54 protein-coding genes and 1 tRNA gene (2 of these 55 running past the window's edge) are annotated in these 56717 nt (G+C 63.4%); 40 read left to right on the top strand and 15 right to left on the bottom strand.

Going from position 1 to position 56717, the window contains the following annotated elements:
- Together ACYQ4W_RS06125 and ACYQ4W_RS06120 are read right to left on the bottom strand one after the other, a co-directional pair.
- On the bottom strand, positions 1–306 hold the 5' portion of the coding sequence (locus ACYQ4W_RS06125) for a glutamine synthetase III family protein (protein WP_459854061.1). 1875 nt of this gene lie to the left of the window's left edge; 306 of the gene's 2181 nt are visible here — the first part of the coding sequence; it begins with the start codon at positions 304–306; its stop codon lies off the left edge, out of view.
- A 374-nt stretch (positions 307–680) separates the two neighbouring features.
- Positions 681–3296 carry a bacteriohemerythrin gene (locus tag ACYQ4W_RS06120; RefSeq protein WP_459854058.1) on the bottom strand — a complete coding sequence of 872 codons (2616 nt, stop codon included), beginning with the start codon at positions 3294–3296 and terminating at the stop codon, positions 681–683.
- A 278-nt stretch (positions 3297–3574) separates the two neighbouring features.
- Between ACYQ4W_RS06120 and ACYQ4W_RS06115 the strand changes: the two genes are divergently transcribed.
- The 9 genes from ACYQ4W_RS06115 to lon all read left to right on the top strand — a co-directional run bounded on the left by ACYQ4W_RS06115 (position 3575) and on the right by lon (position 13962).
- Positions 3575–4666, top strand: coding sequence for an HD domain-containing phosphohydrolase (locus tag ACYQ4W_RS06115; protein WP_459854055.1), 1092 nt, complete (start codon positions 3575–3577; stop codon positions 4664–4666).
- A 179-nt stretch (positions 4667–4845) separates the two neighbouring features.
- A complete protein-coding gene (locus ACYQ4W_RS06110; RefSeq protein ID WP_459854052.1) occupies positions 4846–5583 on the top strand; it encodes a hypothetical protein in 738 nt (245 codons plus the stop codon).
- A gap of 89 nt (positions 5584–5672) precedes the next feature.
- Positions 5673–6107 carry a hypothetical protein gene (locus ACYQ4W_RS06105; RefSeq protein WP_459854050.1) on the top strand — a complete coding sequence of 145 codons (435 nt, stop codon included), beginning with the start codon at positions 5673–5675 and terminating at the stop codon, positions 6105–6107.
- Between the two features lie 119 nt (positions 6108–6226).
- Entirely contained in the window at positions 6227–7585 is a 1359-nt protein-coding gene (thiD, locus tag ACYQ4W_RS06100) for a bifunctional hydroxymethylpyrimidine kinase/phosphomethylpyrimidine kinase (RefSeq protein ID WP_459854048.1), read from the top strand.
- Between the two features lie 155 nt (positions 7586–7740).
- Positions 7741–7825: transfer RNA gene (locus ACYQ4W_RS06095), tRNA-Leu, on the top strand.
- Between the two features lie 62 nt (positions 7826–7887).
- The gene (gene tig / locus ACYQ4W_RS06090) at positions 7888–9276 is read left to right on the top strand and encodes a trigger factor (RefSeq protein WP_459854046.1); all 1389 of its coding nucleotides are present in this window, start codon (positions 7888–7890) and stop codon (positions 9274–9276) included.
- 253 nt (positions 9277–9529) lie between these two features.
- Positions 9530–10132 carry an ATP-dependent Clp endopeptidase proteolytic subunit ClpP gene (gene clpP / locus ACYQ4W_RS06085; RefSeq protein ID WP_459854043.1) on the top strand — a complete coding sequence of 201 codons (603 nt, stop codon included), beginning with the start codon at positions 9530–9532 and terminating at the stop codon, positions 10130–10132.
- A 9-nt stretch (positions 10133–10141) separates the two neighbouring features.
- Entirely contained in the window at positions 10142–11392 is a 1251-nt protein-coding gene (clpX, locus tag ACYQ4W_RS06080; RefSeq protein WP_459854041.1) for an ATP-dependent Clp protease ATP-binding subunit ClpX, read from the top strand.
- Between the two features lie 119 nt (positions 11393–11511).
- Entirely contained in the window at positions 11512–13962 is a 2451-nt protein-coding gene (gene lon, locus ACYQ4W_RS06075) for an endopeptidase La (protein WP_459854039.1), read from the top strand.
- Between the two features lie 72 nt (positions 13963–14034).
- Here the strand turns inward: lon and ACYQ4W_RS06070 are convergent, their stop codons facing one another.
- Both ACYQ4W_RS06070 and ACYQ4W_RS06065 read right to left on the bottom strand, forming a co-directional pair.
- Positions 14035–15423 carry a M23 family metallopeptidase gene (locus tag ACYQ4W_RS06070; RefSeq protein WP_459854037.1) on the bottom strand — a complete coding sequence of 463 codons (1389 nt, stop codon included), beginning with the start codon at positions 15421–15423 and terminating at the stop codon, positions 14035–14037.
- Between the two features lie 96 nt (positions 15424–15519).
- On the bottom strand, positions 15520–15957 hold the full coding sequence (locus ACYQ4W_RS06065) for a CBS domain-containing protein (protein WP_459854035.1): 438 nt from the start codon (positions 15955–15957) through the stop codon (positions 15520–15522).
- A 175-nt stretch (positions 15958–16132) separates the two neighbouring features.
- Between ACYQ4W_RS06065 and ACYQ4W_RS06060 the strand changes: the two genes are divergently transcribed.
- The 17 genes from ACYQ4W_RS06060 to ACYQ4W_RS05980 all read left to right on the top strand — a co-directional run bounded on the left by ACYQ4W_RS06060 (position 16133) and on the right by ACYQ4W_RS05980 (position 32528).
- Positions 16133–16777: a protein-L-isoaspartate(D-aspartate) O-methyltransferase gene (locus ACYQ4W_RS06060; RefSeq protein WP_459854033.1), complete on the top strand. Its 645-nt coding sequence runs from the start codon at positions 16133–16135 to the stop codon at positions 16775–16777.
- Between the two features lie 116 nt (positions 16778–16893).
- Positions 16894–17772 (top strand): P-loop NTPase, encoded by an 879-nt coding sequence (locus tag ACYQ4W_RS06055; protein ID WP_459854031.1) that lies wholly within the window; start codon positions 16894–16896, stop codon positions 17770–17772.
- A 16-nt stretch (positions 17773–17788) separates the two neighbouring features.
- Positions 17789–18349, top strand: a complete 561-nt coding sequence (gene pgsA / locus ACYQ4W_RS06050) for a CDP-diacylglycerol--glycerol-3-phosphate 3-phosphatidyltransferase (protein ID WP_459854029.1) — start codon at positions 17789–17791, stop codon at positions 18347–18349.
- Between the two features lie 53 nt (positions 18350–18402).
- Positions 18403–18678 (top strand): hypothetical protein, encoded by a 276-nt coding sequence (locus tag ACYQ4W_RS06045; RefSeq protein ID WP_459854027.1) that lies wholly within the window; start codon positions 18403–18405, stop codon positions 18676–18678.
- A 9-nt stretch (positions 18679–18687) separates the two neighbouring features.
- Positions 18688–19008, top strand: coding sequence for an FtsB family cell division protein (locus tag ACYQ4W_RS06040; protein ID WP_459854025.1), 321 nt, complete (start codon positions 18688–18690; stop codon positions 19006–19008).
- On the top strand, positions 18992–19936 hold the full coding sequence (locus ACYQ4W_RS06035) for a tetratricopeptide repeat protein (protein ID WP_459854023.1): 945 nt from the start codon (positions 18992–18994) through the stop codon (positions 19934–19936). The genes ACYQ4W_RS06040 and ACYQ4W_RS06035 overlap by 17 nt, the downstream gene beginning before the upstream one ends.
- Positions 19937–19959: 23 nt before the next feature.
- A complete protein-coding gene (locus ACYQ4W_RS06030) occupies positions 19960–20835 on the top strand; it encodes a hypothetical protein (RefSeq protein WP_459854021.1) in 876 nt (291 codons plus the stop codon).
- A gap of 37 nt (positions 20836–20872) precedes the next feature.
- Positions 20873–21892 (top strand): class 1 fructose-bisphosphatase, encoded by a 1020-nt coding sequence (fbp, locus tag ACYQ4W_RS06025; protein ID WP_459854019.1) that lies wholly within the window; start codon positions 20873–20875, stop codon positions 21890–21892.
- 4 nt (positions 21893–21896) lie between these two features.
- On the top strand, positions 21897–22985 hold the full coding sequence (tsaD, locus tag ACYQ4W_RS06020; RefSeq protein ID WP_459854017.1) for a tRNA (adenosine(37)-N6)-threonylcarbamoyltransferase complex transferase subunit TsaD: 1089 nt from the start codon (positions 21897–21899) through the stop codon (positions 22983–22985).
- Between the two features lie 136 nt (positions 22986–23121).
- Complete coding sequence (trxA, locus tag ACYQ4W_RS06015; protein ID WP_459854015.1) at positions 23122–23439, top strand: thioredoxin; 318 nt, start codon at positions 23122–23124, stop codon at positions 23437–23439.
- Positions 23440–23446: 7 nt separating this feature from the next.
- Entirely contained in the window at positions 23447–24376 is a 930-nt protein-coding gene (gene trxB / locus ACYQ4W_RS06010; protein ID WP_459854012.1) for a thioredoxin-disulfide reductase, read from the top strand.
- A complete protein-coding gene (locus ACYQ4W_RS06005; RefSeq protein ID WP_459854010.1) occupies positions 24369–25097 on the top strand; it encodes an outer membrane protein assembly factor BamD in 729 nt (242 codons plus the stop codon). Before trxB ends, ACYQ4W_RS06005 begins: the two co-directional genes overlap by 8 nt.
- A 30-nt stretch (positions 25098–25127) precedes the next feature.
- On the top strand, positions 25128–26030 hold the full coding sequence (locus ACYQ4W_RS06000; protein WP_459854007.1) for a hypothetical protein: 903 nt from the start codon (positions 25128–25130) through the stop codon (positions 26028–26030).
- Positions 26031–26058: 28 nt separating this feature from the next.
- Positions 26059–28119, top strand: coding sequence for an elongation factor G (fusA, locus tag ACYQ4W_RS05995; protein WP_459854004.1), 2061 nt, complete (start codon positions 26059–26061; stop codon positions 28117–28119).
- Positions 28120–28324: 205 nt separating this feature from the next.
- A complete protein-coding gene (locus tag ACYQ4W_RS05990; RefSeq protein WP_459854001.1) occupies positions 28325–30520 on the top strand; it encodes a chemotaxis protein CheA in 2196 nt (731 codons plus the stop codon).
- Positions 30521–30539: 19 nt separating this feature from the next.
- Positions 30540–31424 (top strand): CheR family methyltransferase, encoded by an 885-nt coding sequence (locus ACYQ4W_RS05985; RefSeq protein WP_459853999.1) that lies wholly within the window; start codon positions 30540–30542, stop codon positions 31422–31424.
- Positions 31425–31451: 27 nt separating this feature from the next.
- Positions 31452–32528 carry a protein-glutamate methylesterase/protein-glutamine glutaminase gene (locus tag ACYQ4W_RS05980; protein ID WP_459853996.1) on the top strand — a complete coding sequence of 359 codons (1077 nt, stop codon included), beginning with the start codon at positions 31452–31454 and terminating at the stop codon, positions 32526–32528.
- Between the two features lie 71 nt (positions 32529–32599).
- Here the strand turns inward: ACYQ4W_RS05980 and aat are convergent, their stop codons facing one another.
- From aat to ACYQ4W_RS05960, 4 genes are all read right to left on the bottom strand, one after another.
- Positions 32600–33307, bottom strand: a complete 708-nt coding sequence (gene aat, locus ACYQ4W_RS05975; protein WP_459853993.1) for a leucyl/phenylalanyl-tRNA--protein transferase — start codon at positions 33305–33307, stop codon at positions 32600–32602.
- Positions 33304–35655 (bottom strand): ATP-dependent Clp protease ATP-binding subunit ClpA, encoded by a 2352-nt coding sequence (gene clpA / locus ACYQ4W_RS05970; protein WP_459853990.1) that lies wholly within the window; start codon positions 35653–35655, stop codon positions 33304–33306. Before clpA ends, aat begins: the two co-directional genes overlap by 4 nt.
- Before the next feature lie 4 nt (positions 35656–35659).
- Positions 35660–35971, bottom strand: coding sequence for an ATP-dependent Clp protease adaptor ClpS (locus ACYQ4W_RS05965; protein ID WP_459853988.1), 312 nt, complete (start codon positions 35969–35971; stop codon positions 35660–35662).
- A gap of 80 nt (positions 35972–36051) precedes the next feature.
- Positions 36052–36645 carry a class IV adenylate cyclase gene (locus ACYQ4W_RS05960; protein WP_459853985.1) on the bottom strand — a complete coding sequence of 198 codons (594 nt, stop codon included), beginning with the start codon at positions 36643–36645 and terminating at the stop codon, positions 36052–36054.
- Between the two features lie 73 nt (positions 36646–36718).
- Between ACYQ4W_RS05960 and crcB the strand changes: the two genes are divergently transcribed.
- Positions 36719–37096, top strand: coding sequence for a fluoride efflux transporter CrcB (gene crcB, locus ACYQ4W_RS05955; RefSeq protein WP_459853983.1), 378 nt, complete (start codon positions 36719–36721; stop codon positions 37094–37096).
- A gap of 57 nt (positions 37097–37153) precedes the next feature.
- On the opposite strand, the gene ACYQ4W_RS05950 is transcribed toward crcB, so the two are convergent.
- Complete coding sequence (locus ACYQ4W_RS05950; protein WP_459853980.1) at positions 37154–37645, bottom strand: hypothetical protein; 492 nt, start codon at positions 37643–37645, stop codon at positions 37154–37156.
- An 88-nt stretch (positions 37646–37733) separates the two neighbouring features.
- On the opposite strand from ACYQ4W_RS05950, the gene uvrB reads away from it, so the two are divergent.
- The 4 genes from uvrB to dapB are packed head-to-tail and all read left to right on the top strand — an operon-like array spanning position 37734 to position 43965.
- A complete protein-coding gene (gene uvrB, locus ACYQ4W_RS05945; RefSeq protein ID WP_459853978.1) occupies positions 37734–39737 on the top strand; it encodes an excinuclease ABC subunit UvrB in 2004 nt (667 codons plus the stop codon).
- Positions 39738–40775, top strand: a complete 1038-nt coding sequence (locus tag ACYQ4W_RS05940; protein ID WP_459853975.1) for a potassium channel family protein — start codon at positions 39738–39740, stop codon at positions 40773–40775.
- Between the two features lie 8 nt (positions 40776–40783).
- Positions 40784–43132: an NAD-dependent DNA ligase LigA gene (ligA, locus tag ACYQ4W_RS05935; protein ID WP_459853973.1), complete on the top strand. Its 2349-nt coding sequence runs from the start codon at positions 40784–40786 to the stop codon at positions 43130–43132.
- Between the two features lie 41 nt (positions 43133–43173).
- Complete coding sequence (gene dapB, locus ACYQ4W_RS05930) at positions 43174–43965, top strand: 4-hydroxy-tetrahydrodipicolinate reductase (RefSeq protein WP_459853971.1); 792 nt, start codon at positions 43174–43176, stop codon at positions 43963–43965.
- A gap of 87 nt (positions 43966–44052) precedes the next feature.
- Here the strand turns inward: dapB and ACYQ4W_RS05925 are convergent, their stop codons facing one another.
- The 4 genes from ACYQ4W_RS05925 to ACYQ4W_RS05910 form a co-directional block, all read right to left on the bottom strand.
- A complete protein-coding gene (locus ACYQ4W_RS05925; protein WP_459853969.1) occupies positions 44053–44772 on the bottom strand; it encodes a CmcI family methyltransferase in 720 nt (239 codons plus the stop codon).
- Between the two features lie 150 nt (positions 44773–44922).
- Entirely contained in the window at positions 44923–45318 is a 396-nt protein-coding gene (locus tag ACYQ4W_RS05920) for an Hpt domain-containing protein (RefSeq protein WP_459853966.1), read from the bottom strand.
- A gap of 35 nt (positions 45319–45353) precedes the next feature.
- A complete protein-coding gene (locus ACYQ4W_RS05915) occupies positions 45354–45785 on the bottom strand; it encodes an ACT domain-containing protein (RefSeq protein WP_459853964.1) in 432 nt (143 codons plus the stop codon).
- 56 nt (positions 45786–45841) lie between these two features.
- Entirely contained in the window at positions 45842–47149 is a 1308-nt protein-coding gene (locus tag ACYQ4W_RS05910; RefSeq protein ID WP_459853962.1) for a phenylacetate--CoA ligase family protein, read from the bottom strand.
- 317 nt (positions 47150–47466) lie between these two features.
- Between ACYQ4W_RS05910 and ACYQ4W_RS05905 the strand changes: the two genes are divergently transcribed.
- From ACYQ4W_RS05905 to ACYQ4W_RS05870, 8 genes are all read left to right on the top strand, one after another.
- Positions 47467–48705 (top strand): SLC13 family permease, encoded by a 1239-nt coding sequence (locus ACYQ4W_RS05905; RefSeq protein ID WP_459853960.1) that lies wholly within the window; start codon positions 47467–47469, stop codon positions 48703–48705.
- Between the two features lie 80 nt (positions 48706–48785).
- On the top strand, positions 48786–49184 hold the full coding sequence (rsfS, locus tag ACYQ4W_RS05900; protein WP_459853958.1) for a ribosome silencing factor: 399 nt from the start codon (positions 48786–48788) through the stop codon (positions 49182–49184).
- Positions 49184–50716, top strand: coding sequence for a 2,3-bisphosphoglycerate-independent phosphoglycerate mutase (gene gpmI, locus ACYQ4W_RS05895; RefSeq protein ID WP_459853956.1), 1533 nt, complete (start codon positions 49184–49186; stop codon positions 50714–50716). Before rsfS ends, gpmI begins: the two co-directional genes overlap by 1 nt.
- Positions 50717–50739: 23 nt before the next feature.
- A complete protein-coding gene (locus ACYQ4W_RS05890) occupies positions 50740–50979 on the top strand; it encodes a hypothetical protein (RefSeq protein WP_459853954.1) in 240 nt (79 codons plus the stop codon).
- Positions 50980–51561: 582 nt separating this feature from the next.
- The gene (locus tag ACYQ4W_RS05885) at positions 51562–52170 is read left to right on the top strand and encodes a CBS domain-containing protein (RefSeq protein WP_459853952.1); all 609 of its coding nucleotides are present in this window, start codon (positions 51562–51564) and stop codon (positions 52168–52170) included.
- Positions 52171–52174: 4 nt separating this feature from the next.
- Entirely contained in the window at positions 52175–52711 is a 537-nt protein-coding gene (locus ACYQ4W_RS05880) for an HPP family protein (RefSeq protein WP_459853950.1), read from the top strand.
- Between the two features lie 284 nt (positions 52712–52995).
- Complete coding sequence (locus ACYQ4W_RS05875) at positions 52996–53661, top strand: CerR family C-terminal domain-containing protein (RefSeq protein ID WP_459853948.1); 666 nt, start codon at positions 52996–52998, stop codon at positions 53659–53661.
- A 26-nt stretch (positions 53662–53687) separates the two neighbouring features.
- Positions 53688–54887, top strand: a complete 1200-nt coding sequence (locus tag ACYQ4W_RS05870; RefSeq protein WP_459853946.1) for an MFS transporter — start codon at positions 53688–53690, stop codon at positions 54885–54887.
- Positions 54888–54915: 28 nt separating this feature from the next.
- Here ACYQ4W_RS05870 and ACYQ4W_RS05865 read toward each other — a convergent pair whose 3' ends face one another.
- Positions 54916–55350: a nucleoside deaminase gene (locus ACYQ4W_RS05865; RefSeq protein WP_459853944.1), complete on the bottom strand. Its 435-nt coding sequence runs from the start codon at positions 55348–55350 to the stop codon at positions 54916–54918.
- 76 nt (positions 55351–55426) lie between these two features.
- On the bottom strand, positions 55427–56236 hold the full coding sequence (locus ACYQ4W_RS05860) for a phosphoribosylformylglycinamidine synthase subunit PurQ (RefSeq protein WP_459853942.1): 810 nt from the start codon (positions 56234–56236) through the stop codon (positions 55427–55429).
- Between the two features lie 133 nt (positions 56237–56369).
- Here ACYQ4W_RS05860 and pyrG point away from each other — a divergent pair, with 133 nt between their 5' ends.
- Positions 56370–56717: the 5' portion of a CTP synthase gene (gene pyrG / locus ACYQ4W_RS05855; RefSeq protein ID WP_459853940.1), read on the top strand. Its footprint extends 1293 nt past the window's final position; only the first 348 of its 1641 coding nucleotides appear in the window; the start codon lies at positions 56370–56372; the stop codon falls past the right edge of the window.

Below are 56717 nucleotides of genomic sequence, written 5' to 3'. Positions count from 1 at the left end.
GGTCATGCCGGTGAGCGGGTAGAACACGTGGGTGAAGTGGGTGGCGCCTTTCTCGATGGCCCAGTCCTTCATGGTGTTCGCAACCACATCGGCAATGGAGGCATCCAGCTTTTCACCAAGCTCGATGGTCTTCTTCAGGGACTTGTAGACGGCCTTGGGCAGGCGGTCCTTCATGACCTTCTCGTTGAAGACGTTGGAGCCGAAAATTTCAGTGGGCTTGGTGTCGTTGAAGTTCAGGGGAGCGTGCGCCGGTTTGTAGTTGATGACGGCCGATATGGCGTTGAGACGTGCCTGGATTCCGCTCATTTGGCTGACTCCTGTATCTATGGCGTTAGGTGTTGTTTTGCAATTATGTGAGATTGCCGACCCGATTCACTGTGTGGTGGTGCAAAGCATTGCCCACCTTATGCCAACTGCCCTGTCCAATCAAGTGGGAGCGCGCCTTCCGAGGGAGCGCGACATCCCCACTGGTGTGCAGCGTTCGCTGAACTGAACCCTTCTAATCAAAAATCGGGCCAACAAAAAATAATGTTGTTTTGCAGATGATTGGCGTGCCTTGGCAGCGCTGGTAGATGAGAAAAGTGACGATATTGTTATTTTGTGGAGCGCAGCATGGGCGGCTAATGACAAAAATGTTCGCCAGGCCTTGCGGCAGCTAGCAAGCCTGGAATCAAGGTCCGCTACTTTTCCCCGTGTTCCTTCAAAAATGTCCCCAACTTGCGGTCGTCCGTCAAAACGTGTGTCATCACACGATCCTTGATGAAGATGCAGACCTCTTTTTTCGGCAGCAGCTTGCAGGCCTCGTAGTTCTGGGCGAAGTCGTGCAGCACCTTGAGCACCTTCTCGTGCACCTGCTTGTGGACCTCACGGTCCGGGTAGCCGTGGCGCAGCATCAGCGCTTCCTCGGTCTGCAGGTGCTTTGCCGTGATGTCGATGAACGGACGGATCATGACGCCGGCTGCTTCCTGGCGACCCGGGTCGAACAGGGCCGAGTACAGTTCGCGCGCGGCGTTGAACAAGGCCCGGTGCTCGGCGTCGAGGCAGTGAATGCCGGTCCCGTATTCCTCCTGCCACTCCAGCGGGTCGAGCATGTCGTCCAGGGAAATGGCCTTGTCGAGGCGCGTCTCATAGACCTCCAGCAGCTTCCAACGGATGATCGGCACATCGACAAGCACCTTCGAGGGAATGTGGAAGATCTGCGAATCCTTGGAGGCAACAGCTCTGAACAGGCAGGGGATGTCGAAGAGCACAGTGCTTTCGCAGAAGAAATCGCCGGGGCCGAGATGTTCCACCGTGCGTTCGCCGATGACCAGATCGACGCCGCCGGATTTGATGAGCGACAGGCGCGGCGTGGGCGAGGCGCCGACAACGGCGTCCTTGGCGAATTTTTGGATGCTGACCGAGGCCGCGATGGCGTTTTGCCGGGTGCAGGACATGGCGTCGCCGAACAGGCTGTTGGTGTACAAGAACTGGCGCACGTTGAGCTGCCTGGTCATCTTGTCGAAAAGATCGTTGCTGCGGATGAACGCCAAGTACAGATCCATGGGAATGCGCAGGGCCTGCACAAAGTTCGCCGCGCGGTAGGTCTCGGCCACGGGCTTGCCCGTCAGCGCCGTCACCTCGCCCAGCATGGAGCCGGAGGAGAGGGTGCTGGTCACCTTTTTCCGGGTCTGGATCATGTCGGCCTGGCCGGTGAGCACCAGGTACACGCATTCCGCCCGGCGTCCGGCCTTGAGGATGATCGATTCCGGGTTGAACTTCTCGATGGGGTTGTTCAGCAGCACCCGCAGGCGCGAGCTGGGCACACTGGGAAAGTAGCTCGCCAGTGAGTGGTACGCGTAGGAGCGCACATAGTCCTGGTGCGAGGGGATGAGCACGTCGACCGTGCCGAAGGGCGCGCCGGAGCCGATCTCCTTCTGCCGGTTGGTCAGGGGCAGTGCCGTGTGCGCCAGCACGATCTTGCCGGAATGGTCGTCCTCGAAGTCCTCGGCGTCGCCGTGGATCATGCCGCCGCCGATGTCGAGCTTCTTCAGGTCGACGGGGGTGAGGTAGTCGCGCGCAACGCTGTCGTACAGCTTTTTCGAAATGCCGGGCGCGTTTTCGTCGGTGTTGATCATGCTCTGAAGAAGCTTGAGGCTCGCGATGTCCGCGAAGTGCGCGTAGGTGCGGTAGCCGGAGCGGTCCAGGGTGCGGAAGAACATCACCGTGGTCTCCACCGGGTGCGGCGAAAACACGGGCTTCACTTCCAGGGTGTCGATGTCGTTCCACTCATCCATGGCGAGGTCGTGGAATTCGAAGTAGTGGGCGAACTCCTCCTCGTTCATCATTGACAGGGCGGCCAGCTTCTTCATCACCGAGGCGCGCACAAGGGGCGTGGCGTAGTAGGGGATGCGGTGGTCGGCGCGCATGATGTCCGGCAGGCCGCAGAAGTGGTCGTCGTGCGCATGGGTGTGGAATATGCCTGCGATCTCGTTCACGCTGATGCCGAGGGCGTTCAGGCTGTGCATGATGTTCGGGCCGGCGTCGATGAGGTACACCTTGCCCTGGAACACCAGGATGCTCGCCATGGCGGGCCGGTTGGGGTCCCAGCCGTCGCCCTCGCCCGAGTGCAGCACGGCGAAATAGTCGCGCCGGATCTGGTGGAAGCCCAGCACATACGGCGGCCTGGCCTCGGCATGGGGCGGCAGGTTCAGGTCCACACGCACGGAATCGCCGGCGTAGCTGATCTCGAAGACGTTGGTTTTGAGGCGCTTGACGAAAACGCCGTCGCGGATTTCCTGTGGCTCGTTCTCAAGAACGACGAGGTCCAGGTATTCGTCCATGCGCCGGATTTTGCCGAAAGCGAACTTGAGCTTCAGGCGCATCATCGCCTTGGCCATGTCGGTGGCAATGCCGGTGGCCATGATCTCTTCTTCGCTCACCAGTCCGTAGTTGCCCCGATAGATGTACTCCATCTGGGCTTCCACCTGCCTGCGCGAGCCGATGAGGATGGGTTTGGCGCCGGTGTTGTTCAGGTGGCCGGGAATGATGCGTCCCTGGCGGTAGAACATTTGCAGGATGGGGAACTCGGAAAGATTGGTGAAGTGCCCGTTCTGAATATGTACATCTGACAGCAGAATGGCGTTTGGCCCGGTCTCGAACCGCACGCCGTCGACTTCCTTATCTTGGATAAGGCCGCGCTTCATGAGATATTTGACGCTGTCCGCGGGACAGCCGCACAACAAGCAAAGACCGGCCTTGGGGACCGTGACGTAGGAAACGCCGTCCGCCACTTCGATTTTCGAAATTCCTGTCATTCACGCCCCGAAAGTTGATCCTTGAGTGCCCGCCGCGATCCTGATGCGCATGGACCAAGGGCCGGGAAAGAGCGGCCTGATTGCGTAGCGGTGGTCCTTGGAATGGCAGCGGGTTGGGATGACATATGTCAGCAGGAGACTATTCGTCCAGCAAATTCAAGTAAACCAATCGTCGATAAGTACGTAGGGGGTTGATTCCCGGCAATTATTTTGTTTTAGTGTTGAGCTGTAATCGATTTATGAACCACAGGATGCAATTCCGTCCAAAGAAGGTGAGAATGAACGCTGCGACAAAACGTGACCGCATCCTCATAATCGATGACGAGCTCATAAATCGCAAGGTTCTGGAAGGGCTCTTGAAATCCTACGGCCATGAATGCGTCTCCGCCGATTCCGGCCCGGCGGCGCTGGCGCTGCTCGACAAGAGCATCGACCTGGTCCTGCTGGACATCATGATGCCCGGCATGGACGGCTTCACCGTGGCCAAGACCATTCGGCACATGCCGGAATTCGCAGACCTGCCCATCGTCATGGTCACGGCCCTTTCCGCCAAGGGCGACCGCCTCAAGGCCGTGGAGGCCGGGGCGAACGACTTTGTGGCCAAGCCCATCGACACCACCGAACTCGGCGTGCGCATGACCTCGCTTCTGCGCATGAAGAAATACCACGACGAGCTCAAGGACTACCAGGCGCATTTGCAGCAGATGGTGGCCGACAGGACCAGCGCCTTGCGCGCCGCCCTGGGCGACCTGGAGAGCGCGCGCCAGGCCACCGTGCAGGCGCACATGGAGACCATCCACAAGCTCTCGGCCGCGGCGGAATACAAGGACGAGGACACCGGAAGCCACATCATGCGCATGAGCCGCTACTGCGCGCTCATCGCCAAGGCTTACGGCATGTCCGAAAGCGACGTGGACCTCGTCTTGAACAGCAGTCCCATGCACGACATCGGCAAAATGGGCATACCCGACTCCATCCTGCTCAAGCCCGGCAAGCTGGACGATTCGGAATGGGAGATCATGCGCCGGCACACGCTCATCGGCGCCACCATTCTCAGCGGCGGGTCGTCGAAGTATCTCGAGTCCGGTTCGGAGATCGCGCTTTCGCACCATGAGAAGTGGGACGGCTCCGGCTACCCGCGCGGACTCGCCGGCGCGGACATTCCGCTTTTCGGACGCATCTGCGCCGTGGCCGACGTATTCGACGCGCTGACTTCGCGGCGGCCGTACAAAAACGCCTTCAGCAACGAACGCTCGCTTGAGATGATGGCCGGCGGGCGCGGCTCCCATTTCGACCCGGAGTTGTACGATTTGTTCGTCGCCAACCTGGACCAGGTCTTCGAGATCCAGAACAACTTCCGCGAAGAATAGCGTTGCCGCAACAAGCCCTACGCTGCGATTGCGCTCCTCTTTTCGACCTGTCTCCGCATATTTTATAAAAACTCTAGACATTCCCTTGCGCCTACCGTATGCAAAAGAAAATCGTTGCAGGCAGGCCTGAAGGCATGTGCGCGTTCCGGCACGGCATTTGGGCGGGGGAGGGTGCAGGCATGGGCAAAGCCGACTGGTCCCTTGACCTTCTTGAGCGCGATCTTGCCGAGGGCTTCGCCCTTTTGGGCCGGGCCGAACGCTCGGGCGGGCTCGGTCTGGGCGAGTCCCAGGCTTTGGCCGATGGTGTGCTGCGGTGCATGAACGGCGCGCTCATGAAGGTTTCCGAGAGCCTGGAGGCTCAGGCGCAGCTTCGCCGCGAGCTGGACGTCGTGCGCACCGAGATGCAGCAGGCCCAGACCGCCCAGGCCGCGCGCATTCAGAGCCTTGAGACCGAGGTGGACGCCTTGCGCAAGGCTCTGCGCCACGCGCGCGCGCAGCAGGAATTTTCTCCACGGGCAGAGCGTTTCGCCGCCGCCCGCTGCCCGTCCGATGAGCATTTGAGCCGTCCGCTCGTGCTCCGGTCACAGCAGGGCGCCTTTCTCGGAGTGACCGACCGCCAGGGGCAGGCCTTGAGTCTTGCCGGTTTTTTGCGACTGGTGGAAGGTGGCTCGCCCGCACCGCGCCGGGCCGGCCGTGTGGTGGCGACCTGCTGGGAGCCGTGTTCCGGCGGCTGGTGCCTCACCGTGTCCATAATGGGCCCGCAGCCGCGCGGCTATGTTTTGGAGACCCGCTCCCTGCGCACCCCAAGCGAAAATTGGGTGACGCTCCTGGCCGGGATGCAGGTTGACGGGCGCGACGTGCCCCAGGATTATGTTGTGCAGATGTTCCGGCAGCTGCGCGAGGCTTTTCAGGAATAATAGGATTTGCTCTAGATTTACTCTTGATAGATGCCGTCCATATGCGATAGGGGAAATTCATCTCCCGCGAGTTATTCGGAGGAGCAGACATGCCGCAAGTCGCCGCCAGGATCAGCACCGACCACGAAAAGTGGCTCAAGGACTTTTTCAAGACCAAGAGCGCTGGTGCCGAATTCATCCTCCCTTGGGCTGTGGATGTGTTTTTCAAGATGATACGGGGCGTCTCCGTGGAGTTCACCACGGCGGAGCTCAAAACCATCCTTGAATCGCACCGCGATGTGCGCCTGCTGCCCAACCAGTCCAAACAGGCGTATCTCATGCTCCGGGTGGAAAGCGCCTGCGACGAGCACGAGGCGCACATCATGCACGGCGCCAGCCGCAGCAACCTCGAGATCAAACTGCGCCGCCTGAATGATTTGCAGGCCACCGCGCTCATGATCTGGGCCACGGCCTACTGGACCAGCAAGGCCTGGAGCGGCGTCTCCCTGGAAGACTACGTGAAGCTGACCTGCACGGGCAGCTAGCCTGCCTTGGCTGCGGCCCACCCCTCATTCACACCAGAAATCCTGCCGGGCGGCGCGCGTTGTTCCTGACGGCGCCTGACACCGGCGCGTGGCCTCACAGGCCCTGAGGTACGACTGCCATGCAAGCGAATCCAACCATTCTGACCATTGCCGGGTCCGATTCCGGCGGCGGCGCCGGCATCCAGGCGGATCTCAAGACCATCGCCATGCTGGGCGGCTTCGGCGCTTCGGTCATCACCGCGCTGACGGCCCAAAACACCATCGGCGTCTCCGGCATCCATCCCGTTCCGCCCGCCTTCGTGGCCCAGCAGCTGGACGCCGTGACCAAGGACCTGCGCGTGCGCGCGGCCAAGACCGGCATGCTGTTCTCCGGCGAGATCATCAAGGCCATCGCCGGACCATTGGCCGGCCGCGCCTTTCCGCTGGTCATCGATCCGGTCTGCGTGGCCCAGTCCGGCGCGCGCTTGCTGGAGGAATCGGCCGTCACCGAAATGGTGCGCCACCTGTTCCCCCTGGCCGACCTGCTGACCCCGAACATTCCCGAGGCCGAGCTGTTCACCGGGCTCACCATCAAGAACACCCAGGACATTTGCGAGGCCGCGGCGCGGCTGCTGGCCATGGGCCCCAAGGCTGTGCTCATCAAGGGCGGGCACATGGACTCTCCCGCCTCCACGGACTGGTACGCGACGCCGGGGCAAAAACCGTTGCCGCTGATGCAGACCCGCGTGGACACGAAGAATCTGCACGGCACCGGCTGCGCGCTTTCCGCCGCCATCGCCGCGCACCTTGGACTCGGCTTCGACATGCTCACCAGCGTGCGCAAGGCCCAGGCCTTTTTGCACGCGGCCCTGCGCGCCAGCTATCCCGTCGGCGCGGGCGGCGGCTCTCCCAATCACGCCGTGCCGCTTTTGAAGGAGCAGGCGCGGCTTGGGCTGCTGGATGAACTGGCCGAGGCGGGCAGGGCGCTTGCGCAAATGCAGCACTTCGCCAAGCTGATTCCCGAAGTGCGCTCCAACCTTGTTCTGGCCCTGCCCTTTGCCGGGGCCGCCCAGGACATCGCCGCCTTCAGCGGCCGCATCACCTGCACCCGCCGCGGCGAGGTGATCCTGGCCGGCGGCCCGGAGTTCGGCGCCTCCTCGCACATGGCCCGCGTTCTTTTGGCGGCGCGCAAGTATAATCCGCGCCTGTCCTGTGCGCTCAATATCGTCTGCAACGACAAGACCTTGGCCGCTCTCAAGCGCACCGCGCTCACCACCGCCGGCTTCGACCGGGCCGACGAGCCGGCCGACGGGCTGGGGCATGAGGGCGGCACCATGGATTGGGGCACGCAAGCCGCGTTCGAGGCCTCGAACACCCCGCGCAACGTGGACGCCGTGGTCGACATGGGCGGCATGGGCAAGGAGCCCATGATCCGCATTTTGGCTGTGGACCCAGCCGAGCTTCTGGTCAAGGTGCGACGCATCCTCGATCTTATGTAGAGATCGTTTCTGGCTGGCGGCATTTGCCTGGCGAGGGCCGCAAGCCGGAATCGGCGCGGCCACCGGTTGACAGTTCGCCGCCCCCCGCTTATCTAACAGGACTTTTGACAGCGCCAGCGGCAGATTCATTCACGGCGCTCATGGCGAATCAAGACGCGAGAGTGGCGGAATTGGTAGACGCACTGGACTTAGGATCCAGCGGCCGCGTCCGTGGGAGTTCGAGTCTCCCCTCTCGCACCACGAAACGACAACGCGACCCGCGCTCGACCGCGGGCTGACATCTTCAGGAGGACGGCAAGTCAATGGATTACAAGGTCGAAGAACTCTCTCCGGTCAAACGTAAGATCAACATCACCGTGCCCGTCGACGAGGTCAACGCGGCCCTTTCCGCCGCTGTGGCCCTGTACCGCCACCGCTACGAGATCAAGGGCTTCCGCCGCGGCAAGGCTCCTTCCTCCGTGGTCGAGGGCAAGTACCGCACCCAGATCTACTCCGAGGCCACCACGGACCTGGTGAACTACCAGATCAACGAGGCCCTCTCCACCCTGGGCATCATGCCGCTGTCGCGCATCGACATGGACGGCAAGGAACTCGTCCGCGACGAGGAGTTCAACTACTCCATCAGCTTCGAGGTCGCCCCGGACTTCGCCCTGCCGAACTACGACGGCCTCGCCGTCGAGGTTGAGCGCGCCGAGGTGAAGGAAGAGGAAGTGCGCGAGGTTGAAAACCGCATTCTGAGCAACGCCGCCACGGTGAAGCCCATCACCGAAGTGCGCCCGGCCAAGGACGGCGACATCGTCGTCATCACCTTCGGCGCCTACAAGGGCGATGAAGTGTTCCAGGGCATCCAGGCGGAGAACTTCGAGCTGACCCTGGGCGACCGTCAGGCCCTGCCCGAGTTCGAGGCCATGCTCAAGACCCTCAAGACCGGCGAGAAGGGCGAGTGCGAAATCACCTTCCCCGAGGACTTCATCAATCCCGCCATGGCCGGCCAGACCCTGGTCATGCGCGCCACGCTGCACTCCATCAAGGAAAAGACCCTGCCCGAGCTCACTGACGAAGTGGCCAAGCGCGCCGGCGGGTTCGACTCCGTGGAGAAGATGCGCGAAGCCATCACCCAGTCCTACAAGCAGAGCCGCGAGCAGCTGAACCGCTCCGTGGCGCAGAAGAAGCTGCTGGACCAGATGATGGTCCATGTGGACTTCCCGCTGCCCCCCAGCATGGTCGAGAACCGCATCGACCGCCTGCTGGCCGACCTTGAGCAGCGCCTCGACCGCCAGGGCAAGAGCCTTGCCGCGCTGAACAAGACCACGGAAGAACTGCGCGAAAGCCACCGCACCCAGGCCGAAGACGCCGTGCGCAGCGAGATTCTGCTTCTGGCCGTGGCCAAGAAGGAGAACCTTGAGGTCAAGCCCGAGGAAATCGACGCCGCCCTCACCCAGGTTGCCCGCCAGCACGGCCAGGACCTGATGAGCGTGAAGCAGTACTACGAAGAGAACAACCTCATCTTCCCCCTGAAGGACCGCCTGATGGCCGACAAGGCCATTGAGCTGATCTACGCCCGCGCCGCCAAGACCGAGATCGACCCGGTCCCCGCTGGCGAGGACGCCGGGGAGAAGAAGGAGGCCGCGCCCGCGAAGCCCAAAAAGCCCCGCGCCAAGGCCGCCAAGACCGAGGCGCCCAAGGAGTAGCCTTGGCTGACTCCCGTCTCCTGCACAGCTGATTGACAGGGCGCGGCGGCCGGCACATGCTCCGGTCGCCGCGCCATGATTTTAATGGCGCGCAGTCTCTTTCTTTCGCCGGTGGCGAAGATATTGACGGACGCGAACTTGCTCTTATTTCTGGTAGACGGCATATGGTTTCAGCCAAAACCTGCCGATGAGTCTCGCGCAGTCAACACGCTAAGGACGCGCCCAGGCGCGCGTTCCCCCCAAGGAGTCGCCCATGCCCGCTGTGCCCATTGTCATTGAAACCACCGGCCGCACCGAGCGCGCCTATGATATTTACTCCCGTCTGCTCAAAGACCGCATCATCCTGCTCGGCACCGCCATCGACGACCATGTGGCGAGCCTGATCTGCGCCCAGCTGCTGTTTCTGGAGTCCGAGGACCCGGAAAAAGAGATCTACATGTACATCAATTCTCCCGGCGGCGTGGTGACGGCCGGCATGGCCATCTACGACACCATGCAGTACATCGCCCCGCCCGTGGCCACCCTGTGCATGGGCCAGGCCGCCAGCATGGCCTCGCTGCTGTTGTGCGCGGGCGAGAAAGGCATGCGCTACGCCCTGCCGCACAGCCGCATCCTGATCCACCAGCCCCTGGGCGGCGCGCAGGGCCAGGCCACGGACATCGGCATCCAGGCGCGCGAGATTCTGCGCATGCGCGAGGAGCTGAACGGCATTCTGGCCGGGCACACCGGGCAGAGCATTGAGCGCATCGAGAAAGACACCGACCGCGACTACTTCATGACCGCCAAAGAGGCCCTGGATTACGGCATCATCGACACCATCATGGTCAAGCGCGGCGACGCGGAAAAGAAGGCGTAGGAAACGATCATGAACAGGAAAAAGACCGGTTCGCCCACTGACCTCGCCTGCTCCTTTTGCGGCAAGAGCCAGGTTGACGTGCAGCGGCTCATCGCCGGGCCCGACGTCTATATTTGCGACGAGTGCGTGGGCCTGTGCAACGACATCATCGCCCAGGAGCACGTGAGCGAGTCCGCTGGCGACGTGCGCCTGCTGCCCCCGCAGGAGATCAAGGCGCTGCTCGACCAGTATGTCATCGGGCAGACCAACGCCAAGAAGATCCTCTCGGTCGCGGTGCACAACCACTATAAGCGCGTGTTCTACGCCCAGAACAACAAGGACGACGTGGAGATCGACAAGAGCAACATCCTCTTGATCGGCCCCACCGGTTCCGGCAAGACGCTCTTGGCGCAGACCCTTGCGCGCATCCTCAAGGTGCCCTTCGCCATCGCCGACGCCACCACCCTCACCGAGGCCGGCTACGTGGGCGAGGACGTGGAGAACATCCTCGTGGCGCTGTTGCAGAACGCCGACTACGACATCGACGCCGCCAGCCGCGGCATCATCTACATCGACGAGATCGACAAGATCGCGCGCAAGGGCGACAGCCCGTCCATCACCCGCGACGTTTCGGGCGAGGGCGTGCAGCAGGCCCTGCTCAAGATCATCGAGGGCACCGAGGCCAACATTCCTCCCAAGGGGGGCCGCAAGCACCCGCAGCAGGAATTCATCCGCATGAACACCTCGAACATCCTGTTCATTCTGGGCGGGGCGTTCATCGGGCTCGACAAGATGATCCAGCAGCGCATGCAGGGCGCCAGCATGGGCTTTGGCGGCAAGGTGGAGAGCAAGAAGGATTTGGCCGTGGGCGAGATGCTGGCCTTAAGCCAGCCCAACGACCTCATCAAGTTCGGCCTCATCCCCGAGTTCGTCGGCCGCATTCCCATCGTCACCGCCCTGGACGAGCTGACCAGCGAGGACTTGGTGCGCATCCTCACCGAGCCCAAGAACGCGCTGGTGAAGCAGTACCAGAAGCTGTTCGAACTGGACAAGGTGGGCCTGCGCTTCACCGAGAACGCGCTCAAGGCCATCGCCGAGCAGGCCATCGCCCGCAAGACCGGCGCCCGCGGCCTGCGCAACGTGCTCGAATCGACCATGCTGGACATCATGTACAAGCTGCCGTCCTTAACGGGCGTCAAGGAGTGCGTCATCAACAGCGCGGTCATCGAGAAGGGCATGGAGCCCATGATTCTGTACCATCAGGAGGTCAAGAGCGCCTGATAGGCGCTTTCGGCCTTTGACAATCGCCGCCCGGAGGTTATGGAAGGAGCATACGGACATTCGGCCATTTGCCCCGCCAGACCTTTGAACCAGCCCGGCCACGGCCCTAAGGAGCATGCATGACCGACTACGACGCTCTGGAACGCGATTCCCAGCCGGACGATTCCGTGTTGCCTCTCATGTCGTTGCGCGAGGTGGTGATGTTCCCGCGCTCCATCGTGCCCCTGTTCGTCGGGCGCGAGGCTTCCATCAAAGCCATTGAGAGCGCCATCGCCCTGCACGACAAGCACATCTTCCTGGTGACCCAGCGCACCCCGGAAAAAGAGAAGCCCGAAGCCGGCGATCTCTTCGCCGTGGGCACGGTGAGCCGCATTTTGCAGATGCTGCGCTTGCCCGACGGCACCATCAAGGTGCTGTTCGAAGGGCTGTACCGCGCCAACTGGCACATCCTGGAAACCGACCCGGCGGATGCCGGCGACTTCCCCCTTGTGCGCGTGGACAGGCTTGAGGACATCCACGGCGACAAGGGCGAGGGCGACGCGCTCATCCGCGCCGTGAACGAATCGCTCGAAACCTACGCCCGCAACAACAAGAAGCTTGCGCCAGAGTCCATTCTGGCCATGGCCGCCCTGCGTGAGCCGGGCACCCTGGCCGATGCGGTGATGCCGCACCTGAAGGTGGATTTTGAGCGCAAGCAGCGCGCCCTGGAGATACCCGACGGCGCCAAGCGCTTGGAATACGTCTACGAGCTGCTCATGGGCGAGATCGAGATCGCGTCCATCGAAAAGCGCGTCAAGGGCCGCGTCAAGGGCCAGATGGAGAAGAACCAGCGCGAGTATTACCTGAACGAGCAGATGAAGGCCATCCACAAGGAGATGGGCCGCGAAGACGATCCCATGGCCGAGGCCGTGGAGCTTGAAAAGCGCCTGGACGAAAAGATCATGTCCGACGAGTCGCGCGACCGGGTCAAGAAAGAGATCCGCAAGCTCAAGCAGATGCAGCCTTCCAGCGCGGAATACACCGTGGTGCGCAACTACGTGGACTGGATTCTGGACCTGCCCTGGGGCGTGTTGAAGGAATCCGACCTGAACATCGCCCACGCCCGCACGGTGCTGGACGAGGACCACTACGGCCTGGAAAAGCCCAAGGAGCGCATCCTTGAGTACATCGCCGTCTTGAGCCTGGTGAAGTCCATGAAGGGCCCCATCCTGTGCCTTGTGGGCCCCCCGGGCGTCGGCAAGACCTCCATCGCCAAGTCCATCTCTCGGGCCATGGACCGCGAGTTCGTGCGCATCTCCCTTGGCGGCGTGCGCGACGAGGCCGAGATCCGCGGCCACCGGCGCACCTACGTCGGCGCGCTGCCGGGCAAGATCATCCATTCCCTCCGGCGCTGCAAGTTCAACAACCCGGTCATCTGTCTGGACGAAGTGGACAAGATGAGCACGGACTTCCGGGGCGACCCGTCTTCCGCGCTGCTTGAGGTGCTCGACCCGGAGCAGAACTACGCCTTCAACGACCACTACCTGGACCTGGACTACGATCTGTCCAAGGTGTTCTTCATCACCACGGCCAACACGCTGGACTCCATACCCTTGCCCCTGCGCGACCGCATGGAGATCATCCGCCTGCCGGGCTACCTGGAGACGGAAAAGCTCAAGATCGCCAAGCAGTTCTTGTTGGGCAAGCAGCGCGAGCTGCACGGCCTGACCGAAGAGAACATGACCATCTCCGACAACGCCATGCTGGAGATCATCCGCCGCTACACGCGTGAGGCGGGCGTGCGCAACCTGGAGCGCGAGATAGCCTCCCTGTGCCGCAAGGTGGCCATGAAGATCGTCGAGGACAAGAACGTCACCAGCGTGCCCGTGAACCGGCAGAACATCGGCAATTTCCTCGGCGTGCAGAAGTACCGCCACGAGGAGCGCGAGGAGAAGGCCCAGGTGGGCGTCACCACCGGCTTGGCCTGGACCCAGATGGGCGGCGAGCTGCTGCTGGTCGAGGTCGTGCTCATGAGCGGCTCCGGCAAGGTGGAGATCACCGGCAAGCTCGGCGAGGTCATGCAGGAGTCCGCCCGCGCGGCGCTCTCTTACCTGCGTTCCCGCTCGGACCTCTTCGGCCTCAAGCGCGACTTCCACAAGGAGATCGACATCCACGTGCACGTGCCCGAGGGCGCGACGCCCAAGGACGGCCCCTCGGCCGGCGTGGCCCTGGCGACCTCCATCGTCTCGGCGCTGTTGAACATCCCGGTGCGCAACGATGTGGCCATGACCGGCGAGATCACGCTGCGTGGCCGCGTGCTACCCATCGGCGGCCTGCGCGAGAAGCTCCTCGCCGCCCACCGCGGCCTGGTCGGCACGGTGTTCATCCCGGCGGAGAACGAGAAGGACCTCAAGGAAGTGCCCGATGAGATCCTGAAGGACCTCAAGATCATTCCTGTCGAGACCGTGGACACGGTGCTGGAGCAGGCCCTGGAGTGCGGCAATTCCAGCGCGCTCTTTTGTGGCCGCGACAACATCTCGCCCTTGAGCGACCTGCTGGTGAAGGAAGAATACCAGCGGCCCACGCACTAGCTCTCTGCAAACGTTCGCCAATAAAAAAGGCCGGGTCTCCCCGGCCTTTTTCTTGTCGTCTCGGCGCGCGGCCTATTTGGTCACGTGCTTGATGATGTTGTCCTTGATCCAGTGCTCGTCCCACCATTCCACGGGGCTCACCTGCACGCCGGAGACGATCATGCCGAAGTGCAGATGGTCGCCGCCGGCCAGGCCCGTGGCGCCCGTCTTGGCGATGATCTGCCCTTTCTTCACATCGGTGCCCTTGGCGACGATGATCTCGCTCAGGTGCGAGTACAGGCTTTGCAGGCCCAGTCCGTGGTCGATGATGACGCAGTTGCCGTAGATGCCGAAGAACCCGGCGTAGACGATGCGCCCGGCGTTGGCAGCGGGCACCGGGGCGTTGGCCACGCTGGCCAGGTCCACGCCCATGTGCGTCTGGTGGTCGATCTTCTCGCCGTTGTAATAGTAGTCGCGCTGATCGCCGAACCCGGCGCGGCCGGCGGCCGCGGGCAGCCGCAGGAAGGGTCCGGACCACAGCGGAGTGGGGGAGGTGTCCTGGCCGATCTTGAGCAGGTCGGCCTCGTTCTGCTTGCGCAGTTCCGTGTTGACGCGCTTGTAGATGTCCAGCGGGGTTTTCAGCTCCGGGTACATGGCGGAGTACTGGCTCATCTTGTCGTTGAGGAATTCGTCGGGAATGTTCAGCTTGTCCGACTTGAAGACCTTGGGAATGGCCAGCACGTTGATGGACTGGGTTGCTTCGTTGCCCGCCTTGTCCTGGGCCACGACCTTGGGCTTGAAGTTCGCCGGAGGCATGTCATAGGGCATGGCGAAGTAGCACAGGAATTCTCCGCCCTTCTGCTGGAAGGCCGGGAAGAAGCGTTCGCCCACCATGACGCCGGTGCGCTCCACCTGCTTGGACACGGTGTAGCTCACCACGCCGCCGCCACCCTGATTCACGTTGTGGATGCCGGGGTTGACGGAAAGGCGGGGCGGCGTGAAGTCGAGGGTGAGGTTCTGCACCAGGCTCGTTTTGCCACGGCCGAGAAAGGAGAGCAGGGCGTTGTCGCGTACGGTGATGGCGAGCTCAAGCGGTCCTTCCCGGAATTTGGCGTCCCGCGGGAGGCGGAAGGCCTCGGCGTGGGCCAGCTGCTTGTCCGGAAAGCTGCGCCGCAGCACTTCAACGCGCTTGCCGTCCTGGGTGGCGGTGATGACGACCTCTTTGAGACCGGCGCGTGCGCTGCTCAGGTTGAGGGTGAAGTTGGTGGTGTACGAGGCCGCGCCGGTTTGCGGCGTCAGCTTGAGCACAGGCGCGCTGCCGTCGCGCAGCAGGATGAAGACGGCGAGGCCCACCAGGGCCAGAACGCAGATAATGGCGAGGTTGCGCATGAAGTGGCCTGGGCCGCTTCTGTCGGGTGTGTGGCGTTTGCGGATGTTCAGGACGTTGCTGGAGCTGTTCTTGGGCATGGGATGCAGTTTCATGGCTCTTTGGGGCGAAAGGTTTTGGAACAAGGACGTGCGATTGCAACGGCCCTGGCCGGTGCGCAAAGGCTTGTCCGCATTGACCGCGAAGGCGGATCAGACCGTCTCGGCCTGATCCATGGCGTCGAGCAACTGGATGGTGAGCTGGAGGAAGTCGGCTTCGGTGATGATGCCCACAAGCTTGCCGTCCTCCACCACCGGGAGGCAGCCGTACTTATGATGGTACAAAATGTGCGCCGCTTCGCGTACGGCCTGGTCCGGGGCCAGCGTATGCACGTCGGTGCGCATGATCTCCTGCAGGGGAATGCCCGCGTCGATCTCGTCCTGTGTTGCGGGGTCGATGTTCGCCAGATGCGAAACCGTGTTGGCCAGCACGTCGCGGTTGGTGATGAGGCCGAGAAAGCGGTTGTCCGCGCCGGTGATGGGCACGTGGCGGATGCGCTTCTTGTCCATGAGCACCCGCGCGCTTTGCAGGGTGTCGGTTTCCCGCAAGGAGTAGACGGGGGTGGTCATCAGTTCTCGTATCTTGTACATGGCTGCTCCTTGGCGCTCTGGCAGTAATGACTGAGGTGGTTCAGCTCCATGTCCGATTGTTAAGGGAAAGGGGCTTAGTGTCAAGAGCGCGCAGGCCCGTGTTGACTTGCCTGGCGAAATCTGGTCTGCACGGCCTGGAATAATTTCACCGGCACGGCAAAGGGGAGGAGCGGCATTGCGGGTTGACCCCAAAAGACAGCGCGACCGCATGGTCGCGGAGCAGCTCGTGGCGCGCGGAATAACCGATGCGCGCGTCATTGCCGCCATGAGCGAACTGCCCCGGCATCTGTTCGTCGAGGAAGCCATGGCCAGCCAGGCCTACCTGGACAAGCCCCTGCCCATTGGCGAAGGTCAGACCATTTCCCAGCCGTACATGGTCGCCCTTATGAGCGAAATCCTCCAGGTATCGCCGGGCGCCAAGGTTCTGGAGATAGGCACCGGGTCCGGCTACCAGGCCGCGGTGCTGGCCAAGCTCGGCGCCGACGTGCACACGGTCGAACGCATTCCGAAGCTTTGTGCCGGCGCGCGTGAACGGTTGCTCGGCATGGGGCTTTTCAACGTGCATGTGAAGCAGGACGACGGCACCCTGGGCTGGCCCAGCGCCGCCCCCTTCGACCGCGTCATCGTGACGGCGGGCGGACCGGAAGTGCCGCAGCCCCTTGTGGATCAGCTGGCCGTGGGCGGCAGGCTGGTCATGCCTGTCGGGGTTGCGCGCCGCGTGCAGTGCCTGGTGCTGGTTGAAAAAACGGACCGGGGTATCTGCCGCAGCGACATCTGCCCCGTGGCCTTTGTCGATCTTGTGGGCAAGCACGGCTGGTAGCCGCCTGCATCCCGCCGCGGAGGTCCGGCGTCTCTGAGATTTACACGCCGCTAAAAATCGTACATACTTTTCTTTTCGCGGCGCTTGCCGCAATTTGCAGCAATGGAGAGTGCACTGTGAGTTCATGTTCCGGAGGTTCCTGTTCCTCGGGCGATGCGAGCGCCAAAACCGCCTTGCAGGACCAGCTCATCACCATGACCCTGGAGCGCATCCGCTACAAGCTGTTCGTCATGAGCGGCAAGGGCGGCGTGGGCAAAAGCTCCGTTTCCGTCAACATCGCCGCAGCCTTGGCCGCGCGCGGCTTCAAGGTCGGCCTCATGGACGTGGACATCCACGGCCCCAGCGTGCCGCGCCTGCTCGGCCTTACCGGCCAGCTTGAGACCGACCGCGGCAGCTTGGTGAAGCCGAAGAAATATAACGATAATCTGCATGTTGTCTCCATGGAGTCGCTCCTGCTCGACCCGGATCAGGCCGTGCTGTGGCGCGGCCCCATGAAGACCTCGGCCATCCGCCAGTTCATCTCCGACGTGCAGTGGGGCGACCTGGACTTTCTGGTGGTCGATTCGCCTCCGGGCACCGGCGACGAACCCATGACCGTGCTGAAGCTCATCCCCGAGGCCCTGGCCGTGGTGGTCACCACCCCGCAGGAGGTGTCTTTGGCCGATGTGCGCAAGGCCATCAACTTTCTGCAGTATGCCCAGGCCAACATCCTGGGCGTGGTCGAGAACATGAGCGGTCTGGCTTGCCCCCATTGCGGCAAGGAGATCGACCTGTTCAAGAAGGGCGGCGGCAAGGCCCTGGCCGAGCAGTATGGATTGGAGTTCCTGGGCGCCATTCCCCTGGACCCGGCGACCGTGGTCGCCGGCGATGTGGGCACGCCCGTGGTGCTTATGGACGGCGACTTCCCGGCCAAGCGCGCCTTGCTGGCCCTTGGCGAACGCGTTGCCCTGGCCGCGCAGACCAGCCTGGAGGCAGCCTCCACTGTGCACAGATAGGGACGGTTGTTTGGCAATGCCGCTTAATTTGGCCAACATGCTCACCCTGGCCCGCATCTTTGCGGTGCCGGTCATCGTGGTGCTTTTATATCTGGAGCACACGTTTCAGACCGTGCTTTTGGCCTATGCCTCGGCCGGGGTGTTCATCCTCGCCTCGCTGACGGACATGGCCGACGGCTACGTGGCGAGGCGTCAGAACCTCATCACCAACCTTGGCAAGTTCCTTGATCCCCTGGCCGACAAGCTGCTCATCAGCTCGGTTCTCATCATGCTGGTGGAGCTTGGCTGGGTGGACGCCTGGATTGTCGTAGTCATCATCTGCCGCGAGATCGCTGTTACCGGAATGCGCGGCGTCGCGGCGGACAAGGGCGTTGTCATCGCCGCGGACAGGTACGGCAAGATGAAGACGATCGCGCAAAGTTTGGCCCTTGCGCCACTCTTGGCCCATTATCCCATTTTCGGATTCGACCCGATTCCGTTGGGCATGTTTATTCTGTATATAGCCCTTGCACTTACAGTTTTTTCCGGCGGGAATTATCTGTACAATTTCTATAAAAACTGGTTACAAGCTGAATGACCCAAGCGCGACGCTACGGGACAGCTTTCGATAAGACGGCTTCGGAGCAGGATATGAACAGGGCGTACACCAGCCACATGGCGCGCATCTCCAATTGTCTTGAGACCATATTGGATCTTGAGCCGGAATTGGAGAAGATAGAGTTCGGCAAAAGCCTGCTGGAAGAGTTCGGTGTGCTCAAGGATTTTTTGCAGCGCATTGATACCGTGGCGCTTAACGAGGACGATGTGGAACGCGTGGAGAACGCTACGGCCAATTTTCTGGAAGAGCTGCGCGGGCCGCTCGCCAAAACCCGGTCCGGAAGGTCCGGCTCTCCGCGTTTGCAGTGAGAAGGACGAATGGCCCGGCGTTTTTTGCTCGGCGTGTTGATCGTAGTCAACGTGGTGCTGTTGTTTCGCCTCATTTGGAGCGAGCACGGCATCATCGCCTACATGAACATGCGCAACCGCTCCGTGAAGCTGGAAGACCAGCTGCGGGAAGTGGACGCCCGCAGCCTGGAATTGAGCAACGAGATACGCCGTCTCAAGTCAGACCGCGCATACCAAGAGAAAGTCGTCCGCGAGCGTATGAACTACGTGAAAGAAAACGAAGTGTTGTATATCTTCTCCGGACAGATCGACGTACCCCAGGGGGCCGTGGACGATGAGAAGAAAGATTGAGTGGTACCAAGAGGTTCTGGCGCTGGAGCCTGGCTCGCGGATCTTTTTCCCGCTGGCCAAGCTCTTTGTTGAGTTCGGCCAGTATGAAGACGCCGAGAAAACCCTCAAGCAGGGGCTCGACAGGCACCCGGACTCCATGGAGGCCCGGCTGCTGCTGATTCAGGTGCTCTCGCGCCTGGAGCGCCACGACGAAGCCCAGGCCCATTTGGCCCTGGTCATCAAGCCCCTGGAGCGCTACCCTGCTTTCTGGACCCTCTGGGCGCAGCAGACCGCGGAAAAGGACAGGGACTTCTCCGTGTTCCTCATGCTTGTGGCCTCGCACTTCACGGAAAAGCCCGTCAAATGGACGGACGTGCTCATTGAGGGGCTGCATTCCATCACCGACCGGCTTCTCGGTCCGCTCAAGGCCGCGCCGAAGGCGCCGCGCGCCCAGGCCAAACCGGCCGCAGCAGTCGCCGCTCCTTCATCCGTCGCTCCGGCCGCCCCCTCGCTTGAGGCGCAGCCTACCAGCTTGGCAGAGCGCGTGCGGAGCGTGCCGCAGGATATTTCCACCCCGGCCGGCCCTGCCGCGGGCGGTGCGTCGCACTTGTCCGACGACAGCCCGGACGCGCCCTATGAAGGCCCGACCCCGGAGCCCAGCAGCTTCCGCACGCGCACCATGGCCGAACTGCTCGCCAGCCAGGGCGATTTCGGCGGCGCGCTCGGCATTTATCGCGAACTCTGGGGGCGCACCCAGGAAGGACCGGAAAAGGCTGAACTCACAGGGCGCATCAAAACCCTGGAAGAGAGCCTTGCCGCCGCTCCCCAGGCCGAGGCCGAGCCCAAGGCCGTGATGGACGAGGATCCCTTTGGCAAGCACGCCAAGAATCGCTTGATGAGCACCCTGGAAGCCCTGGCCGCCCGCCTCGAGTCCCGCATCCAGGCTTGATTACCGGATCGAGGTCATACCACATGTTTGAGCGGATTCTGTCTTCCCGCCGCCTGCGCGTGCTGCGCGGCCTGTGCCTTGCGCTTTTCACCGTCATCATCTTCTCGGCCTTTTCCGGGTGCGGCGCCGTTGCCCCCAACTGGGACACCAGCGTCAGCCACATGCGCTCCACCATGCGCGACACGCGCGACTTCATAAACCCTGCGCCGCGCATCGAAGTGGACCGCTACAAATGGAACAACCCGAACCAGGAAAAGCTGGCGCTGCTGTTCTCGCCCGTGGATGCCAAGGTCATGGCGCTCACGCGCTATGTCACGAGCATCGACTCGCGGCCCGAGGAACAGTGGATGGACGCGCTGCTGCACCGCTTTCCCTGGGTGGACGGCGTCATTGTGGCCGACGCCAAGGGCGACATCCTGACGCGCAAGCCGCCTGTCCCCCTGAAGCGCTTCAGCGAGCCCCTGGTGTTCGAATCCATCTGGCGTGAGACCATGGTCAAGACCGTGGTGGATTACACGGCCTTTGGGCCGGAGCTGTATTTCGGCATGCCCAACTATGATGGCGCCGAGTTCGTCGGGCTGCATGTGGTGCATTTCGATCCGCGCGTGTTGTTCACCTTCTGCCCGCAGCCCCAGGAATTGCTCATCATCGACCCCCGCGCCAAAAAGATTTGGACTGCCGAGAACGCCCAGCACCCGGGGTCCGAGGAACTGCTCGGCACGGACTGGGTCACGATCATGAAGGAAAAGATCCACGGCACGGTCATGGCCGGCGGCAAGCAGTACACCTGGCTGGCGCGTTTCATCGGACGCGATCTCTTCGTCTATGCGACGGAGAGCGCCAACGCCTCATTCGAGGACAAAGGGTTTTCTCTGCCGTTCTTTGGCGGCAACTCTTAACGGCTCAGCGCAACATCGCGCTCGCGGAGGCCCCCCCATGTCCCAGCAGATCACCGTCACCGAGCACCTGCTCCTGCACCAGAAGCAGGTGCCCATGGCCACAGGCCGCTTCACCCGCTTGTTCAACGAGCTCATCCTCTCGGCCAAGATCATCACCCGCGAGGTGAGCAAGGCCGGACTCGTGGACGTGCTCGGCTTCACCGGCGAGATCAACGTCCAGGGCGAGGAAGTGAAGAAGCTCGACGACTTCGCCAACCGCGTGCTCATCCACCGCCTTTCGCGCTGCGGCGCGCTGTGCGCCATGGCCTCTGAGGAAAACGCCGACATCATCGAGATTCCGGACGGTTTGCCCACCGGCGACTACTTCGTCATCTTCGATCCGCTGGACGGCTCCTCGAACATCGACGCCAACGTGAGCATCGGCACCATTTTCTCCATCTACCGCCGCCGCAGCCCCAGCGACTCGCGCCTGCTGGCGAGCGACTACCTGCAAAAGGGCGCCGACCAGGTCGCAGCGGGCTACATCCTCTACGGCTCCTCCACCATGATGGTCTTCACCACGGGCGACGGCGTCAACGGCTTCACCCTCGACCCCAGCGTGGGCGAGTTTCTGCTCTCGCACCCGAACATCCGCATTCCGGAGCAGGGCAACATCTACTCCGTGAACGAAGGCTATTACCACTACTGGGACGAGCCCACCCTGGAGGTGCTGGCGCATTTCAAGGCCGCCGGCATGACGCGCAAGAAGCCCTACAGCCTGCGCTACATCGGCTCCCTCGTGTCCGACTTCCACCGCAATCTCATCTACGGCGGCATCTTCATGTACCCCTCGGACAACCGCGATCCGAGCAAGCCCAGCGGCAAGCTGCGCCTGATGTGCGAGGCCGCGCCCATGGCCTTCATCGTCGAGCAGGCGGGCGGCATGGCCACGGACGGCATGAACCGCATTCTGGACATCGTGCCCGAGCACCTGCACCAGCGCGTGCCTCTGTTCGTGGGATCCAAGAAGGACGTGGAGCAGGTGCGGGCCATTTACGAAAAGGCCCAGCAGGCCTGATCCCGTGCTTGTTCTCGGCGTCGAGACCTCCTGCGACGAAACCGGCGTCGCCCTTGTGCGCGACGGCTCGCTCGTGTCGGAGGCGCTGGCATCGCAGACGGACATCCATGCCGTTTTCGGCGGCGTTGTGCCGGAGATAGCCTCCCGCGAGCACCAGCGCATGCTGCCTGTGCTCTTCCGCGATCTGCTCGCCAGGGCTGGCGTTGTGCCGCAAGACATCGACGCCATCGCCGTGGCGCGCGGCCCAGGGCTGCTGGGCAGCCTGCTGGTGGGGCTCAGCTTCGCCAAGGGCCTGTGCCTGGCCACAAGCGCAACGCTCATCGGCGTGAACCATCTGCACGCGCATCTTCTCGCCGCCGGACTGGAGCAGGAAATGCGCTTCCCGGCCCTGGGCCTGCTTGTCTCCGGCGGACACACGCACATCTACCGCATTGATTCGCCGACCAAGTTCTCGCTTTTGGGACGCACCCTGGACGACGCTGCGGGCGAAGCCTTTGACAAGGTCGCCAAGCTGCTCAACCTGCCGTATCCCGGCGGGCGCTACCTGGACGACTTGAGCCGGGGCGTGGAGCCTGATCACAGGCTTTTTCCCCTGGCCTACACCCACAACGACAACCTGGACTTCAGCTTCAGCGGCCTCAAAACCTCCGTGGCCGAGCATCTGGCCAAGCGGCCGCACCTGGCCTATGGCGCCATGCCCGATGCCGACGCCCTGCAGAAGAATGGCGCCCTGGCCCTGGCCGGACACCCGGCCGAGTTGGCCCTGGTGGCCGCGTCCTTCAACTACGCCGTGGCCGAGACCCTGCGCATCAAGGTGGAGCGTGCGCTGGAGCGGGAGGCCGGGCTTGTTTCCCTGGTGGTTGCGGGCGGGGTGGCCGCCAACTCCCATGTGCGCGCGGCCATGGCCAACGTGGCGCGCGGGCATGGCCTGGCCCTGCACCTGCCCAGTCCGGCGCTGTGCACCGACAACGCCTCCATGATCGCTCACGCGGGCAGCCTCGCCCTCAAGGCCGGATACCGCCACGGCCTGGACCTCGAATCCGTGCCGCGCGGACGTGCCGTTCCTGAGGATTGGACGCGTTCGGCGCAGTAACGGCGCGGGGTTCCGGCTTGACAGAAGCCGTGTGCGGAACTAGTTTAAACAGAATGTGGCATGGCCTCTTTCGCACCTCGCCGTGCCGCTGCAACTGAGTGTAACTCTACGTGACTATTGACCCCAAGGAGTGAATATGGCTACCCAGGTGACTGACGGCAATTTCGAGCAGGAAGTTTTGCAGAGCCCCGTGCCTGTTTTGGTCGATTTTTGGGCTCCGTGGTGTGGCCCTTGCCGCGCCATGGGACCGATCATCGACGAGCTTGCCACCGAGCTCGAGGGCAAGGTCAAGATCTGCAAAATGAACGTTGACGAGAATTCCGCCAGCCCCAGCCGTTTCGGAATCCGCGCCATCCCCACCCTGATCCTTTTCAAGGGCGGCGAAGTTGTGGACCAGTCCACCGGCGCCGTTTCCAAGAGCAGCATCAAGGACATGATCGCCAAAAAGGCGTAAGGGAACGATGAATACCTACGACGCTGTCGTCATTGGCGGTGGGCCTGCCGGGCTCACCGCCGCTTTGTACCTCGTGCGGGCCGGTGTGAACACGGCGCTGGTGGAGAAGCTCTCTCCCGGCGGGCAAGTGCTCATGACCGAGGAGATCGAGAATTATCCCGGTTATCCCAAGGCCGTGAAGGGCTACGAACTTGTCGACAAGTTCGTGGAGCATCTGTCCAATTACGAGCTTGCCCGCCACTCGGACGAGGTCAAGAGCATCACCGCGCAGAACGGCGGCTACGTCATCCAGGTCGGCGACGAAACGCTGGAGGCCAAGGCCGTGATCTTGTGCACCGGCGCGCGCTACAAGCACGTGGGCACCCCGGGCGAGGAGATGTACTCCGGCCGCGGCGTTTCTTACTGCGCCCTGTGCGACGGCAATTTCTTCAAAGGCAAGACCGTGGCCGTCATCGGCGGCGGCAACTCCGCCCTTGAGGAATCGCTGTACCTGGCGCGCCTGGTGGACAAGCTCTACCTCATCCACCGCCGCGACGAGTTCCGCGGCTGCAAGTGCTACCAGAGCAAGTGCGAGCTCAACCCCAAGATCAAGATTCTGCGCAGCACCATTGTGGACGAAATCAAGGGCGACCCCTTCAAGGGCGTAACCAGCGTGGCCCTCACCGACGTCAAGACCGGTGACAAGAGCGAACTGCCGGTTGACGGCGTGTTCGTGTTCGTCGGTTTTGAACCCGTCGCCTCCTTTGTGCCCGCTGGCCTCGACCGCGACAAGGCCGGATTCGTCAACACCGATTGTGAAATGCGCACCAACCTGCCGGGCTTTTTCGCCGCGGGCGACGTTCGCAGCAAAAACTGCCGCCAAGTGGCGACCGCGGTCGGCGATGGCGCCACTGCGGCCACTGCGGCCTACGCCTATCTGGAAAGCCTGCATGCCTAAGCGCCTTATCGCGGTCTTCTTGCTGCTCCTGCTGCCGCTGATCTCCTCCTGCGGGCTCATCGACTACTATTTTTTGCCCCCTGCGGAGGACACGGCGCAAGAGCTCTTTGAATCCGGCATGGACTACATGCAGGACAAGCGCTACTCGCGCGCGGCCGAGAACTTCATCAAGCTCAACGACCGCTATCCTTTCAGCCCGCTGACCACCAAGGCCCAGATCGCCCTTGGCGACGCCTACTACCTGGACGCCAAGTACCCCGAGGCCGTGGACGCCTACAAGGAATTCGAGACCCTGCACCCCACCAGCCCGCAGATTCCTTACGTGCTGTTCCAGATGGGCCAGGCGAACCTGAAGCAGTTCCGCACCATTGATCTGCGCCAGGATAATGTGAAAGAAGCACTTGAGCTTTTCTACCGTCTCGAGGAGTCCTACCCCAAGTCGGAGTTCGCCAAGGCCACCAAGGAGAATATCTACACGTGCCGCAAGATCCTTGCGGAACATGAGATTTTTGTGGCCGACTTCTTCTGGCGCACGGAGAAATACGGTTCTGCCTGGCACCGCTATCTGTACATCCTTGAAAACTACGGCGATGTCGTCGAGTTCAAGGACTATGTGCGCAAGCAGGCCGAGTACTCCTATTTCGAGTATCAGAAGGCCCTGTCCGAAGAAGAGCGCGAGCGGGTGCAGTGGACCTGGAAGCGCCTCTTGAAATGGCTGTAATGTCCACTCTTCTCTTGGAGTCGGCCCGGCATGGAGTCTCGTTTCCCCTGTTTTGAGCCCACGGGCTGGTCCCCGCCGGACTGGTTTGAACCGCACCTGCTTCCCGATGGCCGCTTCGCCAAAGCGTACAACGCCCTGGCCGACGACAGGCGCGCGCTGCTGAAGTGCGTCATCGCCAGGCAGTATGCCCTGTGGCAGCCCGCACAGCCCATCAGCCTGGCCACGCAGGAGCGCTTCGAACTCTTCACCCGCCAGCGTTCGCAGGAGCCCGCGCTGTTAGTGCTGCTCCTGATGGACCACGACCTGGATGCCCCGGCGTTGTTCCTTGCCGCCCTGCTGCCCGCCCTGTGCGCGCGCGTGCCCCAGGTGCTCGTGTGCCGCGTGGGCAAGAAGTCCGATATTCCCGACAGCCTGCTGGTCGCCTGCGAACTGGCCGGGCAGGAGAGCGTCGCCGCGGTCGGCCCGGTGCTGCTGCAGCGGCTGCTGGCCGACTGCGCCGCCAGCGGCGAACCCGGCGTTGTGCTGTATCCGGACACGGCGTCTTTCCGGCACATGCTCGGCCAGCCCGCCTTGGCCCAGGCCCTGGACGCCTCCTCCCTGCGCCTGGCCGCTCTGCGGCCGCCGCGTGTCTGCGGCTTGTGGCGCGACGAATCGCACCAGTTCCCCCCTCTTGATGTGTCGCTTCTGTACGGGCTCCTCAATTTCGAGATTGGCGGGGTGGCGCCGGGCGCGCGCAAGGCCGTTGCGGATGAAACCGCCTGGAAGCATTTTCATGCCGCGCACCGCGACCTCGACCTGGTGCCGCAGGCGCGCTCCGGGCAGGGCAGGGCGCTTGTCACGGTCACGGAGACGTGCCTCGGCCTGTGGTGCTGGCCCGAACTCGCCCCGGACCTGTTTGTCCGCCAGCGGCAAATCTTCAGCACGACTCCCTGATCCTTCAGCACACGCGAGGCCGCAGACCGTGAGCAAAAAGCCGATTTCCGCCAAATATCTGCACAGCATCCGCAATATCGGCATCATCGCGCACATCGACGCGGGCAAGACCACCCTGTCAGAGCGCATCCTGTTCTACGCCGGGCGCATCCACCGCCTGGGAGAAGTCCACGAGGGCACCGCCACCATGGACTTCATGCCCGAGGAGCAGGAGCGCGGCATCACCATCGCCTCGGCCGTCACCTCCTGCCAGTGGCTCGGCCACACGGTGAACCTCATCGACACCCCGGGACACGTGGACTTCACCGTCGAGGTGGAGCGCTCCCTGCGCGTGCTCGACGGGGCCGTGGGCGTGTTCTGCGCGGTCAGCGGCGTGGAGCCGCAGTCCGAGACCGTGTGGCGGCAGAGCGAAAGCTACCATGTGCCCAAGCTGGCCTTCGTCAACAAGATCGACCGGCTCGGCGCGGACTACGCCGCGGTGCTGCAGTCCATGCATGAGAAGCTTGGCGTCAACACGCTGGCCGTGCAGGCGCCGGACGGCGAGGGCGCGGATTTTCGCGGCGTGTTCGACCTTGTGCGCTTGGAGCGGCTTGTGTTCGACGCCGACAGCCGTGGCGCGGAGTACACGCGCCTGCCCCTCACCCCGCTGGAGTTGGAGCGCGTGGCTCCCTGGCGGGAAAAAATGCTGGAGACCCTCGCCGACACGGACGAGGGTGTCATGAACGCCTATCTTTCCGGCGAGCACATCGCGCCCGAGGCCATCGACGCGGCCATCCGCTCCGCCGTCATCAACTTGAAGCTTGTGCCCGTATTTGTCGGGTCGGCGCTGAAAAACGCCGGCGTGCAGCCGCTTATGGACGCCATTTGCGCCTATCTGCCAAGCCCCCTTGATGTGCCCCAGCAGGCCGGCGTGGACCCGGCCACGCATCTGCCCAAGAGTTTCCCGGCCGATCCGGAAGCGCCCCTTTCGGCCCTGGTGTTCAAGGTCGTCATGGAGTCCGGCCGCAAGCAGTCTTTTCTGCGCATCTATTCCGGGTGCCTGACGGAAGGGGAGACGGTCCTCAACGTCACCCACGGCACAGAGGAGCGCGTGGCACGGCTGTTTCGCCTCCATGCGGACCGCCGGGAGAAGATCGAGGTGGCCAAGGCCGGCGAGATCGTCGCGGCCGCGGGAATGCGCTTCGGCCGCACGGGCGACACCCTCGCGCGCAAGGACGATGCCATCCTGCTGGAGCAGATAGCGGACTACAAGCCGGTCATCTCCCTGGCCATTGAGCCGAAGAACGCCGAAGAGGCGGACAAGCTCGACGAAGTGTTGCAGCGCTATCTTTTGGAGGACCCGACCCTGACGGTTGCGCGCGACGCCGACACCGGGCAGGTCATCTTGTCGGGCATGGGCGAGCTGCACCTTGAGGTGCTGTTGGAGCGCATGGCCCGCGAGCACGGGCTCAAGCCGCGCACGGGCAAGCCGCAGGTGGTGTATCAGGAGACCGTGACGGGCACGGCCGAGGTGCAGGAGGAGTTCCACCGCGAGCTGGGCGAGGTGCTGCATTACGGCGCGGTGCGCCTGGCCATCGAGCCTTTGCCGCGCGGGGCCGGGCAGGTCGTGCAGTTCGAGCTCGACCGCGCCCAGTATCCTCAGGCCTGGAGCGAAGCCGTGGCCGAAGGGCTGGCGGATGGCCTGAACTGCGGCGTTCTTGGCGGCTACCCTGTGCAGGACGTGCGCGTGCGCGTGCTGGACATGCCCCGGCGCGAGGGCGAGTCGAGCGCGGCCGGGTACCGCATGGCGGCGGCCATGACCCTCAAGCGCGCCCTTGCCGAGGCCTCGTCCATGCTTCTGGAGCCCATCATGTGGGTCGAGGTGAGCGCGCCGGACGCCTTCATCGGCGAGGTGGTCGGGCTGCTTGGCTCCAAAGGCGCAAAGATCGAGAATATCCAGGACCGCGGCGGGCAGAAGCTCGTGCAGGCCTTTGCGGCCTTGGGCCAGCTGTTCGGCTTTTCCACCGTGCTGCGCTCCGCCACGCAGGGCCGCGCCTCGTTCGTCATGAAATTTGCCAAGTTCGATGTGCTGGATGCCGCTGGCAGGTAAAGGGATATGCCATGGCCGGTGTTCATAGAACGTCCGGTGTGCATTGCTTTTTTTCTGGCCTGGGGCTAGTGTCTGTAGCGCTGGACATGCGCCGACCTCCAAAGCGCGCCATTGTCCCTGGCTGTTGCCTTTGGCTTGTGTCGTCCATGCCGCATGCGCGGCCTGAAGTGGTGTCTGAGCAGTCCGTCCCCTGGAGTTCCCTGTGATGTCCGATGATGAAAGTCGTGCGATTTTTCGGGAAGAGGCCCTGGACCTCCTCGCGGAACTCGACACAACCTTGCTCGAACTGGAGGACTCGCCGCAGGACCTGGACCTGGTGAACCGCGTGTTCCGCGCCCTGCACACCATCAAGGGTTCGGGCGCGATGTTCGGTTTCGACGACATCGCCAACTTCACCCATTCGCTGGAAAACGTGTTTGACAAGGTCCGCAACACCGAGCTTGTCGTCACGCGCGATCTCATCACGACCTCTTTCGCTGCGCGCGACCATATCCTGGGCTTGTTGAACGGCGTGGATGAGAATGGCAACGGCAGCGAGGAAAAGGGCGAGGAGATCCAGTGCGACGTGCGCGCCTTGCTCTCTGGCCAACCCATCCGCAACGCCACGGATGCCCCGGCCTGCGCTTCGCCGGAGCCGCAAGCCCAGAGCATTCCTGATCCGGATGACGAAGCCGCCGCCGCAATGATGGCCGCCGCAGATGCCGCGTCCGAAACCGCCGTCGCCTACCGCATCCGCATCCGCCCGCGCGACCCCAAGGTGGACAAGGAGCTGAACCTTGACCCGCTTTTCGAGGATCTGCGCGCCTTGGGCGAGTGCTCCGTGCAGGCGGACGAGAGCCGCATCCCGGAACTGGAGACGCTGGACCCCAGGACGCTGTACCTGTCCTGGGAGGTGCTGCTGAAAACGGCGGCGGGCGTCTCCGCCATTCAAGACCTCTTTTTCTTCACGGACATCGACCTTGACGTGGACATCGCCCAGGCCGATCCGGACGGACGTTTTCCGGACGATGACGAGCGTGCCGCCTCACAGGCGCTTGCTTCCCCGCCCGCCACGCAGCACGATGACGTTGCTGCGCCCGAGGTTTCCGCTCCTGTCGCGCCCGCGGTCGCCATCTCCGGCGCTGGACAAGCCAGCTCCCCGGCGCCTGCGGCCCCCTCGCCGCCGCCCAAGGCAAAACCAGCCGACACCCCCGCCGCACCCGCGCGCGAGGCGCAGCCCGCCCGGACCCCGCTCAAGGATTCCGGCAACAGCCTGCGCGTTGCCGCGGACAAGCTCGACACCCTGGTCGATCTTGTGGGCGAGCTGGTCATTGTGCAGGCCCAGATTTCGCAAATCGTCTCCGAGCGCGGCGACCCGCTGCTGACGACACTGGCCGAGCAGCTTGAGCGCCTGAGCGCGGACCTGCGCGACAGCACCCTGGGCATCCGCATGCTGCCCATCGGTTCTGCCTTCAGCAAATTCCGCCGCCTCGTTCGCGATTTGTCCTCCGAACTCGGCAAAGACATTGAGCTTGTGACCCGCGGCGAAGAGACCGAGCTCGACAAGACCGTGCTGGAGCGCCTGGGCGATCCCCTGGTGCACCTGCTGCGCAACAGCATCGACCACGGCATCGACATGCCCGAGGAGCGCAAGGCCGCGGGCAAGCGTCCCCAGGGCCTTATCCTGCTCGAGGCCGAGCACTCCGGCTCCGAAGTGCTCATCCGCATCACCGACGACGGCAAGGGCATGGACCCCGCGGCCATTCGCGCCAAGGCCGTGGAAAAAGGCATCATCGCCGCCGACTCCGAACTTTCCGACCATGAGACCCTGAAGCTGATCTTTCAGCCCGGCTTCTCCACGGCGGAGAAAGTCACCAGCATTTCCGGCCGGGGCGTGGGCATGGACGTGGTGCACCGCGCCATCGACTCCCTGCGCGGCGCAATCGAGATCAAGAGCGAGCTTGGCCACGGCACCACCATCACCATCCGCCTGCCGCTGACCCTGGCCATCATCGAGGGCTTGCAGGTCCAGGTGGGCGACGGCTTCTTCGTCATCCCCCTTTCGCTGGTGGAGGAGTGCGTGGAGCTGCACCAGCAGGACGTGGACCCCACCGGTCGCAAGCGCATCATCAATCTGCGCGGCGAGCTGGTGCCCTACATCAGCCTGCGCCGCTGGTTCGAGGTCGAAGGCGAGGCCCCGGAGATCGAGCAGATCGTGATCACCGGGGTCGAGGGACGCCGCATCGGCATCGTGGTCGACCATGTCATCGGCGAGCACCAGACCGTCATCAAGTCTCTGGGCCGCGTGTACCGCGACGTGGAAGGCATCTCCGGCGCAACCATCAAGGGCGACGGCAGTCTGGCCCTCATCCTCGACGTCCCGCGGCTCGTGCGCTCCGTGGTCGCCGACAACGCCGTCTGACCATGAAGGCCGCTTGCTTATGACCGCTCAAGGCTCCTCGGCAAAGTCCAAACCGCAGTGCGCTGCGGAGGGCATGGGCTTGGCGCACATGGACGCGAAGATTTTCGAGCGCTTCAGCGAGTTCATCAAATCCGAGCTGGGCATCAAGATGCCCGCCACCAAGAAGACCCTTCTTGAGGCCAGGCTGCAAAAGCGCCTGCGCGAGCTCAACATGTCCACCCATGAGGAATATTGCGAGTATCTCTTCAGCCCGCGCGGCATGGAAGAAGAGCTGGTGAACCTTGTGGACGTGGTGACCACCAACACCACGGATTTTTTTCGCGAACCCAAGCACTTTGAGCTTTTGACCAACGCCGTGCTTCCCGACCTGCACGCGCGGAGAGCTTCGCCACGCGGGGTGAACATCTGGAGCGCTGGCTGCTCCTCCGGCGAGGAGCCGTACACCCTGGCCATGGTGTTGAGCGAATTCGCCAGGCTGAACGACGGCTTCAACTTCAGCATCCTCGCCACGGACATCAGCACCCAGGTGCTGCGCATGGCCGTGCGCGCCATTTATCCGGAAACGAAGATCGGACCCATCCCGCCCGAGTACCGCAAGCGCTACTTGCTGCGCAGCAAGGACCATGCGCGCAGGCTGGTGCGCATCGGACCGGAGGCGCGCAACCGCGTGCGCTTCCGCCGTCTCAATTTCATGGAGGAGTTCTCCTTCGACGGCCAGCTCGACATCATTTTCTGCCGCAACGTGGTCATCTATTTCGACAGACAGACGCAGGAGACGCTCTTTTCGCGTTTTTGCCGCAAGCTGGCCGTGGGCGGATATCTGTTCATCGGCCATTCCGAGAGCCTGGCGGGAATGGACTTGCCCCTTGAACCTGTCGCACCCACGGTATACAAACGTGTATAGAATGCGGCAATGGAGAGGAGCGCGCTGATGGGCAAACCCATTCGAGTTCTGGTGGTCGACGACTCGGCCCTTGTGCGTCAGACGCTCATGGAGATCCTGAAGTCCGATCCGGGCATCACGGTCATCGGCGCGGTGGCTGATCCGCTGGCCGCGGCCGAGAAAATGCGTGAGCAGATTCCGGACGTCATCACCCTGGATATTGAAATGCCGCGCATGGACGGCCTGACATTTTTGCGCAAGCTCATGGCCCAGCATCCCATTCCCGTGGTCATCTGCTCCTCGCTTGCGGTGGACGGCGACGAGACCACCTTTCGCGCCCTGGAATACGGCGCCGTGGAGATCATCACCAAGCCCAAGATCGGCACCAAACAGTTCCTTGAGGAATCGCGCATCCGCATCATCGATGCCGTGCGCGCGGCCGCACAGGCCAAGGTGCGCGCGGTTTCCGCCTCCTCGCCCCTCAAGGTGGCGCCCAAGCTCGATGCCGACGTCATTCTCGCCAAGGCCCAGCCCGGCAATTTCAACCTGCGCACCACGGAAAAGGTCGTGCTCGTTGGCGCCTCCACCGGCGGCACAGAGGCGTTGTTGACCTTCCTTTCGGCCCTGCCGCTGGACTGCCCGGCCATTGCCGTTGTGCAGCACATGCCCGAGCATTTCACCGCCGCCTTCGCCAAGCGTTTGGACGGCGTCTGCCGCATCAACGTGCGCGAGGCACAGGACAACGACACGCTTTTGCGCGGCCAGGCGCTCATCGCCCCCGGCAGCAAGCACATGCTGCTCAAGCGCAGTGGCACCCGCTATCATGTGGAGGTAAAGGACGGGCCGTTGGTGTCGCGCCACAGGCCTTCCGTGGATGTGCTCTTCCGCTCCGGGGCGCGCTACGCGGGCAAAAACGCGGTTGGCGTCATCATGACCGGCATGGGCGACGACGGGGCCAAAGGCATGCGCGAGATGTTCGACGGCGGGGCATACACCATCGCCCAGGACGAAGCCTCGTGCGTGGTCTTCGGCATGCCCGCGGAAGCCATCAAGCACGGCGGCGTGCACAAGGTCATGCCGCTCACGGCCATCGCGGCCGAGGTCGTCCGCCTCTGCAAAGACTAGACGGGCCGAGTCGGCGCAAAGCATTTGCGGGATGAGCTGCCGTCGCGGGGTGCGACGTTTTCCAAGAAGATCTAAGACCCGAATTCCTTGCCGTCCACTTCCGTCCGCCACGCGCCCGTGAGGGCGTTGCAGCACAGCCCCGCCGCCACACGATCGAGGAATTCCCGCCGTCCTATCTCGCGCGCGCCGAAGCGCAACAAATGCGCCGTGGTCTGCTGGCAGTCGATGAGCGTGCAGCCGCGCGCCGCAAGCCAGCGCACCAGAGTGGCGAAGAGCGCCTTGCTGGCGTCCGGCTCCTTGTGGAACATGGACTCGCCGAAGAAGACGCTGCCGAGGGTGACGCCGTACACGCCGCCCACAAGCGCGCCGTCGCGCCAGGCCTCCGCGCTGTGCGCCAGGCCAAGGGCGTGCAGGCCCTCGTATGCGGCGATCATCTCCGGCATGATCCAGGTGCCGTCCTGCTCCGGCCTGGCCGTGGCCGCGCAGGCGCGGATGACCTGGCCGAAGGCCTGATCGAGGGTGAAGTGAAAGCGCTGGGCGTTGAGCACGCGCCGCAGGCTGCCGGGCACGTGCAGTTCCGTGGGAAAGAGCACAAGACGCGGGTCCGGCGACCACCACAGGATGGGCGACCCCTGCGAGTACCAGGGGAAGATGCCATGGGCGTAGGCCGCAACCAGCCGCTGCGGCGAAAGGTCGCCGCCGATGGCCAGCAGACCGTCCGGGTCCGCCTCTGCCGGGTCAGGGAACACCGGCTCGTCAAAGAGGCGATAGATGGTCACTGCGCCAGTGCTGGTTCCGGGCGCTGGGCTTGCTGCGCCTCAAGCGCCGTGTAGCGGAAGACGAATTCGCCGGAGCAGGTGCCGCAGCTGGACGCCCCGGCCTTGGCCGGCGCCTCGATGTCCGTGCCCGGCGCAAGATCCACCAGCACCTCGCCGCCCTTTTGCAAACTGCCAAAGAGCAGCTCCGGGGCGATGGCGTCCTTGATCTCCACTTGCACCACGCGGGCCATGGGCCGCGCGCCGAAGGCCTGGTCATAGCCCAGCACGGCCAGGCGGTTCTGCGCGGCTTCCGTCAGGCGGATGTTGACGCGGCGCTCCTTGAGCTGGTCGGCCAGTTCGCTGATGTGCTTGTCCACCACGCGCAGCATGATCTCGCGGTTCAGCGAGCCGAAGGGGATGACGGCGTCGAGCCGGTTGCGGAACTCCGGGCTGAACAGGCGCTCAATGGCCTTGAGCGAGCCGCTCTTGCGGTCGGCGTGCTCGTTGCGCGTAAAGCCCAGCCCGCCCTTGGCCAGCTCCTGGGCTCCGGCGTTGGAGGTCATGAGCAGCACCGCGTGGCGGAAGTCGGCCTTGCGCCCGGTGTTGTCGGTCAGGGTGGCGTAGTCCATCACCTGTAGGAGGATGTTGAACACGTCCGGGTGCGCCTTTTCGATCTCGTCGAAGAGCACCACGCAGTGCGGGTTCTTGCGCACGGCCTCGGTGAGCAGGCCGCCCTGGTCGAAGCCCACGTAGCCCGGAGGCGCGCCGATGAGCCGCGAAACCGCGTGCTTCTCCATGTATTCGCTCATGTCGTAGCGCAGGAACTGCACGCCCATGACATTGGCCAGCTGCTTGGAGAGTTCGGTCTTGCCCACGCCCGTTGGGCCGGTGAGCAAAAACGCGCCCAGGGGTCGTCCCGGCTGCTTCATGCCCGCGCGCGAGCGGCGAATGGCCTTGCACAGAATGCCCACGGCCTCGTCCTGGCCGAACACGGACTTCTTGATCTCCACTTCCAGATCGCGCAGGCGGTCCTTGTCCGTGCCGGTGAGGCGGCGGGCCGGAATACGCGCCATGCGCGCCACCACGCGCTCCACGTCCTGCACGCCGATGCGCGAGTTCTTGCGCGGGCGGGTGGAGAGCTTGAACTGCGCCCCGGCCTCGTCCAGCACGTCGATGGCCTTGTCGGGCAGGAAGCGCTCGGTGATGTAGCGGGCGGAGAGTTCGGCCGCGGAGCGCAGGGCGGGCGGCGTGTACACAACGCCGTGGAATTCCTCATAGTAGGGCTTGAGGCCCTTGAGGATGTCCACGGTTTCGTCCACGCTGGGCTCCACAAGGTCGATGCGCTGGAAACGGCGCGAAAGCGCGCGGTCCTTCTCGAAATTATTGCGGTATTCCTCAAAGGTCGTGGACCCGATGCAGCGCACCTCGCCCGCGGCCAGGAAGGGCTTCAGGATGTTCGAGGCATCCATGCTGCCGCCGGAAACCGCGCCAGCACCCACGATGGTGTGGATCTCGTCCACGAAGAGGATGGCGTTGGGGATGCGCTTGAGCTCCGCCAGCACGCCCTTGAGCCGGGCCTCGAAGTCGCCGCGGTACTTGGTGCCGGCGAGCAGCGCGCCCATGTCCAGGGCGAACACTTGCGCATCGGTGAACTGGCTGGGCACCTTGCCCTGGGCGATCAAGAGCGCCAGGCCCTCGGCCAGGGCCGTCTTGCCCACGCCGGGGTCGCCCACCAGAATGGGGTTGTTCTTGCGGCGGCGGGCCAGCACCTGGATGGTGCGTTCCAGCTCGGCCGCGCGGCCGATGATGGGATCGATCTCGCCGGCCTTGGCCTTGGCGGTCAGGTCGCGGGTGAACTCCTCAAGGGGGTTCTTGCGCTGCGGGGTTTCGGTCCTAGGGCCGGGATGCGCGGCGCCTTCGTCATCGCCGGCGTCGGCCGGGTCGCGCAGGCCGTGGGAGATGTACTCGAGCACGTCGAGCCTCGTGACGCCGTGGCTGGCCAGAAAATGCACGGCAAAGGAGTCTTCCTCCTCGAACATGGCGGCGATGACGTCGCCCACCTCCACAAGGCCCTTGCCGGAGGATTCCTTTTGCCACACGGCGCGCTGCATGACGCGGCGCACGCTCAAGGTCTGCACGACCTCGGTGTCGGTGCCTTCAGGCAGCTGGTCCATGTGGTCGCGGAAAAAGCCTTCGAGCTGGAGGCGCAAGCGGTCCACGTCGGCGCCGCAGGCGTCGAGGATGTTGCTGCCCACGGGTTCGCCGGTCATGGCGTAGAGCAGGTGCTCCAGGGTCAGATATTCGTGGCGGCGGTTTCTGACCTCGTGGAACGCGCTGGCGAGAACGGCTTCAAGTCCCTTGCTCAACATCCCGCTAAACCTCCTCCAGGCTGGCGCGCAGAGGAAACCCCGCGGCCCTGGCCATGCTATGAACCGTATCCACCTTTGTCTCCGCCACTTCGGCGGTAAAAACACCGCAGACGCCGAACCCTTTCTTGTGCACGGCCAGCATGATGTTCATGGCCTCGTGTTCGGGTTTGTGGAACACGCGCTCCAGCACGTGGACCACGAAGTCCATGGTGGTATAGTCATCGTTGTGCAACAGCACCTTGAAGCGCCGTGGCTCGCGGGTCTCGTTCGCAAAATCCAGATCCGGCGCCTGGCGCGTCTCGGTTTGCCCGCTCATGAAATGGTGCTCCCAACGTGTTTCATATGTTGCATGCTGAAATGTTAGGCATTGGATTGCCGTTGTCGAGGGGGGGATGCCTAGTCCGTTGCCCGGCGCGCGAGAATCCTGGATTTTTCCTCGTCATTGAAGACAAAGGATTCGTCGGGCGGCAGGCCTGCCTTTTCCCTGTGGAGCCGGTTCAGGTCGTGGTAGGTCGCCTTTGAGGCTTTTTCCGGCGGCAGTTCAAGGGCGCTGGCGCAGGCCGCGATGCCGGCCTCGTCGCCTTCGATTTCGGCAAAGGCGCCAAAGGGCAGGGTATCGAGGCAGACCTCGCACCCCAGGTGCTGCCATTTTTCGCGCAGCTTCTCGTAGCGCAGGGCAGGCTCGTAGCCCAGGCCGGACAGGATCTCGCGCAGGGCCGGAGCGTTGGCTATCTCGGTTTCGGCCTCCTCGTAGATCTTCGCCGTGGCGGATTGCTCGGCCGCGCTGCGCTTCAGCGTCAGGACAAAACGGCTGTTCTTCTCGCGCAGGCGCAAAAGGGTCCCCTTGGCCTTGAGGCCGCGCAGGGCGTCGTCGTACACCACGTTGGCCTCAAAGCCCCGGCTGATGAAGTGGGCGCCGAGATCCTTGAGGCGACGGCGCAGGGCGTCGTGGTCCACGTCCAGGTATTTGATCTCGATTTCCAGTGGCATTTTTCCGCTTTTCTCCTTTGGGCCGGGCTGCTAGGGTTCCCTCGCGCCGGATAGGCGCTTGCGGGGGCTTTTCATGTTCCAGAAATACCTGTTTCTCTGCCTTGCCGGTTCCGCCGGGACGCTTGCCCGGTTCTGGGTCGGCGGCGTTTTTCAGCGTCTTGCCGGAGAGGGCTTTCCCTTTGGCAATTTCGTTGTGAACATCACCGGCTGCCTGCTCTTTGGCTTGGTTTACGCCATTGTGGAGAATCGCAGCGGCCTGCCCGGCGACATGCGTCTGTATGCCCTGACCGGCTTCATGGGCGCATATACGACATTTTCCTCATACATGTTCGAGTCCGTGGCGTTGATGCAGAACGGGCAATGGTTCGCCGCCGCCTCGAACATTACGGGCCAGACCGTGCTGGGCGTTGTCTCCATAGTCGCCGGTTTGGCCCTGGGACGTCTTTTCTAGGATAAATGCACTGTGGTCACAAGCCGCGCCCGGAATGTGGCGCGGGCGTGACAGGCCTCAGCCGGCGGTGGTCGAGGTCTCCACGATGGGCGGGTGCTGGCTCAAATCGTAGAACCCGCGCAGGGCGAAGCCCAATTTGAAGTGGGGAATGCGTTCGAAGTGGATGAAGCCGATGCTCTTGCCTTCGCTCAAGTCCGAAAGGGCCATGAGGCCGATGGGAATGGGGAAGGGGATGGGGCTTGAGGTGATGGCCGAAAGCCTGTTGGCGTAATGCTCATGCAGGTAGGCGATGGTCTGGTCGCGTTCCTCGGCTGTCAGCGCCTCCAGCACGACCTTGCGGCTTCCCGCCGCTTCCGGCGCTTCGCTCATGCCCGGTGCGGCCAGCAGCTGGTCCCAGTCGATGGCTTCTTCCTCCTCCGGGTCCCAGGTGTGGCGGAAAAGGTGCACCTCGACGTCGCGGCGGCCCTTGAAGCTTTTTATGGTCATGGACACCGCATGGGCGCGGTCTATGGGCAAAGGGGAAGTGGGGGGAATGATCTGTATTTCCACGGTCGGCCTCCGGCTTGGTTCTTGGGGATGACTGTAGTGATTTTGCCCCCCCCGCACAAGGGGCGCAGCCTCGTAAGGACAGGATATCATGTCGAAGCCATTTGAACTCGTCAGCGATTTTACGCCCAAGGGCGACCAGCCAGCGGCCATCGCCGAACTCGCGGCCAACATCAAGGCCGGCGTGCGCGACCAGGTGCTGCTCGGCGTCACCGGCTCCGGCAAGACCTTCACCGTGGCCAACCTTGTGGCCCAGCTGAACCGTCCGGCTCTGGTGCTGGCCCCCAACAAGACCCTGGCCGCCCAGCTCTTCAACGAGTTCAAGGGGCTGTTTCCCAACAACGCCGTCGAGTATTTCGTCAGCTATTACGACTATTACCAGCCGGAAGCCTACCTGCCGCACTCCGACACATACATTGAAAAAGACTCCAGCATCAACGACGACATCGACAAGCTGCGCCACGCGGCGACCCATGCGCTGCTGACCCGGCGCGACGTGCTCATCGTTGCTTCCGTGTCCTGCATCTACGGCCTGGGCTCGCCGGAATACTACGCCAAGATGATCATTCCCGTGGAGGCGGGGCAGCAGATGTCCCTTGAGACCCTGATCGGGCGGCTTGTGGAGGTCCACTACGAGCGCAACGACATGGACTTCCACCGCGGCACCTTCCGCGTGCGCGGCGACGCCCTGGAGCTCATTCCGGCCTACAGCCGGGAAAAGGCCCTGCGCGTCAGCTTCTTCGGCGACGAGATCGAGAGCATCCAGGAGACGGACCCCCTGACCGGACAGGTGCTGGCAACCCTGCGCAAAACTGTCATCTATCCCGGCAGCCACTATGTTTCCGACCAGGACAACCTCAAGCGCGCCACGGACGCCATACGCGAGGAATTGCAGCTGCGTCTGGCCGAGTTCCGCGCCCAGGGCAAGCTTGTGGAGGCGCAGCGCCTGGAGCAGCGCACCATGTTCGACCTGGAGACCATCGAGGAGCTTGGCTACTGCAACGGCATCGAGAACTATTCGAGGCACCTCGACGGCCGCGCTCCGGGCGATCCGCCGGCCACGCTCATCGACTATTTCCCAGACGACTTCCTGTTCTTCCTCGACGAGAGCCACATCACCGTTCCGCAGGTGGGGGGCATGTTCAACGGCGACTTCTCGCGCAAGAGCACGTTGGTGGACTTCGGCTTCCGGCTGCCAAGCGCCCTGGACAACCGTCCGCTGAACTTCGAGGAATTCAAAAAGCGTTTGAACCAGGCTGTGTATATCTCGGCCACGCCCGGCCCCTGGGAGCTGGAGCGCAGCCAGGGGCTTGTGGTGGAGCAGGTCATCCGTCCCACGGGCCTTGTGGATCCGGAGATCGACATACGGCCCGTGTCCGGCCAGGTGGACGACCTGCTGGGCGAGTGCAAGCTGCGCGTGGCCAAGGGCGAGCGCGTGCTCGTCACCACCCTCACCAAGCGTATGGCCGAGGACCTGACCGACTACCTGAACCAGATGGGCGTCACCACGCGCTACCTGCACTCCGACATCGAGACCCTGGAGCGCATGGCCATCATCCAGGCGCTGCGCACAGGCGAGTTCGACGTGCTCGTGGGCATCAATCTGCTGCGGGAAGGACTCGACATTCCGGAGGTTTCCCTTGTAGCTATTCTGGACGCGGACAAGGAAGGCTTCCTGCGCAGCACGCGCTCGCTCATCCAGACCTTTGGCCGCGCCGCGCGCAACGCCGGCGGCCGGGTGTTGTTGTATGCGGACTCGGTGACGCCCTCCATGCGCGCGGCCCTTGACGAGACGGCCCGCAGAAGAGAGAAGCAGCTTCAGTACAACGCGGAAAACGGCATCACGCCGCAGACCATCATCAAGGGCTTGGACAATCTGCTTGGGGCTTTGGCCGCGCACGTGGCGCCGGAGGGCCAGGAGCCCACCGCCGACGAGCTGCTGCGCGAACTTGACCCCAAGCGGCTCAAGAAGGAAATCGGCGCGCTGGAGCGCGAGATGCGCGAAGCGGCCAAGGAGCTTGAGTTTGAGCGCGCGGCCGGCCTGCGCGACCGCGTTTTGGCCCTGCGCGAACGCCTGCTGCAACTGGGGGAATAAATGGCTTTGTCGCTGAACACCGCCCGCATCCGGGCCATTCAAGACAAATGGGGACCGCTGTTCCAGTTCGTGCTGGGCCTGTGCCTCATGTGCGTGGTGTTCGCCGTCGGCCTCTGCGTCTTCATGTTCGTGGAAGGCTGGAGCTTTATCGAAAGCTTCTACATGATGGTCATCACGCTCTCCACGGTCGGCTTTGGCGAGATACACCCCCTTTCGGACAGGGCGCGGCTGTTGACGGCCATGATCATCATCTGCGGCGTGGGCAACTTCGCCTACATCGTCAGCTCCTTTTCGCGGATGCTGGTTGACGGGCACCTGAACAAGCTTTTGTGGAGGCGCAAAGTGCAACGGCGCATAGACAAGCTGGATAATCATTACATCGTGTGCGGCTACGGCCGCATCGGCGGCGTCGTCGTGCAGGAGATCCTCAAGGCCAGCTCCGATGTCGTTGTCATTGAAAACGATGAGAAGCTGGTGGAGCAGCTCAAGCGCGAGGGCATCATGCACCTTGCGGGCGATGCCACGGACGACGGCCTGCTTGTCTCCGCGGGCATCAAGCGCGCCAAGTCAATCGTCACCGCGCTGACGGACGAAGCCGCCAACGTCTACGTGACCCTGACCGCCCGGCAGCTCAACCCCGGCATCTTCATCGTTGCCCGGGCCAACAACGCCTCGCACATCACCCGGCTGGAATTCGCCGGCGCCAACAAGGTCGTGCTGCCGCATCTCATCGGCGGCGTGCGCATGGCCAACAGCGTGCTGCGGCCCACGGTGACGGACTTCATCGACCTCGCTGTGCGCGGCAACATCGACCTGCAGCTGGAAGAACTCATCATCAAACAGACTTCGACCCTGGCGGGCAAAAATCTCATGGAATCGCGCCTGCGCCAGGATTTTGATCTCATCGTCGTCGCCATCAAGCGCGCCACCGGGGAACTCGTCTTCAATCCCGGCCCCAAGGAGCTCATTTTGGCGGACGACACCCTCATCACCGTTGGCAGGCCTGTGGACCTTGCCCGGGTGAGCCAGACGCTGTGAGCTCCGCCATGTCCCAAAGCCCCGGACTGCAGCGCGCGAGCGAACTGCGCGAACTGCTGGAATACCACAACCACCGCTACTACGTGCTGGACAGCCCGGAGATAACGGACGCCGAGTACGACGCCCTGTTCCGCGAGCTTGCCGCCCTGGAGGCCGCGCACCCGGAGCTGGCCGATCCCAATTCGCCCACGCGCCGCGTTGGCGGACAGGTGGCCGCCGGTTTTGCCGCGCATCGGCACGCCATGCCGCTGCTGAGCCTGGACAACGCCATGAACCTGGACGAGTGGCGCGAGTTTGCCGAGGTGAAGCTGCCCAACGCCTTCCGCGACGCCCTCACCGATGTGATTCTGGCGGACATCGAGAAGGGCATCGGCCGGTCGTTCACCACCAGCCCGGATAAGAAGAAGGACGAGCGCACAGCCCTGGGCACGGAGATCCGCAAGATGGTCACCGACTGCCTGCTCGCGCCCGCGCAGGATACGGCCGCGCCTTTGGGCTGGGAAGCTCTGGCCGCAAGGGCCGGACGGCTGGGCGCCTCGCGTTCGCTGTTGCCGCTGGTGCGCATGGGCGGCGCGCTGACTTTGGAGAGCCTGAATCAACTGCGGCTCGCCATTCCCGATCCGCTGGCAACCCTGGCCGAGTTTTGGGTCGAGCCCAAGATGGACGGCCTTGCGGGCGAGGTGACGTACGAGAACGGCGCGCTTCTTGTGGCCTCCACACGCGGCGACGGCGAGACCGGCGAGGACGTGACCGCCAACATGCGCATGCTGCGCAACCTGCGCGGCCAATTGCTGCGGGCCTCCGGCTCCGCGCCCGCGCTCATCGACGTGCGTGGCGAGGTGGTCATGGGCGTGGCGGACTTCGCCGCCTTGAATGAGGCGCAGCAGCGCGCCGGGCAAAAGGCCTTCGCCAACCCGCGCAATGCCGCCGCCGGCAGCATCCGCCAGCTTGACCCGAACATCGTGGCCGCGCGGCCCTTGCGTTTTCTCGCTTACGGCGTCGGCCGGGTGGAGTGGGGCGCTGGCGAGGCCGCTCCCGCTTGGACCACGCAGGAGGCCGTCATGCGCGGCGTCGCGGCCCTGGGCCTGGCCACTGCCCCAGGAGCGCGTGTTTGCACTTCCGTCGAGGATGTTGCCCGCTTTTATCTGGACCTGCAGGAGCGCCGCCACACCTTGCCCTTTGAGATAGACGGCGTTGTGGCCAAGGTGAACAACCTGGCCCTGCAGCAATTACTTGGTCAGACCGCGCGCGCGCCGCGCTGGGCGCTGGCCCTCAAATTCCCTGCCGAGCAGGTCACCACGCTGCTCAAGGCCATCAACATCCAGGTGGGCCGCACAGGAGTGCTCACGCCCGTGGCCGAGCTTGCGCCCGTTCGCGTGGCCGGGGTCGAGGTCTCCAGCGCCACGCTCCACAACCTGAGCCACATCCGCGCCAAGGACATCCGCGTCAACGATCAGGTGGTGATCCAACGCGCGGGCGACGTGATCCCCCAGGTGGTGGAGCCGGTGATCGTTGAGGGCGCGGAGCGCGATGCGCCCTTTGAATTCCCTGCCCACTGCCCGGTGTGCGGCAGCGAGGTGGTGGCCGAGGACAAGTTCACCTATTGCCCCAATCACGCCTGCCCGGCCCGCGTGGTGCTGGGCATAGTGCACTTCGTCTCCAAGGCCGGGCTCGGCATGGACGGCGTGGGCGAAAAATGGATTGAGCGGCTGGCCCAGGCCGGTCTGCTCAAATCGCCCGCGGATCTCTTTGTTCTGACCGCCCGGCAGTTGCAGGGCTTCGAGCGCATGGGCGCCAAAAGCGCGGAGAACTTCGTGGCCTCCGTGGCCGAGGGCGGCAAGAACGCCACACTGGCCAAGTTCATCAGCGCGCTGGGCATTGAGGACGTTGGCGAGCAGACGGCCAAGGAACTGGCGCGGCGCTTTGCGGATATGGACGAGTTCCGCCAGGCGGACGAGGCCGAGCTCATGAAGCTCAAAGACGTGGGCCCCAAGGTGGCTGCAAGCATCCGCGCCTTTTTCGCCAACGAGGGCAATGAGGCCATGCTCACCCGCTTCAAGGAGCTTGGCGTGTGGCCCCGCGGCGGGCAGCCGGCCGATGCCGCGAACCTGCCCCTGACTGGCAGGACCTTTGTGTTCACCGGAGGTCTGCCGGGCATGAGCCGCCCCCAGGCCCAGGCATTGGTCGAGAGCCTCGGCGCGTCCTGCTCCGGCTCGGTTTCCCACAAGGTGGACTATGTCGTCGCGGGCGAGGAGGCCGGAAGCAAGCTGGCCAAAGCGCGCGACCTCGGCGTGACCGTCTTGGACTTCCCACAATTTTTGGATATGCTGCGGCAGCATGGACTCACCGCACCGTAATCGCAAACGTCATCGCCACCCCGACACCCGGAGGACTTCATATGAGCACTGACCTCATCACCGACGTCATCGTCATGGGCGGCTGCGGCCGCATGGGCGCAACCCTCGTGCGCTTGGCCCAGCAGGACGCGGACCTCGCCTTGAAAGCCGTCATCGAGCGCACGGACCGGCTCACCGAGTTGGAGAGCCTGGACTGCCTGGTCTCCGCCGACCTCGACGACGTGCTGCCCCAGTCGCCGCGCGCTGTCGTGGTGGAGTTCACCTCGCCCGAGGCCACGGTGGAGCATGTGGGCATATGCAAACACCACGGCAACCCCATCGTCGTCGGCACCACGGGACTCAAGCCGGGGCAGATCGCCCTGCTTGAGGAAGCGGCCAAGCAGGTGCCGGTGTTTCTGGCGCCGAACATGAGCGTGGGCGTGAACGTGCTGCTCAAGGTGCTGCCCATGCTGGTGCAGATGCTTGGCCCGGACTACGACATGGAGATGATGGAGATCCATCACAACCGCAAGAAGGACGCGCCCAGCGGCACGGCGCTCAAGCTGGCCCAGTGCATGGCCGAGGCGCGCGGCTGGGACTACGACGAGGTCAAGAAGCACAGCCGCGACGGCATCATCGGCCCGCGCGGCGAGAAGGAGCTTGGCGTCGTGGCCCTGCGCGGCGGCGATGTTGTGGGCGACCACACGGCCTATTTCTTCGGCCCGGGCGAGCGCATCGAGGTGACGCACCGGGCGCACTCGCGCGAGACCTTTGCCCAGGGCGCCCTGCGCGCCGCCAAATGGCTGGCCAAGAAGGAGCCGGGCAAGCTTTACGGCATGGCCGACCTGTTCTAGCCGCCGCTTCCATACCAGCGCCACACAAAACAAAACGCCGGGTCTCATCATGAGTCCCGGCGTTTTTTGTCGCGGTAGTCGTCTCGCTTAGGCGATGCGCTTCAGATATCCCTTTGGGTTAAAGGAAAGGTAGAACTTTTCGCGGTAGTCATCCACCTTGAACTCGCGGTTGGTTGCCATGAACTCCTCAATGGCTTCCATGGGGCCAGGGCCGGAGTAAGGCGAGACAGGGTTGCCGTTCTGGTTGCTGTCCTCCACCGTTAAGTAACTGTTTTTGCTTACCAGCGGCGAGTACAGGAGCATTTCGTTCAGAACATGTTGTTTTGAGTGGTCGGAGTCGAGCACAACCATGACGGTGTCGCCAGGTTTGATGAATTCCTTGACCTTCTCGAAAATCTCCGGCGCCGTGGATGAGCCCAGCAGGTAGTTGATGCGTGCGTGCTTGGGACGTGGGTAATCATTGATGTCGATGGTGACGACTTTGCCATTGCCAAGCAAATCAAATAAGTTGGCGAAGTAAATGGTGCTTCCGCCAGAGGCAGTGCCGCATTCGATGAGTACGTCGGGGCGCACCTCGAACAGAATCTCCTGGTATATCCAAAGGTCCAGGGGGCACTTGAGCACGGGCACGCCCATCCACTTGGTGTCGCCCCAAGTGCGCTTCTCGTTGCCATAGTAAAGTTGATGGAAGCGTTTGGTGATGCGGCGTGCGAAGAAAGGTGTCTTGATGAGAGAGCGCTCGAAGGATCTGTAGCTTTTGACTGGATGCAGAAACAGGTCCAGAAGAATTTTTTCAATTTTTGCCATTGCTTGTCCCCGTGGATTGTGTGTCGTTATGCGTTTTCGCTTGAGTACGATAGCTAGGTTCAGGGGGCGATGCAAGCAGACGGGGCGTCGAAGATCTCTTCAAGCGGTGTCCAGAAGTGCTGCATATGTGCGTCCGGTCATTGCGGCGTTTCACACGGGCGTCATCACACGCCGCATGAGCGCGAAGACCGACTCCATCTCCTGCGTCACCGGCACCAAGCGGGCCGAGATGGCGGCGCTGTCTCCGTCCTTGGCCGCAAACTCCAGCTCGCGGCAGGCGTCGCGCAGGCGCTCCATGCCCATTGTGGCCGCGGCGCCCTTGAGGGAATGCGCAAGGTAGCGCACCTGCTCCACATCAGACATGACAACTGCTGCGACAAGCGCGGCCAAGCGCACGGGCTCCTCGTTCATGAACACCTCGAAGAGGCGCTTGAGGAAATCCGGCTTGGCTTCAAGCATGTGCGCCAGCCACTCGGCGTTGATGGCCGGCCGGTCGTCCGGGGCGGTCTTGCCGGGGCGAGAGGGGGGGGGCGTGCTGTTGTTCATAATGAGGAAGGGGAGCCGAAGCTCCCCCTTGTCTCTTACATCTTGTAAAGCTGTTCGCCGGGAATGATGGCGATGTTGTTCTTCTGCAGCAGCTCGATGGCCTGGTCGGTGCGGTCGAAGCGGAAGATGATGATGGCGTTGGCCTTGGTCTGGTTCACGAACGCGTACATGTATTCCACGTTGATCTTGGCCTCGCGCAGCATCTCCATGATGCTGTTGAGCCCGCCCGGATGGTCCGGCACCTCCACGGCCACGACCGTGGTGCGGCCCACGGTGAAGCCGCCGGCCTTGAGGTTTTCCTTGGCCTTGTCGAAGTCGGACACGATGAGGCGCAGGATGCCGAAGTCCGAGGTGTCGGCGAGCGACAGGGCGCGGATGTTCACGCCGGAATCGGCCAGGATGCGGGTGACCTCGGCCAGGCGACCGGCGCGGTTTTCCAGGAAGATGGAGAGTTGATCAACCTTCATGATTGTCCTCGCTTGGTTTGGTTGCTCAGGCCCGGAACGTTGTTCGTCCGGGCGGGCTACGCCTGGCTCTTGCGCATGTCGACGATGCGCTTGGCCTTGCCTTCGCTGCGCTCAATGGCTTTGGGCTCCACAAGCTTCACCTTGGCGGTGACGCCCAGGAATTCCTTGATGTTCTTTTCTATCTTGGTTTCGAGGCGTTGTAAATTCTTGATCTGGTCGGAGAACACCGCCTCGTCGATCTCCACGCGCACCTCCATGGTGTCCAGGGTGCCCTCGCGGTTGATGATGAGCTGGTAGTGCGGGGTCAGGCCATCGGTCTCCAGCAGAATGGTCTCGATCTGCGAGGGGAACACGTTGACGCCGCGGATGATGAGCATGTCGTCGCTGCGCCCGGTCACACGCTCCATGCGCGCGGTCGTGCGTCCGCAGCGGCAGGGAGCGGTGTTCAGGCGGCTCAGGTCGCGCGTGCGGTAGCGCAGAAGGGGAATGCCCTCCTTGGTCAGCGTGGTGAAGACCAACTCGCCCATTTCGCCCGGGGCCCTGGCGTCGCCGGTTTCCGGGTCGATGATCTCGGCCAGGAAGTGGTCTTCTTGAATGTGCAGGCCTTTTTTCACACGGGCGCACTCGATGGCCACGCCGGGTCCCATGATCTCGGACAGGCCGTAGATGTCGATGGCGGTGATGCCGAGCTTGTTCTCAATCTCGGTGCGCATGGAATCGGTCCAGGGCTCGGCGCCGAAGATGCCGATGCGCAGGGGCAGTTCCTTGATGTCGATGCCCATTTCCTTGGCGGCGTCGTACAGGTGCATGGCGTAGGAGGGGGTGCAGGTGAGCACCGTGGCGCCGAAGTCGCGCAGGAGCATGGCCTGCCTGCGGGTGCCGCCGCCGGAGATGGGAATGACCGTGGCGCCCAGTTCCTCGGCTCCGTTGTGGATGCCGAGCCCGCCGGTGAACAGGCCGTAGCCGTAAGCGTTGTGCACGAAGTCGCCCGAGGTGGCCCCGGCCGCGGCCAGGGAGCGGGCGATCATCAGGCCCCAATTCTTGATGTCGCGCTTGGTGTAGCCGACGACAGTGGCCTTGCCCGTGGTGCCGGAGGAGGAATGGATGCGCACGATGTTCTCGCGGCTGACCGCGAACATGCCGAAGGGATAGTGGTTGCGCAGGTCCTGCTTCTCGGTGAAGGGCAAAAGGGCGACGTCGGAAAGTTTCTGGATGTGTTCCGGCTTCACGCCGCGCTCGTCGAGCTTCTTGCGGTAGAAGGGCACGTTCTCGTACACGCGCGCCACGACGTTCTGTAAACGCCTGAGCTGGAGCTTTTCAAGCTCCTCGCGGGGCATTGTTTCGTGTTCAACGTCAAAAATCATGGCCGGTCCTCCTTGGAAGGAAACGCAGCGGGCGGGCTGCAAGGGCTGATTTGCGCAAAGCGGGCAACCACCCGCATACGGGTCGTCCCGTCCCGTATGCCCATGGCTGGATTCTCGCGTCGCCCCGCTGAAACCACGCCACGGTCCCGGCGGCTAACCGCAGAGGAAGGCGCGGGGATGGTTTCGAAGCTGATGCAACATGGAGATTCCTTGCCCGAATCGTGTTTGGCCGTCAAGGAAGGCGCGCAAAATGGGCAGGTTCTTGCGGCGGTTGAACCCTTGCGCGGTGGCGGTGGATAAGGCATTGCTTGCACACGATGATGCAGGATTATGTGCTGACCGTCTTTGCCGTGGTGTACCTGGGCATGGTGCTGGGGCGCTTGCCGTGGCTCGCCGTGGACCGGTCCGGCGTGGCGCTGCTCGGAGCCGTGGCCCTGCTCGCCGGTGGCGTGCTCAGCTCGCGCCAGGCCTGGGCGGCTGTGGACATGCCGACCATGAGCCTGCTCTTCGGCCTCATGCTTGTCTCGGCGCAACTGCGGCTGGCCGGGTTCTACACCCTGCTGGCCCGGCGCGTGGCCCAGGCCGGGCTTTCGCCCCAGGGGCTGCTGCTGCTGGTCATGACCGCCGGGGCCGGGCTCTCCGCCGTGCTGGTCAACGACATCGTCTGCCTGGCCATGACGCCCATTCTGGCCGAGGGCTGCCTGAAGCGCGGACTGAACCCTGTGCCGTTCCTCCTCGGCCTGGCCTGCGCGGCCAATATCGGCTCGGCCGCAACGCTCATCGGCAATCCGCAGAACATGCTCATCGGTCAGGTGGGCGCGCTGCCCTTCGGCGCGTTCGTGCTCGACTCCCTGCCGCCTGTCTGCGCTAGCCTCGCGGTCGCCTGGGGCATCATCCTCATGCTGACTCGCGGGGATTGGCGGCTTGAGCGGCAGGTGGCGCCCGTGGCCGCGGTGGCTTTTCAGCCCTGGCAAAGCCTCAAGGGCTGCCTGCTGCTGGCCCTCGCTTTGTTCGCTTTTTTGTTTTTGCCTGTCCCGCGCGAGGTCGTGGCCTTGAGCGTTGGCGCGCTGGTGCTCTTCAGCCGCCGCACCGCATCGCGCTCGGTCTTCGCCCTGGTGGACTGGCAGCTTCTGCTGCTCTTCCTCGGCCTGTTCGTGGTGAACTTCGCCGTGGCGCAGGCGGGCTTGCTCGAGCGATTGTTTGACGCAATCCGTTCCATGGGCATCGACATGGCGGCGCCGGGCTGGCTTTTCGCCCTCACCGCGGCCCTCTCCAACGTTATTTCGAACGTGCCCGCGGTGATGCTGCTCTTGCCCATCAGCCCCACGCCCCAGGATAAGCTGCTGCTGGCCCTGGTTAGCACCTTTGCCGGCAACCTGTTTCTGCTGGGCAGCATCGCCAATCTCATCGTGGCGGAGCAGGCCGCGCAGCTTGGCGTGTTCATCACCTGGCGCAAGCATCTGCGCGTGGGGCTGCCCGTCACCCTGGCGAGCTTCGCCATTGCCGCGCTGTGGCTTTGGCTGCGCTGGGGGCGTTTGCTCGTGGCGGGCGGGTAGGGCGCAAGCCGATTGCGCTTATGCCCCGTTTTCAGTACAAGCCTGGCGAAGCACACGCCGCGCGAGCGGCAAGAGGAACCATGAAAAAGAAACCGAGCCTGCCGACGACTCCCTCAGTCCCCACGGACCAGAAAAGCCTTATGCTGGCCACCTTGCTTGACGAGAAGCAGGGCGAGGACATTATCCTGCTGGACGTCTCCGGCATTTGCCCCATTGCCGAGCACATCATCATCGTCACCGGACGCGGCCAGCGCCACGCGCAGTCCCTGGCCGACGCCGCCACCAAGCTCGCCAAGGAGCAGAAGTTCGTGTCCTTCGGCAAAGAAGGCTACGAGGCCGGGTCGTGGATTTTGGTGGACCTGAATGACGTCATCATCCATATTTTTCAGGATGATGTGCGCCGCCTGTACAACATCGAGGGCTTGTGGTCCGAGGGCAAGCGCCTGAACGCGCCCACCGGCGTGCAGCGGGAAGACTGATGCCCGTCGCTCCCACGCTGCTGCTCATTCTGGACGGCTTCGGCCTCGCGCCCGCTGGCCCGGGCAACGCCGTTTCGCTGGCGCAAACGCCCGTGCTTGACGGTCTGTTCGCCAAGTATCCGCACACCAGCCTGGCCTGTTCCGGTCGGGCCGTGGGCTTGCCCGGCGGCTTCATGGGCAACTCCGAGGTGGGGCACATGAATATCGGCGCGGGCCGAATCGTCTACCAGGACATGACGCGCATCGACATCGCCATGGAGGACGGCTGCTTTGCCGCCAACCCCGTGCTGCTCGACCTGTGCGCCAAGGCCAAGGCCGGTTCCGGCCGTCTGCACCTCATGGGGCTTGTGTCCGATGGCGGCGTGCACAGCCACCAGAACCACATCCATGCCCTGGTGGCCCTGGCCAAGGCGCAGGGCGTGCGCGAAGTCTTCATCCACGCCTTTTTGGACGGCCGCGACACCCCGCCCAAGAGCGGCCTCGGCTACATCCAGGCCCTGCAAGGCAAGCTGGACGAGATCGGCGCCGGGCGCATTGCCACGGTCACCGGCCGCTATTACGCCATGGACCGCGACAAGCATTACGAGCGCAACGAGCCCGCGTACTTGGCGCTTGCCTGCGGGCAGGGCGTGGCGGTCACGGACGCGGCTGGCGCGGTCAGCGCCGCCTATGCGGCGGACGAGACGGACGAGTTCGTCAACCCCCGCGTGGTGGTTGACGCTTCCGGCCAGCCAGTGGGCGCCATGCAAGACGGCGACGCCCTGTTTTTCTTTAATTTCCGGGCGGACAGGGCCCGTCAAATCTGCCGCGCTTTTTTCGAAAAAGACTTTAAAGAATTCAGGCGTCCCTACTGCCCCAAGCTTTCCTGCTTTGCCTCCATGACGCAGTATGAGTCCACGTTCCCGCTGCCCGCGGCCTTTGCGCCGCAGTCGCTGGAAGGCTTTCTGGGGCAGGTGGCGAGCGAGAACGGGCTCAAGCAGCTGCGCATCGCGGAGACCGAGAAATATGCCCACGTGACGTATTTCCTCAATTGCGGCGTGGAGGAAGCGCTCCCCGGCGAGGAACGGGTGCTCATCCCCTCCCCGCGCGAGGTGCCCACCTATGACCACAAGCCGGAAATGAGCGCCCGCGAAGTCACCGAGACCCTGCTGGCGCGCCGGGCCGGGTTCGACCTTTGCGTGTGCAATCTGGCCAACCTCGACATGGTCGGCCATACCGGCATCATTCCCGCTGTCATCAAGGCCTGCGAGACTGTGGACGAATGCGTGGGCCGACTGGTGAACGCCTTCCTTGAGGTCGGCGGACAGGTCTTCCTCACTGCGGACCACGGCAACGCCGAAGAGATGCTCGACGCCAGCGGCGGTCCGCAAACCGCCCACAGCACCAACTCCGTGCCTTTGCTGCACATCGACGCCAATGGCGGCCGCGCGCTTGCGCCTGGCAAGCTGGGCGACATCGCGCCCACCATCCTGGCCTCCTGGGGCCTCACGCAACCCGCCGCCATGAGCGGAACAAGCCTCTTCGCCGGTTAGGCGCAGAGCAGGGGAGAGCCACAATGCCCGGCAACAAGCCCATCACGCCCGTCCGCCCGGCGGGCATGGAGATCATCTTTCTTTACCAGTGCCCCCACTGCGGACGCGAGGTGACCCTCATCGCGCCCACGCGGCCTTCCATGGCCCAGTGCGACGCCTGCCGCAAGAGCTTCCCCATCGTGCCGGTGGATGACCGCGCCCTGCGTTATTTCAAGATCATGCTCGCCGGCGGCAAGGCCGCAATCGACCCGGATTTCCTCTAATTCCTCACCGAAAACAACCTTGTGAAGGAAGCGCGCCGCCAGGCGCGTTTCTTTTTGCGTGGTCTGTCGAAAACATTATTCATGTATGATTACAGTATGTAGAAAAAGTCATGATTATATCTAGAGTACAGCATAACGGAATATGAGCCTCTTCCTGGGGGGATTCAGAAATGTGACGCACAGGGGCAACGCCATATCCTTGCGCGTTCCAGGATGAAATTCCCTGTCGTGAGCGCATGCGTCACCAGCGCTCTCCGCCTGCCAGGTTCCCACAAGGGGCTCCCTGGCGACCTTCACGTGCATCGGCTGCGCAAATCCGGGCAACTCGCAGAAATTGACTTGGGTCATGGCTGGCAGCGGCCAGGTTTGAGATGTTGGCTCCGGCGTTGGCGCGCCGAGAACTCTTGAGGCAGGAGCTTGGTGCCGGCACAGCGCGGGCCAATCCCGCGCAGCGGCAGCGAGATGAACACCGGTCTCGTGCATGGAGAGCGTTGCGTCCAGACGGAGCATCGCAGGCCGATGTTCCGGGCGCGAGCCTTGAGCCGGGCACTTGGACCCGATGCGAACGAAACAGGAGGACGCATGCGCAACACGGATACTCCGAAGGACAACGCGGGCGACGTGGATGTTGAAGACGTTTTGGCAGCCATGAGCCAGGTCGAAGGCTACCTCGACATCACTCCGGACAATGCCCTCGCGCTGTACCGTGTGGCGCTGCGCCACGCGCAGGAGCGCGTGCGCCTGCACCTCACCGTTGGCGAGTGCATGACCCGCGCCGTGTACAGCGTGGACGAGCTGACCCCGGCGTCTGAAGTGGCGCGCCTGCTGGCGGAGAACGGCGTGTCCGGCGCGCCTGTGGTCGAGAACGGCCGCGTCGTCGGCGTGGTGAGCATAAAGGATTTTCTGCCGCGCCTGGGGCTGCCCAAGCAGTCATCCCCCATGGAGCTGGTGGCAGGCCTGGTGTTTGGCGGGCACTGCCGCGCGGACGACTTTTCCGCACTCACCGCGCGCGACATCATGACGGCCCCGGCCTTGTGCCTTGGGCCGGAGACGAGCGTGGGCGAGGCGGCCAGGCTCATGGCCGAGCATGGTGTCAACCGGCTGCCGGTGACCATCGGGGGCATGCTGGCCGGGATCGTGACGCGCGGCGACGTGGTGCGCGTGTGCCAAGCCTTCCCCGGCCAGGAGTAGCTGCATGGTCATCTTCGAGAAGATGCGCGGTGCCGGAAAAAGCCCGCCCCGTGTCCGCAGCATGGAGATTCTGGCGTCCTTCCTGGCCTCCTTCGCCGGAATCGGCCTTCTTGGCTTGCTACAGACCTACGTGGCCGACCCCAAAGACGCGCTGCTCATCATCGGCTCCTTCGGGGCCTCGGCCGTGCTGCTTTACGCCGCACCAAAGAGTCCGCTGGCGCAACCCGGCAACCTTGTGGGCGGGCACGTCCTCTCGGCCATTGTCGGGGTGAGCGTGCGCCTCGCCCTGCCAGACCCCGCCTGGCTTTCGGTGGCGTTGGCCGTGTCTCTGGCCATCGCCCTCATGCTTGCGACCAAGACGCTGCACCCGCCCGGAGGAGCCACGGCGCTCATCGCCGCCACGGCCGGACCGAAGATCGCCGCATCGGGGTATCTGTTCGTGCTGTGTCCGGTTCTCGCGGGGGCGCTGGTCCTGCTCCTTGTGGCCCTTGTGGCCAATGCCCTGACGCCGGGCCGCCGCTATCCTGAATACTGGTGGTAGGCGGCTGAGCTTTCCCATCGCTGCCGCAGCAGCTTCCACGAGCAGCAGTCAGCAGAACTATTTGGCGGCGGACGGCATCCGTCCTCCCTTGCCGCGCATCCATGCAAAGCCCAGGCTCCTCATCGGGGACTGGGCTTGTTTGCTTCGTTATGCTGGCGTGATGCCAGACCGACATCGTGCAGGGGAAAACATAATCGTTCGATTGACTACATTGTTGCGCGGGCATATATGGCATCCGCCGCGGCAATGAACAACGCGGTTCAAATGATGTCAAGGAGTGCGCCATGCCGGAACCCGTCAAATCAGACACGCGCGTCGCCAAGGGGCAGATCACCCGTGACAGGATGCTGGCCGAGGCGCTGCGGCTCTTTGCCGTCAAGGGCTTCGAGGCCGTGGGCACGCGGGAGCTGGCCGCTGCGGCCGGAACCAACATAGCGGCCATCACGTTCCACTTCGGCGGCAAGGAAGGGCTGTATGGTGAAGTCGTACGCCGTGTGGCGGGCGATTTGGCCCGGCAATACAGGGCCGTGTTCGATGCGGTCACGGACGAAGGCGACGCGGCGGCTGAAGAGCCCCTTGCGCGCACGCAGCGGGTCATGGCCAAGCTTGTGGGCGCGCTTTTAAGCTCCAGGCGTTCGCAGTGGATGAGCCTGCTGCTGCAGCGGGAGTTCATCACGCCCACGCCCGCCTTCGACGCCTTGTATGACGAGGCGATCAAGCCCTGCCTGGAGGAATTTTCGCGCCTGGTGGAGCTTTCCGGCGGTTTCGCCGTGGGTTCGTTCGACAGCCGGGTTCTGGCCTACACCCTGTTCACCATGGCCAGCGCCTTCTCGCGCAACAGGAATTTTCTGCGCTTCGCCGAGAGGACCGAGTATTCCTCGCAGGATATTGAACAGATCGGCAGAACCCTGGCCGGGTTTCTGGAGCACGGCCTGCGTTTCCGCCCGTAAACGAGACAACATCTACCCCCAAAGCCATGACACGCACCCAAAAGCTTCTGAACTTCGACTTTGTGGCCATTTGTCTGGTGATGTTTCTGACTTACTGCAACATCACGGTCTTTTACAATCTGTATCAGTATCTGCAGCAGGTCGGCATCGCGCCCCAGTGGCGCGGGTTTCTCATCGGCAGCTCGTCGCTGGCCACCATCGCCTTCTTCCTGTTCGCAAGCCCGTACCTGAACAAGCGCAACGCTCCGAAATTGGCCAGCCTGGGTGCGTTGATGCTGCTGGCCTGTGGTCCCGTCTATTTGTTCGCTGAGAGCATTCCCGTGATTTTGGCCGTGCGCCTGGCCAACGGCGTGGCCATATATCTCGTTTCCGCCGCGTGCATGACCATGTTGGTTTCGCACATTGCGCCAGAGCACAGCGGCAAGGCCTTCAGCCTCTATTCCGTGGCGCTGCTTCTGCCGTACTCCATCGTGCCGGCGGTGTGCGGGCTGGCCGCGCCGCTTGTGTCCTCCCCGGCCTATGAATACCTTGGCGCCTCCCTGCTGCTTGTGCCCGGCGTGGCGCTGGTCGCCATCATCGCCCGGCGGCAAAGGAAAGGGCAGGGCGACGCACCGCACGAGGCCAAGGTCTCCTTCGCCGACATGTACCGCAACGCGGCCCAGGCTCCCATCGCCATGGTGCTGCTTTTGAACGCCCTGTACATCATCTCCTTCTCTTCCCTGTTCTTCATGGCCAAGGGGCTGTTCCTCTCGCGCGGGTATGCGGATGTGGGCTATTATTTCACCATCCAGATGTGCTGCATGATCTTCATCCGCGCCTTCGGCACCCACCTGTTCGACAAGGTGGGCAAGATCGCCCTCATCCGCTTCACGTTCATCCTTTCCGCCGTCAGCTTCATCCTGGCCGAAAGATCCACCGAACTCTGGCAATTGTACGCCTCTTCCCTGGCCATGGGCATCGGCATGGGCTTCGGCTCCCCGGCGCTGTACGGCTACATGTTCAACATCTCCGCGCCGCGCTTCAAGGCCATCAACTCCAATCTCATGATGCTTTCGCTTCAGGTGGGCAACTTCGTGGGACCGGTTTTCGGCGCATGGGCCATGCACCAGGCCGGGTACAACGGCATGCTTTTAGCCGATGCCGGAGTCTGCGTCGTTGGCATCGGCTTCACCTGGGTGCTGACGCGCCTGCGCGCGGAGGAAGGCGGCCTCGTCGAGGTCCGGTAGAAATGCCGATCGTGTTCGCGGGTTCCGGCTACTTGCGCCGGGCCAGGAAAAAGCGCTTCAAGAGCGCGCCGCAGTCATCCGCGAGCACGCCCTGCAGCACCCATGGCCGGTGATTGGCGAAAGGCAGGTTCGCGCCGTCGAGGTTGGACACCAGCGCACCGGCCTTGGGGTCTGCGGCGGCGAAGACGATGCCGGCCACGCGGGCGTGCAGCAGCGCGCCCAGGCACATGATGCAGGGCTCCAGCGTGACGAGCAGGATGGAGCCGGGCAGGCGGTGGTTGCCCAGCTTGGCCCCGGCCGCGCGGAGGCAGAGCACCTCCGCGTGGGCCGTGGGATCATGCTGTGTTATGGTCTGGTTGTGCGCGCGGGCCAGCACTTCGCCATGGGCGTCGATGAGCACCGCCCCGACGGGGGGTTCGGCCTCGGCCACGGCCAGGCAGGCCTCGTCAAAGGCCAGGGCCATGAGGCTGCGCCACGTCTGACCGTTTTCGTGTCCGGGCGGCGCGGGCGGCGGGCAGGGCGCTGGCCGCACGTTGAACCTACAGGGAGCGCAGGTAGCGCACGCCGGATTCGAGCAGGGTCAGACCCAGGGCGGAGGTTTCGCCGCGCGTCCAGCCGGGGTGGTTGCACGCGTGGTTGTAAGCCTCCGGGTGGGGCATAAGGCCCATGATGCGGCCTGTGGGATCCGTGAGGCCCGCGATGGCGTTTGCCGCGCCGTTGGGATTCAGCGGGTACTCCATGGTGGGCTGGCCGGATTCGGGGTCGATGTAGCGCAGGACCACGAGGTTGTTCGCCTCCACCGCGTCCAGGGTGGCCTGGTCGAGGGGAACGATCTTGCCCTCGCCGTGGCGCACGGGCAGGTAGAGCTTGTCGATGCCCTTGGTGAACACGCAGGGGCTCTTCGGATTGACGCCAAGGTGTACCCAGCGGTCTTCGAAGCGTGCGGAATCATTGTTGGAAAGCGATACTTGGCGTTCGAAGTACTTGCCGTCGAGGGCGGGCAGAAGGCCCAGCTTCACCAGCAGCTGGAAGCCGTTGCAGATGCCCAGGATGATGCCGCCGGCATCGATGAAGCCTTTCAACTGGTCGATGACGGGATCGCCTGTGGCAGTTTTTGCAAAACGCCAACGCAGGGCTGCGGCTTGTGCCGAACCGAGGTCGTCTCCATCAAGGAACCCACCGGGAAAAATGAGGAAGTTATAGTTTTCCATCCGCACGTGACCGGACGAAATATCCGAAAAATAGGCGATATCCGCCTCGTCGGCGCCGGCTTGCCGGGCTGCGTGTGCGGATTCCTGTTCACAATTGGTGCCGTATCCGGTAAGAACAAGTGCTTTGACGCGGGCCATGAACGTCCTCCTGGGCTCTGGGAGCGGGGACGGTTAAGAGATTCCGGTCCCGCGGGCGATGAGAATACGTGTGCGGGCTTAAGTCGTCAACACGCGGAAAAGATAACCTGAAGCAGGCAGAAGGGGTGTTTGCATGAAGACCAAATTTATTTTCATCACCGGCGGCGTGCTGTCCTCGCTAGGCAAAGGCCTTTCCGGGGCTTCCATCGGTGCGCTTTTGCAGGCGCGCGGCCTCAAGGTCACCATCCAAAAACTCGACCCCTACATCAACGTGGACCCCGGAACCATGAACCCCTTCCAGCATGGCGAAGTCTACGTCACCGAAGACGGAGCCGAAACCGACCTGGATTTGGGGCATTACGAGCGCTATCTGGGCATCCACATGGGCCAGGAGAACAACTTCACCTCGGGCCGCATTTATAACAATGTCATCAATAAGGAACGCCGGGGCGACTACCTCGGCGGCACCGTGCAGGTCATC

The organism is Humidesulfovibrio idahonensis (assembly GCF_054657715.1).
The sequence above is the reverse complement of the archived record's forward strand: the minus strand, read 5'-3'. Positions and strand labels throughout refer to the sequence as shown.

Bases quoted from the DNA above. Each gene is read 5' to 3' on its own strand.
- ACYQ4W_RS06110 (WP_459854052.1), top strand. From the start codon at position 4,846: ATGGGCAAAGCCGACTGGTCCCTTGACCTTCTTGAGCGCGATCTTGCC.
- ligA (WP_459853973.1), top strand. From the start codon at position 40,784: ATGTCCCAAAGCCCCGGACTGCAGCGCGCGAGCGAACTGCGCGAACTG.
- ACYQ4W_RS05920 (WP_459853966.1), bottom strand. From the start codon at position 45,318: ATGAACAACAGCACGCCCCCCCCCTCTCGCCCCGGCAAGACCGCCCCG.
- rsfS (WP_459853958.1), top strand. From the start codon at position 48,786: ATGAAAAAGAAACCGAGCCTGCCGACGACTCCCTCAGTCCCCACGGAC.
- ACYQ4W_RS05910 (WP_459853962.1), bottom strand. From the start codon at position 47,149: ATGATTTTTGACGTTGAACACGAAACAATGCCCCGCGAGGAGCTTGAA.
- uvrB (WP_459853978.1), top strand. From the start codon at position 37,734: ATGTCGAAGCCATTTGAACTCGTCAGCGATTTTACGCCCAAGGGCGAC.
- dapB (WP_459853971.1), top strand. From the start codon at position 43,174: ATGAGCACTGACCTCATCACCGACGTCATCGTCATGGGCGGCTGCGGC.
- gpmI (WP_459853956.1), top strand. From the start codon at position 49,184: ATGCCCGTCGCTCCCACGCTGCTGCTCATTCTGGACGGCTTCGGCCTC.
- clpA (WP_459853990.1), bottom strand. From the start codon at position 35,655: ATGTTGAGCAAGGGACTTGAAGCCGTTCTCGCCAGCGCGTTCCACGAG.
- ACYQ4W_RS05965 (WP_459853988.1), bottom strand. From the start codon at position 35,971: ATGAGCGGGCAAACCGAGACGCGCCAGGCGCCGGATCTGGATTTTGCG.
- trxB (WP_459854012.1), top strand. From the start codon at position 23,447: ATGAATACCTACGACGCTGTCGTCATTGGCGGTGGGCCTGCCGGGCTC.
- ACYQ4W_RS06065 (WP_459854035.1), bottom strand. From the start codon at position 15,957: ATGTACAAGATACGAGAACTGATGACCACCCCCGTCTACTCCTTGCGG.
- ACYQ4W_RS05860 (WP_459853942.1), bottom strand. From the start codon at position 56,236: ATGGCCCGCGTCAAAGCACTTGTTCTTACCGGATACGGCACCAATTGT.
- ACYQ4W_RS06120 (WP_459854058.1), bottom strand. From the start codon at position 3,296: ATGACAGGAATTTCGAAAATCGAAGTGGCGGACGGCGTTTCCTACGTC.
- crcB (WP_459853983.1), top strand. From the start codon at position 36,719: ATGTTCCAGAAATACCTGTTTCTCTGCCTTGCCGGTTCCGCCGGGACG.
- ACYQ4W_RS05870 (WP_459853946.1), top strand. From the start codon at position 53,688: ATGACACGCACCCAAAAGCTTCTGAACTTCGACTTTGTGGCCATTTGT.
- lon (WP_459854039.1), top strand. From the start codon at position 11,512: ATGACCGACTACGACGCTCTGGAACGCGATTCCCAGCCGGACGATTCC.
- ACYQ4W_RS06045 (WP_459854027.1), top strand. From the start codon at position 18,403: ATGAACAGGGCGTACACCAGCCACATGGCGCGCATCTCCAATTGTCTT.
- ACYQ4W_RS06000 (WP_459854007.1), top strand. From the start codon at position 25,128: ATGGAGTCTCGTTTCCCCTGTTTTGAGCCCACGGGCTGGTCCCCGCCG.
- ACYQ4W_RS06005 (WP_459854010.1), top strand. From the start codon at position 24,369: ATGCCTAAGCGCCTTATCGCGGTCTTCTTGCTGCTCCTGCTGCCGCTG.
- ACYQ4W_RS05990 (WP_459854001.1), top strand. From the start codon at position 28,325: ATGTCCGATGATGAAAGTCGTGCGATTTTTCGGGAAGAGGCCCTGGAC.
- ACYQ4W_RS06070 (WP_459854037.1), bottom strand. From the start codon at position 15,423: ATGAAACTGCATCCCATGCCCAAGAACAGCTCCAGCAACGTCCTGAAC.
- ACYQ4W_RS05960 (WP_459853985.1), bottom strand. From the start codon at position 36,645: ATGCCACTGGAAATCGAGATCAAATACCTGGACGTGGACCACGACGCC.
- thiD (WP_459854048.1), top strand. From the start codon at position 6,227: ATGCAAGCGAATCCAACCATTCTGACCATTGCCGGGTCCGATTCCGGC.
- trxA (WP_459854015.1), top strand. From the start codon at position 23,122: ATGGCTACCCAGGTGACTGACGGCAATTTCGAGCAGGAAGTTTTGCAG.
- ACYQ4W_RS05885 (WP_459853952.1), top strand. From the start codon at position 51,562: ATGCGCAACACGGATACTCCGAAGGACAACGCGGGCGACGTGGATGTT.
- ACYQ4W_RS05915 (WP_459853964.1), bottom strand. From the start codon at position 45,785: ATGAAGGTTGATCAACTCTCCATCTTCCTGGAAAACCGCGCCGGTCGC.
- tig (WP_459854046.1), top strand. From the start codon at position 7,888: ATGGATTACAAGGTCGAAGAACTCTCTCCGGTCAAACGTAAGATCAAC.
- ACYQ4W_RS06030 (WP_459854021.1), top strand. From the start codon at position 19,960: ATGTTTGAGCGGATTCTGTCTTCCCGCCGCCTGCGCGTGCTGCGCGGC.
- clpX (WP_459854041.1), top strand. From the start codon at position 10,142: ATGAACAGGAAAAAGACCGGTTCGCCCACTGACCTCGCCTGCTCCTTT.
- ACYQ4W_RS06115 (WP_459854055.1), top strand. From the start codon at position 3,575: ATGAACGCTGCGACAAAACGTGACCGCATCCTCATAATCGATGACGAG.
- ACYQ4W_RS06105 (WP_459854050.1), top strand. From the start codon at position 5,673: ATGCCGCAAGTCGCCGCCAGGATCAGCACCGACCACGAAAAGTGGCTC.
- clpP (WP_459854043.1), top strand. From the start codon at position 9,530: ATGCCCGCTGTGCCCATTGTCATTGAAACCACCGGCCGCACCGAGCGC.
- pgsA (WP_459854029.1), top strand. From the start codon at position 17,789: ATGCCGCTTAATTTGGCCAACATGCTCACCCTGGCCCGCATCTTTGCG.
- fbp (WP_459854019.1), top strand. From the start codon at position 20,873: ATGTCCCAGCAGATCACCGTCACCGAGCACCTGCTCCTGCACCAGAAG.
- ACYQ4W_RS05940 (WP_459853975.1), top strand. From the start codon at position 39,738: ATGGCTTTGTCGCTGAACACCGCCCGCATCCGGGCCATTCAAGACAAA.
- ACYQ4W_RS05905 (WP_459853960.1), top strand. From the start codon at position 47,467: ATGATGCAGGATTATGTGCTGACCGTCTTTGCCGTGGTGTACCTGGGC.
- ACYQ4W_RS06040 (WP_459854025.1), top strand. From the start codon at position 18,688: ATGGCCCGGCGTTTTTTGCTCGGCGTGTTGATCGTAGTCAACGTGGTG.
- ACYQ4W_RS05985 (WP_459853999.1), top strand. From the start codon at position 30,540: ATGACCGCTCAAGGCTCCTCGGCAAAGTCCAAACCGCAGTGCGCTGCG.
- ACYQ4W_RS05875 (WP_459853948.1), top strand. From the start codon at position 52,996: ATGCCGGAACCCGTCAAATCAGACACGCGCGTCGCCAAGGGGCAGATC.
- ACYQ4W_RS05890 (WP_459853954.1), top strand. From the start codon at position 50,740: ATGCCCGGCAACAAGCCCATCACGCCCGTCCGCCCGGCGGGCATGGAG.
- ACYQ4W_RS05880 (WP_459853950.1), top strand. From the start codon at position 52,175: ATGGTCATCTTCGAGAAGATGCGCGGTGCCGGAAAAAGCCCGCCCCGT.
- ACYQ4W_RS05865 (WP_459853944.1), bottom strand. From the start codon at position 55,350: ATGGCCCTGGCCTTTGACGAGGCCTGCCTGGCCGTGGCCGAGGCCGAA.
- ACYQ4W_RS05980 (WP_459853996.1), top strand. From the start codon at position 31,452: ATGGGCAAACCCATTCGAGTTCTGGTGGTCGACGACTCGGCCCTTGTG.
- ACYQ4W_RS06035 (WP_459854023.1), top strand. From the start codon at position 18,992: ATGAGAAGAAAGATTGAGTGGTACCAAGAGGTTCTGGCGCTGGAGCCT.
- ACYQ4W_RS05925 (WP_459853969.1), bottom strand. From the start codon at position 44,772: ATGGCAAAAATTGAAAAAATTCTTCTGGACCTGTTTCTGCATCCAGTC.